Below are 47310 nucleotides of genomic sequence, written 5' to 3' on the forward strand. Positions count from 1 at the left end.
TTCCCCGGTAGACCGGGAACCGGCTCAGTCCGGTCGCGCGGGTCGCGTTGGCCACGTCCTCGCAGGTCGCCTGGGTGTCCAGGGCGATGACCTGGACGCGGGGGGTCATCACGTTCTCGGCCGTGAGGTCGGCCAGGTTCAGCGTCCGCACGAACAGCTCGGCGGTGTCCGGCTCCAGGGCGCCCTGCTTGGCGGAGTGCCGGGCGAGCGCGGCCAGCTCCTGCGGCCCGCGCGCGGAGGCCAGCTCCTCGGCGGGCTCGATGCCGAGCCGGCGGACGAAGCGGTTGGCAGTGTTGTTCAGGTGGGTGATGAAGGGCCGGAAGACCGCGCTGAACCAGCGCTGGGCGCTGCCCACCCGCTTGGCCATGGCCAGCGGCGAGGAGATCGCCCAGTTCTTGGGCACCAGCTCGCCGACGACCATCAGGAACACCGTCGACAGGGCCGTGCCCAGCACCAGCGCAACGGAACTCGCCGTGGTCCGGGACAGCCCCATGGCCGTGAACGGCCCGGCGAGCAGCTTGGCGATCGACGGCTCGGCGAGCATGCCGACCACCAGGTTGGTCACGGTGATGCCCAGCTGGGCGCCGGAGAGCTGGAAGGTCAGGTTCCGTACGGCCTTCAGGGCGCCCGCGGCGCCGCGCTCGCCGCGCGCGGCGGCCCGCTCCAGCTCGCCGCGTTCGACCGTGGTCAGCGAGAACTCGGCCGCCACGAAGGCGCCGCAGGCCAGTGACAGCAGGATCGCCACCAGGAGGAGGAGCACTTCGGTCATCGGGTCACCCCCTCCCATGATCGGACAGGGTGGGGCACGACGCGCGATGTCGCGGACCGGGAGGCTCGCCCATGGGCGGACGCTCACAACCTTTCATAGAGGGCCGAGTGCTCCCTCCAGGGTAAAGGATGGGCAAAGAAGTCCGGAGAGGGGTCCGGCCTCAGTCGGCCAGCGGCTTCACCCAGCGCCGCCACCGCTCCTCCGGTCCGTAGCCGGCCGCGCGCCAGGCGTGCTGCGCGCTCTCGTTGCGGACCAGCACCATCGCGTCCGCGCGCCGCCCGCCGAGCCGTACGAAGCGCTCCTCGGCGGCGGCCAGCAGCGCCGAGCCGATGCCCCGCCGCCGCAGCCCCGGACGCACCGCGAGCCGGTACAGATGGCACCGCCAGCCGTCGAAGCCGGCGATCACCGTGCCCACCAGTTCACCGTCCAGCTCGGCCAGCAGGAGCGCCTCCGGGTCGCGGTCGACCAGCCGCCGCACACCGGCCAGGTCGTCACTGATGCTCGTCCCCTCGGCGGCCGTCCGCCAGAAGGCGAGGACGGAGTCGGCGTCCGCGGACACGGCGGCGCGTATACGAAGATCTGTCATCCCGTCATCGTGATCGACGCCGTCCGGGCGACGCCCGGAGTTCCGTCATGCGGACTTCTCGCGTCCCTCGGCATGCCCGCGCAGGTCGATCCGGACGCGCCCTCGTCTCTCCCCGCCGACGGGCGGGTCGACCCCGTCCGATGTCGTCACGCGCGCGCCGGCGTGATCGCCGGGGCTGGTTCACTCGTGGGCGATGGCCGCCAGCACGTTCATCCGGGATGCCCGCAGCGCCGGCAGCAGGGCCGCCACCACGCCCACCACCACCGAGCCGAGCACCACCGCGACGATCGTGCCCCAGGGGATCGCGAGCGCCGTCAGCCCGCGCAGGGCCAGCACCCGCTGCATGCACACCCCCCACACGAGCCCCAGCCCCAGCCCCAGCACCGCCCCGAACACCGCGATCACCACCGACTCCAGCCGGATCATCCGGCGCACCTGCCGCCGCCCCAGCCCGATCGCCCGCAGCAGCCCGATCTCCCGGGTGCGCTCCACCACCGACAGGGCGAGGGTGTTCACCACGCCCAGGACGGCGATGACGATCGCCAGCCCGAGCAGCGCGTACACCAGGTACAGCAGCACGGCGATCTGGTCGTGGACCAGGTCCTTGTAATCGGCCTGGTCGCGCACCTGCACCTGCGGGAAGGAGCCCAGCGCCCGCTCCAGGCGGGGCCGCAGCCGCGCCGGGTCGGTGCCGGGGGCCGCGTTGACGTAGAGCGCCGCGTCCTGCCCGTCCGGCACGTACCTCTGCAGGGTCGGCAGACCGAGGAACAGGCCGCCCTCGGTGCCGAAGCCGTCGGCCGCGTCCTGGTCGGTCAGCGCACCGACGGTCAGCTCCGTCCGGCGCCCGCCCGGGAACTCGACCGGCAGCACACTGCCGATCCGCACCCCGTGCTCCTCGGCGTAGCCGGCGTCCAGGGCGAGGTGCCCGTCGGCCAGGGCGGCCGCCGAGCCGCCCCGCGCGTACGTGATGTGCGCGACGTCGTCGAGCCGCCGACCGTACCCGGCGGCGGTCGTCGTCACCCGCCTGCCGTCCGGCAGGCGCACCGCGATCGGCGTGCGCCGCTGCCGTACGACGAGTCCCACCCCGGGTGTCCCGGCGGCCCGGTCCGCGATCTGCCGTGTGAAGGGCAGGAAGTTGGCGTTCTGGACGACGAAGTCGGCGCCCAGCGTGCGGTCGATCTGCCGGTCGAACGACGCGGACATCGAGGCGCTCGCCACCGACATGCCGCCGACCAGGGCCAGGCCCACCATCAGCGCGGCGGCCGTGGCGCCGGTCCGGCGCGGATCGCGCAGCGCGTTGCGCCGGCTCATCCGGCCTACGGGGCCGAACAGCACGGGGAAGGCCGCGCCCAGCACCCGGATCACCGGCCGCACCAGCAGCGGACCGGCCACCACGGTCGCGATCAGCGTCAGCACCACACCGGCACCCAGGAGGGAGGCGGCCCGCGCGGTCCGCGTCGCCGTCGCGCAGCCGGCCAGCGCCGCCGCGCCGGCCGTCCCGACCACCGCACCGGCGATCGCCCGCGTCCTCAGCGGCCTGCCCGCACCGGCCGTCTCGCCGACGCCGTCACTGGCCAGTGCCGCCATCGGCGAGACGGCCGCCGCGCGCCGCGCGGGCAGGTAAGCGGCCACGAAGGTCACGCCGAGGCCGACGACGTAGGCCGCGACCGGTGTCCCCCAGCCGATCACCATCTCCGCGGCCCTCAGGTGCATCCCGAACGCGCTCATCAGCCGGATCAGCCCGAACGCCAGCCCTATGCCGGCGGCCAGCCCGAGCGTGGAGCCGACCAGCCCCAGCAGCAGCGCCTCGGTGAGCACCGAACGCCGTACCTGGCGGCGGTCCGCGCCCAGCGCCCGCAGCAGGCCCAGTTCCCGGGTGCGCTGGGCGATCAGCATGGAGAAGGTGTTGACGATCAGGAACACGCCGACCAGCAGGGCCACACCGGCGAACCCCAGCATCACGTACTTGACCACGTCGAGGAAGGTGCCCAGCGCGGCGGCGGCCGACCGGGCCTGTTCGCCGGCGGTCTTCACCTCGTAGGTCCGGGTACCGACCACCGCGCCGATCCGGCGCTTGAGTTCCGCGTCGGACACGCCCGGTGCCGCGTCCGCCGCGACGGCGGTCGCCCGCGCGGAGGAGCCGAGCAGTTCCCGGCCGGCCACCGCCGGGTCCAGGTAGAGCAGGGCCGCCCCCGGATTGGTCGTGGTGAAGGTGGCGATGCCGGCGACCCGGACCCGGAAGGCGCCCGGCTGTGCCTGCACGGTCAGCGTGTCCCCGATCCGGACGTGCCTGCGGCCGGCCGTGTCCGCGTCCAGCAGCGCCTCCCCGGCCCCGCGCGGCGCGTGACCCGACGTCAGCCGCACCGGGCTGCGGTCGGTGGCGTACCAGGCGGCGGCGACGGTAGGGGCGCCGGTGGTGGGGCCGACGGAGCGGTTGCGGCGGTCGACCACCACCACGTTGCGCACCGACACCTCCGCGCGGGCCGCCGCCACCCCGTCGACCCCGGCCACCCGGTCCCGCAGGGCGGCCGGCACGGTCTGCACCGCGCCGCTCGTCCGCGCCGACCGCAGGTCCTCCCGGGGCTGGACCGTCACATCGGCGGCGGTGGAGGCGAACAGCCGGTCGAAGGTACGGCTGACGGTGTCGGAGAAGATCAGGCTGCCCGCGACGAACGCCACGGACAGGATCACCGCCAGCGCGGACAGCGCCAGCCGTCCCTTGTGCGCGAGGAAGCTCCTCAAGGTTGCCTTGAGCACCGGATCAGTCCTCCTCGGCGGTGCGCCCGGCGCCGGGCCGGCGCCGGACCGGGACGCTCCCGGGCTCCCGCGGGCCGCCGGCCGGAAGGACGCGCATGCGCTCCAGCACGGCCTCGGCCGTCGGTTCGGGCATCTCGTCCACGATCCGTCCGTCGGCGAGGAAGAGCACCAGATCGGAGTGGGCGGCGGCCCCCGGGTCGTGCGTCACCATGACGACGGTCTGGCCGAGGTCGTCCACGGCACCGCGCAGGAAGGCCAGTACCTCCCGGCCGGTCCGCGAGTCCAGGTTGCCGGTCGGCTCGTCGGCGAGGACCAGCTCCGGGCGGGAGGCCAGGGCCCGCGCGCAGGCGACGCGCTGCTGCTGGCCGCCGGAGAGCTGGGCCGGGCGGTGCGCGAGGCGGGGACGCAGCCCGAGCGTGTCGACGACCTGGTCCAGCCACCGCGCGTCGGGCCGCCGGCCGGCGATGTCCATCGGCAGGGTGATGTTCTCGGCCGCGGTCAGTGTCGGGACGAGGTTGAACGACTGGAACACGAACCCGATCCGGTCCCGCCGCAGCCGGGTCAGCTCCCGCTCCCGCAGCCCCGTGATCTCTGTGCCGCCGAGCCACACCCGGCCGGCGGAGACGGTGTCGAGACCCGCGAGGCAGTGCATGAGGGTGGACTTCCCGGAGCCCGAGGGTCCCATCACGGCGGTGAACCGGCCCCGCGCGATGTCCACGTCCACCGCGTCCAGCGCGAGCACGGCCGTCTCGCCGGAGCCGTACGCCTTGGTCAGCCCGCGTGCCCGGGCCGCGGTCCCGCCGCCCGGCGTACGCCCGGGTGCGTGCTGCGCCGCAGGTGTGGACAAGACTGCCTCCCCGTCACCGGACCGGAACCGCCTCCGCGGGCGGACACACGGCCGCGTCCGCCCCGGACGGCCGCCCGGCTACCGCGCCGCCCGTGGCGTACCGCCCGTACCGGGCGAGCGTAGGGGACACGGGGGCCGGGCGCAGCGTATGTGCGCGCCGTTGCCGGCGGTGGCGGGGCGGAGCCGTGTTTCGTTCGCGGGCTCACGTCCGCGCGCGTGCCGAGCCCCGCATCGGGTGACGGCCGTCCCGCAGGAGCGGAGCGAGGAGGGCGGCCGGTCAGCGGGGGTCCGGCTCGTCCGGGCGCCAGGCGACGCCGAGCGAGCAGTACGACGTCGGCAGCGCCGGGCCCTTGTCCGGCAGCAGCACCCGCCGGTGCGGGCCGAGGCGGAACCCGGCGGCGCGCAACGCGGTGACCGGCTCCCGGGACAGGTGGCAGCCGCCGTTCAGGACCGGCCACAGGGTGCGGTCCAGGGTCTGCTGGGTCAGCCCCATCACCCGGCCGCCACCCCGCCCGTGCTCGAAGAACCGCACCTCGCCGCCGGGCCGCAGCACCCGTCGTACCTCGCCGAGCGCCCGCTCGACGTCCCGCACGCTGCACAGGACCAGCGACAGCACGGCCGCGTCGAACGCCTCGCTCTTGACGGGCAGGGCCTCCGCCGCCCCCGGCACCACGTCGACCGGCACCTCGGCGCGCAGCGCGGCCTCCAGCGCGAGGTGCCTCAGCCGCGGCTCCGGTTCGATCGCGACGACCTCCGCCACCGTGCCCGGATAGTGCCCGAAGTTGAGCCCGTTGCCCGCGCCGACCTCGATCACCCGGCCGGACAGCCCGGCGAGCAGCCGCTCCCGCACCCCGGCCATCCCGAACCGGGACTCGGCGCCCACGCTGATCCGGGCGTAGTAGCGGGCGAACAGCGGATGGTGGACGGGACCGCGCGCGACCCGGCCGGAACGGGTGGACAGCAGCCGCATGGCAACCTCCCTGGACAGCACGGCCCTAGGGCGGTCTTTCGTATCACCCCGGGGCCGCGGGGCTCGGCACGCACGTCCGCCGCGTTGTCGTCGGTCGCCGACGCTCCGCGTCGACTCCCTCCTCCGCCTTGCGGCCGCACGCACCGAGCCCCGCTCACCGGCACCGACAAGGCACCGCCGATCCGAGTCGGGCCGATCCGAAAGACACGCCCTAGGAAAAGTGTCCCCCGCGACACGCCCGCGCATCCCCGCCGAACCCTCCTTCGGCCGGCGGTGTCCCGGCCGCGGTCCCGGCAGGCTCACCCGGCACGGGCGCCCGTCGACCCACCGGAGTCCCGGCAGGCGGCGGACGCACGCCGTGCCGGCCGGCGGTCACGGCGTCTGCCGCACCCGGAACGCCTCCGCGTCCCACGTGCCGTCCAGCCGGGGAGCCAGCCAGCCCGGTGCCGCCGTGCGGAACTCCGCGGGCGGCAGCGCCCCGGCCCCGGAGGGCAGCGCCCCCAGCAGCGGGGCGCCGGCGACCTCCGGCAGCTCGGCCACGTTGCAACGGGTGGCCAGGTCGGGGGTGTCGGGCCAGCTGCCGATCACCAACCCGGCGAACCCCAGCCCCTGGCGCCGCAGTTCCCGGGCCGTCAGCTCCGTGACGTTGAGCGTGCCCAGCCCGGCCTGCACCACGACCAGCACCGGCGCGTCCAGCAGCCGGGCCACGTCGGCCAGCGTCCCGCCCGCCGCGTCGAACCGGACGAGCAGTCCGCCCGCCCCCTCGACCAGCACCAGATCGTGCTCGGCGGCCAGCTTGGCGGCCCGCTCGGCCACCTCCTGCGGGTGCACCGGCGCCATCCCGGCCCGCCGCGCCGCCGTACCCGGCGCCAAGGGCTCGGGGAAGCGCGCGATCTCGGCGGCCGTGACCGGACCGGCGAGCCGCGCGACCTCGTCGGCGTCCCCGCGTTCGTCCGGCCCCACGCCCGTCTGGGCGGCCTTCAGCACGGCCACCGAACGCCCGGCCGCCAGCGCCGCAGTGGCGACGGCGGCCGTGGTGACGGTCTTGCCGATCTCCGTGCCCGTCCCCGTGATCACCAGTACCGGCATGTCATCCCTCCAGCGCCGCGGCGCACACCGCGCGCGCGATCCGTGCCACGTCCTCGTCCGAGGTGACGTACGGCGGCATCGTGTAGACCAGGTCGCGGAAGGGGCGCAGCCACACACCCTCCCGTACGGCGGCTTCGGTCGCGGCCCGCATGTCCACCGGGTGGTCGAGCTGGACCACTCCGATGGCCCCCAGCACGCGCACGTCGCGCACCCCGGCGAGTTCGCGCGCCGGCGCCAGGCCCTCTTCCAGGCCCGTCTCGATCCGTTTAACCTCGGCGCGCCAGTCCTGCCCGAGCAACAGTTCGAGGGAGGCGCAGGCCACGGCCGCCGCCAGCGGGTTGCCCATGAACGTGGGGCCGTGCGCGAGCACCGGGACGTCGCCCCGCGAGATGCCGTCGGCGACCCGCGCGGTGCACAAGGTGGCCGCCATCGTCAGGTAGCCGCCGGTCAGCGCCTTGCCCACGCACATCACGTCCGGGCTGACGGCCGCGTGCTCCGCCGCGAACAGCGCGCCGGTGCGGCCGAAACCGGTGGCGATCTCGTCGAACACCAGCAGCACGTCGTGCGCGTCGCACGCCTCGCGCAGGACCCGCAGGTACGCGGGGGAGTGGAAGCGCATGCCGCCGGCCCCCTGCACCACCGGCTCCACGATCACCGCGGCCAGCTCGTCCGCGTGCCGCCCGACCATCTCGCGCAGGTGCTCCGCGTACGACTCCTCGTACGCGGCGGGCGGCGCGTCCGCGAACAGCTGGCGCGGCAGCACGCCGGACCACAGCTCGTGCATCCCGCCCTCGGGGTCGCACACCGACATCGGCTGCCAGGTGTCGCCGTGGTAGCCGCCCCGCCAGGTCAACAGCCGCCGCTTCTCCGGCCGGCCGAGTGAACGCCAGTACTGCAGGCACATCTTCACGGCGACCTCGACCGACACCGATCCCGAGTCGGCCAGGAACACGTGCTCCAGCCCGTCGGGCGACATGTCGACAAGGAGCTTCGCGAGCCGGACGGCGGGCTCGTGCGTGAGCCCGCCGAACATGACGTGGCTCATCCGGCCCAGCTGTGCGCGCACGGCCTCGTCGAGCACCGGGTGGCGGTAGCCGTGGATGGCCGACCACCACGACGACATGCCGTCGACGAGTTCGCCGGAGCCGTCCGCCAGCCGCAGCCGGACCCCGCTCGCCGACTCCACGACGAGCGGTTCCGCGCGCCCGGGCATCGGACCGTACGGATGCCACACGTGCCGTCGGTCCAGCTCCAGCAGCTCCGGCACGTCCAGGTCAGGCATTGGGCGCGAGGTCCGTTCCGGCGCCCCGGCGGCGGACCGCGACCAGATCGGCGCGCGGTTCGGCGGCCGTGGCGACGGCGGCCGTACCGCAGACGCCGCCCGCACCCTCGTGCGACCCGCAGCCGCCGCCCTCGTGCGCCCCGCAGCCCGCCCCGGCGTCGGACCCGCAGCCCGCCCCGGCGTGGGACCCGCAGCCGCCCCCGGCGGCCGCCGCCCGGTGCTCCGGCAGCGTCACCTCGCCGGCGCCCTCCACCTCGAAGCCGGCGTCCGCGATCATCTCCAGGTCGGCCTTGCCGGCCTGGCCCTCGCTGGTCAGGTAGTCGCCGAGGAAGATGGAGTTGGCCAGGTGCAGCGCCAGCGGCTGCATCGTGCGCAGGTGGACCTCGCGCCCGCCCGCGATGCGGACCTCCACGTCCGGGCAGACGAACCGGACCATCGCCAGGATTCGCAGGCAGCGCTGCGGGGTGAGGTTCCACTCCTTGGCCAGCGGGGTGCCCTCGAACGGGATCAGGAAGTTCACCGGAACCGAGTCCGGGTCCAGTTCCCGCAGCGAGAAGACCACGTCGACGAGGTCCTCGTCGGTCTCGCCCATGCCGGCGATCAGACCCGAGCAGGCGGACAGGCCGGCCGCGTGCGCCTTCTGCACCGTGTCCACCCGGTCGGCGTACGTGTGGGTGGTCGTGATGTCCCCGTACGTGCCCTCGGACGTGTTGAGGTTGTGGTTGTAGGCGTCCGCGCCGGCCTCGCGCAGCCGTTCGGCCTGGCCGTCGGAGAGCAGGCCGAGACAGGCGCACACCTCGACGCCGTCGTTCTGCTCCTTGATCGCCTTGATGGTCTGCGAGACCCGGTCCACGTCCCGGTCCGTCGGGCCGCGCCCGCTGGCCACCAGGCAGACCCGCTTGGCGCCCCCGGCGAGACCCGCGGCGGCGGCCTGGGAGGCCTCGTCCGGCTTGAGCCAGGTGTACTTCAGGATGTCGGCCTTGGAGCCGAGCCGCTGGGAGCAGTAGGAGCAGTCCTCCGGGCACAGGCCCGACTTGAGGTTGACCAGATAGTTGAGTTTCACCCGGCGCCCGAACCAGTGCCGGCGCACCTTGCCGGCCGCGGCCACCACGTCGAGCAGGTCGTCATCGGAGGTGGCCAGCACGGCGAGCGCTTCCTCGCGGGTCGGCAGCTCGCGCCGAAGCCCCTTGTCCACCAGCGTGTTCAGCAGGTCCATGAGGCCTGATCCTGTCCTACGCGACCGCCCCGGGCCAAGGAGACTTCGCACAACAGAGCCGGTTCACCGTGTGGGTATTGCCACACACTGGGTGGCTGGTCGTCCCGCTAAGGTCTGTCCGCTACCTACAAAAAGCACCGGAGGACCCATGGCGTTCGGCTGGATCGACGAGCAGGCCGAGGGGCGCCGCCGCGCCGGACTCGTGCGCACCCTGCGCCCGCGCCCCGCCGACTCGACGCTGCTGGACCTGGCGAGCAACGACTACCTGGGACTGGCGCGCCACCCCGAGGTCACCGAGGGCGCGGCCGCGGCCGCCCGGACCTGGGGCGCCGGGTCCACCGGCTCCCGGCTGGTCACCGGCACCACCGGCCTGCACACGGAGCTGGAGCGCGCGCTCGCGGACTTCTGCGGCTTCGAGGCGGCCCTGGTGTTCTCCTCCGGGTACGCCGCCAACCTGGCGGCGGTCACCGCACTGGGCCCGCACGGCTCGCTGGTCGTGTCCGACGCGGGCAACCACGCCTCCCTCATCGACGGCTGCCGGCTCGCCCGGGGCGAGCGGCAGGTCGTCGCGCACGCCGATCCCGAGGCCGTGGACAAGGCGCTGACCGGTCACGCGGGCCCGGCGATCGTCGTCTCGGACACGGTGTTCTCCGTCGACGGCGACAGGGCCCCGCTGGCCGAACTGGCCGCGGTCTGCCGGGCGCACGGCGCGGGACTCGTCGTGGACGACGCGCACGGACTGGGCGTACTGGGTGACGGGGGCCGGGGCGCGCCGCACGCGGCCGGGCTGGCGGGCGCCGGGGACGTGGTCGTCACGGCCACCCTGTCCAAGTCGCTGGGCAGTCAGGGCGGTGTGGTGCTGGGCCCGGCCCGGGTGATCGACCACCTGGTCAACGCGGCCCGGACGTTCATCTTCGACACGGGTCTGGCGCCGGCGGCGGCCGGTGCCGCCCTGGCGGCGCTGCGGCTGCTGGAGCGCGAACCCGGTCGGGCGGTGCGGGCCCGCGAGGTGGCCGCGGAGCTGCACGCGCGCCTGACCGCCACGGGTCTGGAGGCGGTGCGTCCGGACGCCGCGGTGGTCTCCGTGCGGGCTCCGTCCCCGGAACAGGCGGTGCGCTGGGCGGCCGACTGCCGTACGGCAGGCCTCGCCGTGGGCTGTTTCCGCCCTCCTTCCGTGCCCGACGGCATCTCCCGGCTGAGGCTGACCGCCCGCGCGGACCTGTCCGGGGCGGAGATCGAACGCGCTGTACGAGTCATCGGCGAAACGCGACCATGAGTCGGCGTGACACGGCCGAGTGCCGCCTGGAAGTGGTCAGAGACTGATCGACTGCGATCAGAGTGCGGTCAGGAAGCCCGTCCAGCTCGCGGGGGAGAAGAGCAGGGCGGGTCCGGCCGGCCGCTTGGAGTCGCGCACGGCGAGCAGTCCGGCCGCGGGGCCGGAGCGCGGCCGTGCCGTCTCCACGCAGTTGTTGGCTCCCGTGCTGTGGCTGCTGCGCAGCCAGCGCACGTCGTGCAGGTCGGTACTGGCAGGGACGTTCCGAGGCAGTGCTGACATGGTGCCTCCTTACGCGCCGTCACCTATTCCGGCGATGTAGTCCAACGATTCCTCGGGGGAAAGGGCGTGGAACTGAAGGGTCTTGAAGGCCTCGGAGTAGGCCTTGAGGTCTTCTTTCCGTTCCAGGTAGAGGCTACTCGTCAACTGGTCGAGAACAACCACATCCAGATCAGAAGTGCTCGGAAATGAGAAGATAACGAAAGGCCCGGTGAGGCCGACATGTGCTCCCGCGGCGAACGGCAGGACCTGCAGCCGTACCTGGGGCAGCCGCGCCGCCTCCGTCAGCCGCTCCAGCTGCCGGGCCATCACCCCCGGCCCGCCCACCTCGCGGCGCAGCACCGCCTCGTCCAGGACGGCGCTCAACACCAGCGGCGGATCCGAACGGAGCACGTCCTGCCTGGCCAGACGCACTTCCACCAGGGTGTCCAGGCGTTCCTCGTCCAGGTCCTTCACGGCGGCCCGGGTCACCGCGCGGGCGTACTCCGCGGTCTGCAGCAGCCCGGGCACCACCGTGGTCTCCAGCGTGCGCATGGCGCCGGCCTGTGACTCCAGGCTGATGAAATCGCGGTACGTGGGCGGCAGCACCCCGCGGTAGGCGTGCCACCAGCGGTGCCGTCCGCCCGTGTCCTGCGAGCCCGCCAGCATCAGCAGCAACTCGCGCAGATGTCTGTCCCGGACCCCGTAGGCGTCCAGGAGTAAGCGCAGATCGGCCGGTTTTACGCCGCTCGCGCCGGTCTCGATGCGGCTGACCTTCGACTGGTGCCAGCCCACCAGCCGGGCCGCGTCACCGCTCGTGAGCCCGGCGCCGGTACGCAGCGTGCGCAGTTCGGCGCCCAATTTGCGGCGCCGCACCGCCGGACCGTTCTGCATGGGCTTCTCCTTACTCCTTCCGGGCCGCCCGAATACGGTATTGCGTCGCAGAGTTCACCGCTTCGGGCGACAGATATATGCATATCTTGGTGGATCGCGCCGCGTGACCGGACCGTTGGTGGCAGTCTGGCGAACAAGCACCAGTCCGGGACCGTACTCGAACCCCCCGCCGTCTGTCGGACCGCGGTCCCGTGGGAAAGGGACGACCTCGCCATGGCAGACCACCTGGAAGCATCCGTCACTCTGCCGAGCGATCCCGCCTCGGTCTCCGCCGCCCGCTCCTACGTCGTGGGCACCCTGGCGGAGTGGGGCCTGCCGTCGGACACCGAGACGGCCGACACGGTCCGCCTCATCGTCTCCGAACTCGCCACGAACGCCGTACAGCACACCTTCGGCCAGTCACCCACCTTCACGGTCGACCTCGCGCTGCACCAGGACGAACGCCTGCGCATCGGCGTGACGGACAGCCACCCCCGCCTCCCGAAGAGGCTGCCCGCCGCCGTCCAGCAGGACAACGGGCGGGGCATGGTCATCATCCGCTGGCTCACCGCCGAGTGCGGCGGCAGACTCCGCATCCGCCCCACGCGCGAGGGCGGCAAGACCGTCTCGATCGAACTCCCGTGGACCCTTCCGGCCGCACCGGTCCCGGCGGCCCTGCAGGAGCCGTAGCCCCTCGCCGGTTCCCTCACCGGGGCGCTCGGCACCCTTCCTGGCCCTCCCCGTCCGAGATCCCCCGCCGCGGCCGGCCGCCCGCCAGGGCCCGCGCCGCGACCGGCGTGATCGCGGTCCGGGGGCCTGTCGCCGTACCGGCCGTACCGGCGCTGTGCCCTGCCGCCCGCGGTCCGTGCCCGCGGGCGGCACCGGGGTGGCGCCGACGGCGTTAGGGAGCGGCCCTGCCTCCGGGACCGCTCCCGCCCCGACGTCAGGTCAGTTGACCCGGCCGTACCAGACGCTCTTCGTCCAGATCTTCTGCAGCCTCACCACGTCCCCGGTCCTGGGGGCGTGCCAGATCTTCCCGTGGCCGGCGTAGATGCCGACGTGGTAGACGCTGGAACCCGAGTGGAAGAAGACCAGGTCGCCCGCCTTGCGGCTGCGGGCGGAGATGTGGTGCGTCTTGTTGTACTGCTGGGCCGCGGTGCGCGGCAGCTTCTTGCCGGCCTTCTTGAACGAGTAGAGCGTCAGCCCCGAGCAGTCGAACCTGCGGGGTCCGGTCGCTCCCCACGCGTAGGGGGCGCCCTTCTTGGAGGCCGCGACCTTGAGTGCTTTCGTCGCCAGCGTCGCGGCGGAGGCGTCGGTGGCGAGGCCGGGCACCGCGATCGAGCCGCCCACGGCGGCGAGGGTGAGGGCCGAGGCCGTGCCGGCCCGGGCCATCAGCGACGGGACACGATTGAGCGCAGTCATGCGCAACCCTTCGTCAGCCGCCTGTGAAGGATGACCTGTCGGATTCGGGCTGGCGAAGTTGCCCGGCCGCGTTGCCGCGGCTTCACCCCAAGGGTTGCTCGGAGCCTGACGCCCGTCCGTGTCGAACAGACGTGCATCCGGTCCGGCGACCCGTCTTGCTTGGGTCCTCCACTCCTGCCGATCCACTCCTGTCGACCGGTCATCCGGGCGGCGGCAGGACTCGGCGTCCGCCCGGATCGCCCCGCCGCGGTGGCGGGGGCTTGTCGTCAGACAGGGATCTTGGCTCACGACTGTCCTAAAATCCCAACGGAATCGGGGATTTGTGGGGTTACTCACCACTCACCCGTTCGGGTGGACACTGCTCTGTTCGAGCCCCCGTCAGGTCCCGTGCGTAGCCCGCGACCTGGGGCGGAACGCCTCCTGGCGGCTCATGGATCCGCGCGCCGCGCAACTCGGGAGGCCCGGGAAACGGTCCGGATGTACACCGGTCGGCGGTACGTCATTCGGGGCGTTTCAAGTCCCGTACGGACGGCGCGTGTCGACTCCCGGGTCCCATCGGACCGCCACCGGCGTCCGCCTCAGCCGACGCCGTCCGGCGGGAGCGCGACGCGAGCGGCCCGGCGCTCACCGTCCAGCACCCGCAAGGCCCGTGCCAGCGTGTCCCCGTGCAGCTCCGTCTCGCCCCGCTGGTGCATCAGCGCGAGCGCGTCCCGCAGCTCTGCCGCCTTGCGCACCAGGGCCTGGGCCGCGCGCAGTCCGCGGTACGTGTCGCCCGGCCGGGCCGGGTTGACGCGGCCCAGCAGGTCGACGGCCTCCAGGTAGCGGTCGATCAACTCGCCCTCGGCGCGCGTCAGCGCGGGCAGCGGCGGAAGGTCCGGCAGCATGGGCGGCTCACCTCGCGTCCGGTGCGCCGGGGGTGTCCCGGCGGCCGGGCACGATGCCGTCCACCAGGCCGTAGGCGACGGCCCCGGCGGCGTCCAGGACCAGGTCGCGTTCGAGGTCCTCGTGGACCTGCCCGGCCGTGCGCCCCGTGTGCCGGACGAGCATCCGCTCCAGCGTCGCCCGGGTCCGGTCCCATTCCGCGGCCTGGATGAGCAGGTCGCTGGGCTGGCCGCGCACCGGCTCGGGCAGCGCGGGCTGCTCGAGCACCATGCGGGCGCCGGGCAGGGTGAACCGCTTGCCGGGGGCGCCGGCCGCGAGCAGTACCGCGGCCGAGGCGCCGGCCTGGCCGAGGCAGTAGGTCACCACGTCGCAACTGACGTACTGCATCGTGTCGTAGACCGCCGTCATGGCCTCGAAGGAGCCGCCCGGCGAGTTCACGTACAGCGTGATGTCCCGGTCCGGGGCCGCGTGTTCCAGGTACATCAGCTGCGCGGTCACGTCGCTCGCCGCCGCGTTGTCGACCGGCGTGCCGAGGAAGACGATCCGGTCCTCGAAGAGCTTCGCGTACGGGTCGAGCGTGCGGACGGTGTTCCCGGTGCGCTCGCCGAACTCGGGCAGCACGTGGCGGGCGGCTGGTCGGTGCATGGACATACCCCTCCTCCTGGCGAAGCCCCACGGGCCCCGACTTCTGTACAGAATGTACAGGACGTACCTGACGTTATGATGGACGTATGGCCTACGAGATTCCGGTGACGCAAGCCAGGGCTGAGCTCGCCGACCTGATCAACCGCGTCGTGTACGGCGGTGAGCGCGTCGTCGTGACCCGGCACGGCAAGCCGCTGGTCGCGTTGGTCTCGGCCGCCGACCTCGAACGCCTCGACGCCCTGGACGAGCCGGCCGGGGGACAGGTCATCAGCTCGGTGTCCCGCGTCCGGGAGACCGGTTCCGTACCCCCCGAGCGGCAGCGCTTCGGCATCGCGGCGGAGCACCGGCGGCCGGGCGCGCCCTGAGCCGGCCGCCTCTGCGGCAGCCCATCGGCCGGTCATGGGCCGATCAAGGTCTGGTTAACGTCGTTGAAACTCCGGCGTTTTAGCCTGCCGATCCACGCCACCGGGGGTTTTTCTGCCCGGATTGACGACGGTCCGGGCATTTGTCCGTGTGTTAGACCTGTCCCCGTCGCGGTGGCTGCGGCACCCGGGCCCGGCACGGCCCGGAGCGAGGACGGTGAGGTGGGACGTGCAACTGACCCCGCACGAGCAGGAGAGGCTGCTCATCCACGTGGCGGCCGACGTGGCCGAGAAGCGCAGGGCCCGCGGGCTCAAGCTCAACCACCCCGAAGCGGTCGCGCTGATCACCTCGCACATCCTCGAGGGCGCGCGCGACGGCCGCACGGTCGCCGAGCTGATGTCCTCCGGCCGCAAGATCCTGACCCGGGACGACGTCATGGAAGGGGTCCCGGAGATGATCCACGACGTCCAGGTCGAGGCCACCTTCCCGGACGGCACCAAGCTGGTCACCGTCCACGAGCCGATCGTCTGAGGGGGACCGCGATGATTCCCGGAGAGATCCTTTTCGCGGACGGCCCCGTCGTCTTCAACGCGGGCCGCGAGGTCACCCGGCTGACCGTGCTCAACGCCGCCGACCGGCCCGTCCAGGTCGGCTCCCACTACCACTTCGCCGAGGCCAACCCCGGGCTGCGGTTCGACCGCGCCGCCGCCCGCGGCAAGCGGCTGGACGTCGCCGCGGGCACCGCCGTCCGCTTCGAACCCGGCATCCCCGTGGAGGTCGGGCTCGTCCCGCTGGCCGGCGCCCGGATCGTGCCCGGACTGCGCGGGGAGACCGGGGGCGCCCTCGATGCCTGAGATCTCCCGCGCCGCCTACGCCGACCTGTTCGGCCCCACCACCGGCGACCGGATCCGGCTCGCCGACACCGACCTGCTCATCGAGATCGAGGAGGACCGCTCCGGCGGCCCCGGCAGCTCCGGCGACGAAGCGGTGTTCGGCGGCGGCAAGGTCATCCGGGAGTCCATGGGCCAGTCCCGCGCCACCCGCGCCGAGGGCACCCCGGACACCGTGATCACCGGTGCCGTCGTCGTCGACCACTGGGGCGTCGTCAAGGCCGACGTCGGCATCCGTGACGGCCGGATCACCGCCCTCGGCAAGGCCGGCAACCCCGACACCATGGACGGCGTCCACCCGGACCTCGTCATCGGCCCCGAGACCGAGGTCATCGCGGGCAACGGGCGCATCCTCACCGCCGGCGCCATCGACGCGCACGTGCACTTCATCTGCCCGCAGGTCGCGGACGAGGCGCTGGCCTCCGGCATCACCACCCTGGTCGGCGGCGGCACCGGACCCGCCGAGGGCTCCAAGGCCACCACCGTCACCCCCGGCCCCTGGCACCTGGCCCGGATGCTGGAGGCGATGGAGGCCTACCCGGTCAACGTCGGCCTCCTCGGCAAGGGCAACACCGTCAGCCACGAGGCGATGCTGTCCCAGATCCGCGGCGGCGCCGTCGGCCTGAAGCTGCACGAGGACTGGGGCTCCACGCCGGCCGTCATCGACGCGGCGCTGACCGTCGCCGACCGCACCGGCATCCAGGTCGCCATCCACACCGACACCCTCAACGAGGCGGGCTTCGTCGGCGACACGCTCGCCGCGATCGCGGGCCGGGGCATCCACTCGTACCACACCGAGGGCGCCGGCGGCGGCCACGCGCCCGACATCATGACGGTCGTCTCGCGGCCCAACGTGCTGCCCAGCTCCACCAATCCGACCCGGCCCTTCACCGTCAACACGACCGAGGAACACCTCGACATGCTGATGGTGTGCCACCACCTCAACCCGGCCGTCCCCGAGGACCTCGCGTTCGCCGAGTCCCGCATCCGCCCGTCCACCATCGGCGCGGAGGACATCCTCCACGACCTCGGCGCGATCTCGATCATCTCCTCCGACTCCCAGGCCATGGGCCGCGTCGGCGAGGTCGTCCTGCGGACCTGGCAGACCGCGCACGTCATGAAGCGCCGGCGGGGCGCGCTGCCCGGCGACGGCCGCGCCGACAACCACCGGGTACGGCGGTATGTCGCCAAGTACACGATCAACCCGGCGCTCGCCCAGGGCCTCGCCGCCGAGATCGGCTCCGTCGAGACCGGCAAGCTCGCCGACCTGGTGCTGTGGGAGCCCGCGTTCTTCGGGGTCAAGCCGCTCCTCGTCATCAAGGGCGGGCAGATCGCGTACGCGCAGATGGGCGACGCCAACGCCTCCATCCCCACCCCGCAGCCGATCCTGCCCCGCCCGATGTACGGCGCGATCGGCCGGGCCCCCGCCGCCAACTCCGTCAACTTCGTGGCGCCCCTGGCGATCGAGGACGGGCTGCCGGAGCGGCTGGGCCTCGGCAAGCGGTTCGCGGCGATCGAGTCCACCCGCGCGGTCACCAAGGCCGATCTGCGGGAGAACGACGCCCTGCCGGACGTGCGGATCGACCCCGACAGCTTCGCCGTGCACATCGACGGCGAGCTGGTCGAGGCCACGCCCGCCGTCGAACTGCCCATGGCCCAGCGCTACTTCCTGTTCTGAGGGCGGTGCGATGTCACGGGCAGCACTCCTCGTCCTGGCCGACGGCCGCTTCCCCGCCGGCGGGCACGCGCACTCGGGCGGGGCGGAGGCCGCCGTCAAGGCCGGGCGGATCACCGGCGCCGCGAGCCTGGAGGACTTCTGCCGGGGCCGGCTGCACACCGCCGGGCTGGTCGCGGCGGCCCTCGCGGCGGCGGCCGCGCTCGGCGCCGACCCCGCCGGACTGGACGCGGCGGCCGACGCCCGCACCCCGTCCCCGGCCCTGCGGGCCGCTGCCCGGCGCCTGGGCCGGCAGCTGCTGCGGGCCGCCCGGGCGACCTGGCCGTCGCCCGGACTCGACGCCGTGGCCCGGCAGTTCCCCAAGGGCGCCCACCAGCCCGTCGTGCTCGGCCTCGCCGCCCGGGCGGCCGGACTCGGACCCGGGGACGCGGCGCACTGCGCGGCGTACGAGAGCGTCAGCGGACCGGCGACGGCCACCGTGCGGCTGCTGAGCCTCGACCCGTTCGACGCGACCGGGGTCCTCGCCCGGCTGGCCCCCGAGCTGGACCGCGTCGCGGACAGCGCGGTGGAGGCGGCACGCAGGGTGGCCGACGAGGGCACCGACGCACTGCCGGCGGCCTCGGCACCGCTGCTGGAGGTCATGGCCGAGGCCCACGCCGCCTGGCCCGTCCGGCTGTTCGCGTCCTGATCCCGCCCGCCCTTTCGACCAACTCCCCCCACGGACAGTGGCCTTCCGCCGGCTGCGGGCCACTCGCACAAGGAGCCGTACATGCACCTGGACCACACCCACCCGGGCCCCGCCGCCGTCAGCGCGGACGCCCGTCGTCCCGACGGCAGCCGCCGCGCCCTGCGCATCGGGCTCGGCGGCCCCGTGGGCTCCGGCAAGACCGCCACCGTCGCCGCGCTCTGCCGGGCGCTGCGTGACGAGCTGTCCCTCGCGGTCGTCACCAACGACATCTACACCCGCGAGGATGCCGAGTTCCTGCTCCGGGAGGCCGTGCTGCCGCCCGAGCGGATCACCGCCGTCGAGACGGGCGCCTGCCCGCACACCGCGATCCGCGACGACATCTCCGCCAACCTCGAAGCCGTCGAGGACCTGGAGGACGCGGTCGGCCCGCTGGACCTGATCCTCGTGGAGTCCGGCGGTGACAACCTCACCGCCACGTTCTCCAAGGGGCTCGTGGACGCCCAGGTCTTCGTCATCGACGTGGCCGGCGGCGACGACATCCCGCGCAAGGGCGGCCCCGGTGTCACCACCGCCGACCTGCTCGTCGTCAACAAGACCGACCTCGCCCCGTACGTCGGCTCCGACCTGGCCCGGATGGCCGCCGACGCCAAGGCCCAGCGGGCCGAACTGCCCGTCGTCCTGCAGTCGTTGCGCGATGAGCGGGGGGTCGCGGACGTGGCCGCGTGGGTGCGCGGGCGGCTCGCCGCGTGGACGGCGTGACCGTCACCGGGGTCCGCGGGCACGCCCGGATCGTCGCCCGCGCCGACGGCCGCGGCGGTACGGCGCTGCCCGTCCTGGACGGCGAGGGCCCGCTGGCGCCGCGGCGCACCCGGTCGACCGGCCCCGGGGCGAAGGTCATGGTCGTCGGCGCGATGAGCGGGCCGCTCGGCGGTGACCGCTTCACCCTGTCCGCCCGGCTGGAGGAGGGCGCCCGACTGCACGTCGGATCGGCCGCCGCCACCCTCGCCCTGCCGGGCCAGACCAAGGACGCGGCGCGCTACGACGTCCGCCTCGACGTCGCCGACGGGGCCGAACTGCACTGGCTGCCCGAGCAGCTGATCGCCGCCGAGGGCAGCGACCTGTACGTCACCACCCGGGCCGAACTCGCCGCCGGTGCCCGGCTCGTGCTGCGCGAGGAGCAGGTGCTGGGGCGGACCGGGGAGCAGCCAGGCCGGCTCACCAGCCGGCTGACCGTGCGGATCGCGGGCCGCACCGTGCTGGACCAGGAGCTGTCCTGCGGCCCCGGCGCGCCGGGCGGCTGGGACGGGCCGGCGGTACTGGCGGGGTACCGTGCGGTGGGCCAACTCGTCGTCGTACGTCCCCGGTTCGCGCGGTCCCCGGTTCCGGCGCAGGTACTGGGGGAGGGCGCGGCCCTGGTTCCGCTGGCCGGTCCGGCGGTTCTGGTCAGCGCCGTCGCGCCGGACGCGCTGCGGCTGCGGCGGCTGCTGGACGAGGCGTCGGCCCGGCTGGACTGAGCCGGGACCGGCGGTCCGCGGCACGAACATGATCGTCCGGTTATCGGATTGGTAAAGATGCCCGGCAAACCCTGTTCCCCGCGACCCCGCAGCCGAGAGGATCCCCGCCTGACCACTCACAGCGAGACGCGGAGGGCCCACTTGAGGGAGAACAGACCGAAGAGCCGCCTCCTGGCACTCGGTTCCGCCGGCGCACTCGTCACCGCCACCCTGATCGCCGGCGTCGTGTCGGCGCCCACGGCCGGTGCCGTCGGCCGGACCGCGCCGGACCGGGAGGCCAAGGGCGCGCAGACAGCCGCCGCCCGCGCCGCCAAGGCCGGCGTCAAGTGGCAGGACTGCCCGGCCGACTGGGGGCTGGAGAAGCCCATCCAGTGCGGCTGGGTCAGCGTGCCGCTCGACTACGCGCACCCCAACGGCAAGCAGATCAAGCTGGCCGTGGACCGCATCGGCAACACCGGTACCAAGAAGGAGCGCCAGGGCGCGCTCGTCTACAACCCGGGCGGTCCCGGTGGCTCCGGCCTGCGCTTCCCGCGCCGGGTCACCACCAAGAACCCCATCTGGGCGAACGTCTCCAAGGCGTACGACTTCGTCGGCTTCGACCCGCGCGGCGTCGGCCACTCGGCGCCCATCTCCTGCATCGACCCGCAGGAGTTCGTCAAGGCGCCCAAGATGGACCCGGTGCCCGACAGCCGTGCCGACAAGACCGCGCAGCGCAAGCTGGCCCGCGCCTACGCGGACGGCTGCGCCAAGCGCAGCGGCGCGATGCTGCCGCACATGACCACGCCGAACACCGCCCGCGACCTGGACGTCATCCGCGCCGCACTGGGCGAGAAGAAGCTCAACTACCTCGGCGTGTCCTACGGCACCTACCTGGGCGCCGTCTACGGCACCCTCTTCCCGGGCCACCTGCGCCGCATGATCGTGGACAGCGTGGTCAACCCGAAGCGGGAGAAGATCTGGTACCAGGCCAACCTGGACCAGGACGTCGCCTTCGAGGGCCGCTGGAAGGACTGGCAGGACTGGGTCGCCGCCAACGACGCGGCCTTCCACCTCGGCACCACCCGCGCCGCCGTCCAGGCCAAGTGGCTCGAACTGCGGGCCACCGCGAAGAAGCACCCGATCGGCGGGGTCGTCGGTCCGGCCGAACTGATCTCCTTCTTCCAGAGCGCGCCGTACTACGACTCCTCGTGGGTGCCGGTCGCCACCGCGTTCAGCAAGTACTTCGCCGGTGACTCCCAGGCGCTGGTCGACGCGGCCGCCCCGGACCTGTCGGACACGGCGGGCAACATCGCGGCCGAGAACAGCAACGCCGTCTACACGGCCGTCGAGTGCGCCGACGCCAAGTGGCCCACCAGCTGGTCGAAGTGGGACCGGGACAACACCCGGCTCAACAAGGACTACCCGTTCCTGACCTGGGCCAACGCCTGGATGAACCTGCCGTGCGCCACGTGGTCGGCCAAGCAGCGCACCCCGATCGACGTCACCACCCACAAGGGCCTGCCGAAGGTCCTGATCGTGCAGTCCACCCGTGACGCCGCCACCCCGTACGACGGCGCCGTCGCCCTGCACAAGCGCTTCAAGGGCTCCCGCCTGATCACCGAGAAGGACGCGGGCTCCCACGGCGTGACCGGCCTGGTCAACCCCTGCATCAACCAGCGCGTCGACGCCTACCTGCTCGACGGCACGCTGGACGGCAAGGACGTGACCTGCGCCCCGCACGCCACGCCCAAGCCGTAACGCCGCCGGAACGGTGACGAGGGGCGGCCGGAGTCTTCCGGCCGCCCCTCCGCCGTGCGGAGGTCAGGCCAGCGGCGCGCGCGGGAGCCCGCGCCCCGGCTTCCGCTGCGCGGTCTGCCGCTCCTTGACGACGGCCGCGTACTCGTCGACGTACTCCTGCCCGGACAGCGCCAGGATGGCGTAGATGATCTCGTCGGTGACCGCCCGCAGGACGGCCTTCTCGTTCTCCAGGCCGGCGTAGCGGGAGAAGTCGAGGGGCTCGCCGAAGCGGATGGTCACCGGACGGATCCGGGGCACGAGCCGGCCGGGCGGCTGCGCCTCGAACGTGCCGATCATCGCGCAGGGCACCACCGGCACGCCCGCCCTGAGGGCCATCACGGCGACCCCGACCTTGCCCTTGTACAGCCTGCCGTCGTGCGAACGGGTGCCCTCCGGGTAGATGCCGAGCAGCTCACCCTTGCGCAGCACCCCCAATCCCTCGCGGATCGCGGCCTGCCCCGCCTCCTTGCCCGAGCGGTCCACCGGAATCTGCCCGGCGCTGCGGAAGAAGGAAGCGGTGAGCCGGCCCTTCACCCCGGACCCGGTGAAGTATTCCGCCTTCGCGAGGAAGGTGATGCGGCGCTTCAGTATCGCCGGCATCAGGAAGTGGTCGGAGAAGGACAGGTGGTTCCCGGCGACGATCGCCGGCCCCGACGCGGGCACGTGCTCCAGGCCTTCGATCCGCGGACGGAAGACCAGTCTGAGCACCGGTCCCAGGAACACGTACTTGAGCAGGTAGTAGAACACGGCTCGCTCCTCTTCTCACCGGCTCCTTCCGGAGAACCGTAGCCATGTTCGGCCGGTCCCATGCCGATCCGTCCCCGATGCGACGAGCGGGAGACCACCGGATCGACGGGATCATCCCGGTGAGTCCGCCGCGGCACGGTAGCGGGGAGCCAGGGTGACACCGGAACCATCGCGCAGGGCCGACTCCGCGTCCGCCAGTCGCGCCGCGGCCGCGGACTCGGCCAGCCCGGGCACGCAGAACACCTCCCCGGCGGCCAGGGCGGCGAGGGAGGCCGTGACCACGTCGGCAGCGGGCATCCCGCCGTCGTCGTGGACCCGTGCCTCCCCGGGCACCGGAACCCGGCCGGTGCCGAGGTGGAACTCGGTGGCGGTGAGTCCCGGGCAGACGACCTGGACGCGCACGGAAGTCCCCGCCAGCTCCGCCGCGAGGGTCCTGGTGAACGTCACGACGTAGCCCTTGGTGCCCCCGTAGACGGCCCGGTACGGAAGGGGATCGGGCGGCAGGTCACCGGCGAACGCCAGCAGCGAGGCGACGTTGACGACCGCTCCCCGGCCGCGCGCCAGCATCCCCGGGACCGCCATCCGGGTCAGCACCGTCGGCGCGACCACGTTCACGTCGATCACCCGGGTGAGCAGGGCCGGGTCCGCCTCGTGGAAGGGCCCGTACCCGTTGACTCCGGCGTTGTTCACCAGCAGGCCCACGTCGTCGGCGGCGACCCTGTCCGCGACCCGGGCGAGGTCCGGGGGCCGCGCGAGGTCGGCCACGATCGTCTCCACCCCCACGCCCGCCTCCTCGCGCAGCCGCCGGGCCAGGGCGTCCAGCCGCTCGGCGCGCCGGGCGACCAGCACCAGGTCCCTGCCGCGCCCGGCGAGCCGCAGGGCGTACTCGGTGCCGATGCCCGACGACGCCCCGGTCACCACGGCCGTACCGGCTGCCTCGTCGCGTCCCATGCGCGGTCCCTTCCTTTCCTGCTCCCGTCCTTTCCTGCTCCCGCCGCATCACGGCGGCCCGCCTCCGGCGAGTGCACGCGAGGCTCAGGGGTGATCGGGCTGCTGTGCCGGAGGCACTCCGCCGCCCTTGGCGCCCTTGTCCGTGCCGTGCGGGTGACCGCCGGCACCGCCGTCCCCCTCGGCCGCCTTCGTCCGGCGGCTGTCCTCGGGGGTGGCCGCACCCTTGTCGTTGCGCCGCAGTTCGGGCTGCTGGGGATTGGGCATACGCCGGACCTCCTCGTGCTGCGTGGTGGTGCTTGCTCCGGGCGGCGTCCCGGTTCCCAGGCGGCCCGGGCTCACGCATGGCGCCCGCCCGCAGCCGGTCCCGCGCTCCCACGGACGGTCAGCGGTTGAACAGCAGCCGCGGTACCGCGTTGCGGGCGAGCGCGTGGGCCTGCTCGGGCCACCAGGTGCCGGCGGGCGGGTCGACGACGCCGTACTCGGGATCGATCGTGCCACCGGTGTTGCGCGTGCAGCTGCCGTCGGACTCCCCGGGGACCTTGATCCAGAGATAGGCGTCGACGAGCGGGACGCCGGTGTCGGCCGTGGGACGCGGACCGAGACCACGGCCGGGCGCGTTGCACCAGGCCTCCGGGTCCCCGCTGTACTTGCCCGGCTCCGGGGTCCAGGCGCCGCGGCCGTTGCGACTGGTGTCGATCACGAAGTGACGCAGGTCGCCGGCCGGCGGGGTGCCCGTGTTCTGGTCGTACCAGGCGTCGGTCCACCGCCAGGTCGAGGGGTCCGCGGAGGAGACGCTGTCGCCGGGGGAGCCGTCGTTGGGGGCGGCGGACGAGTAGTACTGACTGGCGCACCAGTCGGTGTGCCCGCGTGCCTGCTCGGGGCCGTCGGTGGCGAACCACATGCACTTCGCTATCCACGTGCCGTAGCGGGCGTTGTGCTCGGTCGGATGGTTGTTGGACACGTTCAGGGCGAAGCCGTCGCCGGCGCGGACCCCGGCGTCCAGCAGCCGCTGCGCGATGTCGCCGACGGACCGCCACTGCACGTTGCCCGCGTCCAGGTACACGGCGGTGTGCGGCCGGGCCTTGAGCGTCCGGACGGCGTAGGCGAGGTCCGCGAGGCGGGCGGCCGTGAGCGTGCCGGTCGGGTCGGTGGCCGGCCCGCAGTCCTTGGGGAGGAGGGCCAGGCCGTCGGGTTCCACGACGACCGCCGCCCTGCTGTCGCCGATGCCGGCGGCCACGGCGTCGATCCACTTCCGGTAGGCGGCGGAGGATTCGGCTCCGCCGCTGGAGTACTGCGTGCAGTCCCGGCCCGGGATGTCGTAGGCGACCAGGACGGGCGTGCGGTGGACGGCCCGGGCCCGGCGGACGAGACGATTCGCCTTGGCCCGCGTCTGGTCGGGCGTGCCGTCGGTGAACCACTCGGCCTGCGGCCAGCTCGCGAGCCTGGCCATGTTCGCGGCGTCGTCCAGGTCGCCGTTCCGCAGGTCCGCCAGAGCCTGCTGCGCGGCCTTGCCGTGCGGGTCCACGTAGAACTTCGTGGCCGGGGTGATCGCGTCCCGCGGTGCCGGCGCGGCCTGCGCCTGCGTCGCGGCGAGGGTGGCACAGGCGGTGAGCGCCGCGATGACGGCAGCCGTCCGGTGCCACGGTCCGCGTGCTTTCATTGCTGCTCCTCGTGGAGGGGGAGAGGGGAAGGGGAGCGGTCGCCGCCCGGCGTACCGGGTCACGGCCACCGGAGCCGGTGGCTCAGTAGCCGTAGATCATCTTGTAGGCCACCTCGGGGAGGAACTGTCCGGCCGAGGAGCCGGCCCCGGCGCCGCAGTTGCCGTCCGACTCGCCCGGGGTCTTGATCCACAGGAGCATCTCGGCGCCTCCGCCCAGCCGGGTGGGGGTACCGATGCGGCGACCGGAGGGGTTGCACCACTGCCCGTTCGAGCCGTTGCCGTTGCGGCTGGTGTCCACGACGAACGGCTTGGTGTAGCCGTAGCGGGCCTTCAGTTCGCTGTTGACGGCATTGCCGTAGGCGGTGTTCTCGGCGGTGGTGAAGTAGTTCGAGACGTTGAGCGAGAAGCCGTGGGCCTGGCGGAGGCCGGCGTCGTGGAGGCGCTGGGCCATGGTCGCGGCACCGGCCCAGCCCGGGTTGCCGGCGTCCAGGTAGACCCAGGTGTTGGGCGCCTGACGGCTGAACTGGGTGAGGGCCCCGGTGAGCATGCCCTGGCGTTCGGTGATCTGGGCCTGTGTCATGCAGCCGTAGTCCCCGAGGGAGTCCGGTTCGAGGACGACGACGGCGGGGCGGCCCGCGATCCCGCCGGCGAACTGGGCGATCCAGGTGGCGTAGGCGGACGCCGAGGCGGCGCCGCCGGCGGAGTGTCCGCCGCAGTAGTCCCGGTTGTAGATGTTGTAGGCGACGAGGACGGGCAGTTTGTCCCTGGCGTCGGCGGCTCCCGCGTACGCCCCCGTGGCGCTGCCGATGCTGCCGCTCCAGGAGCCGCCAGCGGGCCATGGGGGTACGGGCGATGGAGGCGGCGATCGAGGGCGCGCGGCCGTCGCCGGGGTTGGCGGCCACCCACCGCTGTGCGCTGGAGTCGGGGTCCACGTAGAAGCCGTTGGTCAGGGTGGTCGGGTCGGCGGCGTGCGCGGACGGCGCGGCGGCGAGTGCCAGCGGCAGGGCGGACAACGCCGCCGCGAGGACGCGGAGTCTGCGGCCCATGTCGGTACCTCGGTTTCCTGGCGGGGATGCGTCGCGCGCCCTCGTCCAGGGCGTGCGACGCGCTGAGGAAGTGCGGTGGTACGACACCCGGAAGCGTTCGCCGATGATCTTGGGAGCGCTCCCACTGGAAGCGTTCCCAGCCACACGGAGCCTTCTGGGCGTGGTCGGTATCGTGTGGTGGAGCGGCCACACTGTCAAGAGGGGACGGAGCGCTGGCCCGGACCCGGGCGACTGGTCTACGCTCAGCGACTGGAACCGCTCCCAGACGGAGCACCAGGGCGCGCACGGCAGGTCCGGCCGGGCGGGCGGGCGGGAGGGAGGGCTCGGGACGATGGCAAGGAACGCGCTGCGTCGGCAGCCGACGCTCGACGAGGTGGCCGTACGCGCGGGCGTCTCCCGTTCCGTGGCCTCCCGCGCCCTCAACAACGCCCCGCACGTCAGCCCCGCCAAGCGGGAGGCGGTCGAACGCGCCGTCCGGCAGCTCGGCTACGTGCCCAATCCGACTGCCCGCGCCCTGGCCACCCGGCAGACCGGAGCGGCCGCCCTGGTCGTCTCGGGGGAGGATCCCTCGATCTTCGCGGATCCGTTCTTCGCCCAGGTGATCGTGGGCGCGTCGGCCGCCCTGGAGGAGGCCGACCTGCATCTCATGCTGTGCCTGGCCGCCTCGGACCGGGGGCGCAAGCGGGTGGCCGAACTCATGCGGTCCAAGGGTGCGGACGGCGTCATGCTGATGGCGCTGCGCGAGGACGACCCGCTGGCCCGGGTGGCCGAGGAAGCGGAGATGCCCGTCGTCTTCGGCGGACGCCCGGTGGGGCCGGCTCCGCGGTGGTACGTGGACGTCGACAACCTCGGCGGAGCACGCGAGGCGACCGAACACCTCGTCTCGCGCGGCCGGACCCGCGTGGCCACCCTCTGCGGGCGCCTGGACACCGGGGCCGGGCGTGCCCGGTACCGCGGTTACCGGGACGCCATGTTGGCCGCCGGCCTCGATCCGCTCCCGCCGCGGGAGGGGGACTTCACCGAGCCCAGCGGAGCCGCGGCCATGGCCGCGCTGCTGGCGGACCACCCCGAGGTGGACGGCGTCTTCGCGGCGAACGACAACATGGCGGCGGGAGCGCTGCGCGCCCTGCGGGAGGCCGGCCGGCAGGTCCCCGCCGACGTCGCCGTGGTCGGCTTCGACGACCTGGCCGTCGCCGGGATCACCGATCCGCCGCTCACCACCGTCCACCAGCCCATAGCGGCACTCGGCCGGGAGATGGCGCGCATGCTCGTCGCGCTCGTCGACGGCCAGGACCCCACCCCGCTGATCCTGCCCACCCGCCTGGTCACCCGTGCGAGCGCCTGAGAGCCGGGTGTGGTGATGCGGCCGTACGCGAGGGCGACGGCGACCGGGGGATCCCGGACGGCACGGCCCGCGTGCCCCCGCACACCGGCCGCGACCCGCTTCCGTACGATGTCCCCGATGACCGGCACCCGAGCACCCGCCCCGCGACCGCCCCGGCGGCCGTGCCGCGCGCTGCTCGTGCTCGCCGTGCTGGCCGGGCTCCTCGGCATGCACGCACTGGCGCCCGGCGGGGGCATGGCGCACGCCGGACACGCGCACACACCGGTCGCCGTCACCGTTGCCGTCACCGCGCCGGACGACTGTCCGGACGGTGCCGGTCACTGCGGCGGCCACCAGCTGCACCACGCCGACTCCGGCTGTGTCTCGGGCGCGCCGGACGGCGGCCCGCAGCTGCCCGTGCCGGTTCCCGGCCCCGTGGCCGTCCTGGCCCCGGCAGGCTGCCCGCGCCCCGGCCCGGCCAGGGCTCCGGAGGGCGCCCGGGCCCCGCCGGACCTGGCCGAACTCCACATCCTGCGGATCTAGAGGCCGCCCCGGCCGCCCGCCCTGCCGTAGCGCGGGTGCGGCGGTCGCGCTCACGCGTGCCCGACATCCCTCGGATCAGCAGGAGTTCCCGCATGACCCTCCGTACCCCGACCCTCCGTACCCCGGCCCGCCGTACGGTGCTCGCCACGGTCGCCGTGACCGGCGCCCTCCTCCTCGCGGCCTGCGGAAGCGACCGTGACACCGGCCCCGGCAACGACAACGGCGTCCACGGCGCCTCCGCCTCGCCGAGCCCGTCGGCCACCGCCCACGACGCGCAGGACGTCTCCTTCGCGCAGGGCATGATCCCGCACCACCGGCAGGCGCTGGAGATGGCGCGGCTGGCCGCCGGCCGGGCCGCCTCGGCCCGGGTGAAGGACCTCGCCGCACGCATCGAGAAGGCCCAGGACCCGGAGATCCGCACCATGTCCGGCTGGCTGACGTCCTGGGGCGAGGACGTCCCCATGGCCGGCATGGACCACTCCGGCCACTCCGGCATGCCGGGCATGGGTGGTATGTCCGGCATGATGAGCGAGGCCGACATGACGGCCCTGGAGAAGGCCACCGGCAAGGACTTCGACACCAAGTTCCTGGCGATGATGATCGACCACCACCGGGGCGCCGTCGAGATGGCCACCACCGAGAAGGAACAGGGGCGGTACGGCCCCGCCAAGGCCCTGGCGGACGACATCGTCACCGCGCAGAACGCCGAGATCAAGGAGATGAAGCAGCTCCTCGGCAGCAGGTGACGCAACGGCGGGCGGGGGCCGGTGCCGCCACCGGCCCCCGCCCGCCCGTCCCTCAGGCCAGCACCTTCTCCAGCGCGGCCAGCGCGGACCGCAGCTCCTGCGCCGTGATCGTCAGCGGCGGCGCCAACCGGATCGTGGAGCCGTGGGTGTCCTTGACCAGGATCCCCTCGCGCATCAGGCGCTCGCTGATCTCGCGCCCGGTGCCGAGCGCCGGGTCGACGTCCACGCCGGCCCACAGCCCGCGCGAGCGGAACGCGGTCACGCCCTTGCCGACCAGCTCGGTCAGCCCGTCCCGCAGGACCACGCCCAGCTCGGCCGCCCGGCGCTGGAACTCGCCGGTCTCCAGCAGCTCGACCACGGCCGTGCCGACCGCCGCCGCGAGCGGGTTGCCGCCGAACGTCGAGCCGTGCTCACCCGGGTGCAGCACACCCAGCACCTCGCGCCGGGCCACCACGGCCGAGACCGGCACGATGCCGCCGCCCAGCGCCTTGCCGAGCAGCAGCACGTCCGGGACGACGTCCTCGTGCTCGACGGCGAGGGTACGGCCCGTGCGGCCGAGGCCGGACTGGATCTCGTCGGCGATGAACAGGCAGCCCTTGCGGCGGGTCAGCTCGCGCACCCCGGCGAGGTAGCCGTCGTCCGGGATGATGACACCGGCCTCGCCCTGGACGGGCTCGATCAGCACCGCCGCCGTGGTCTCGTCGACCGCCTCCTCCAGCGCCGCCAGGTCGTTGTACGGCACGATCCGGAAGCCGGGCGTGAACGGGCCGAAGCCGGCCCGGGCCGTCTCGTCCGTGGAGAAACTGACGATGGTCGTCGTCCGGCCGTGGAAGTTCTCCGCCGCGACCACGATCGTCGCCTGCCCGGCCGGCACGCCCTTGACGTCGTACGCCCACTTGCGGGCCACCTTGATGCCGCTCTCCACCGCCTCCGCGCCGGTGTTCATCGGCAGCACCATGTCCAGGCCGGTCAGCGCCGTCAGCCGCTCGGCGAACTCCGCGAGCCGGTCGTTGTGGAAGGCGCGGGAGGTCAGCGTCAGCTGGTCGAGCTGGCGGTGGGCCGCCTCGACGAGCGCCGGGTGCCGGTGGCCGAAGTTGAGGGCCGAGTAACCGGCCAGCATGTCGAGGTAGCGGTTGCCCTCGACGTCCTCCACCCAGGTGCCCTCGGCGCGGGCCACCACCACGGGCAGCGGGTGGTAGTTGTGCGCGAGAACCGGCCCCTCCGCGCGGATCAGGTCGTCGGGCGTACGCGTGCGCGCGGGTGCGGTCATCAGCGGATCTCCTGGGTGCAGCACTTGATGCCGCCGCCGGCCTTGTGGAACTCGGACAGGTCGACGGGGACGGGGACGTAACCGTGGTCGGCGAGGCGTTCGGCGAGCGCCTCGGCGCGGGGCGCTATGAAGACGTTACGGCCGTCGGAGACGGAGTTCAGGCCGAACGCCACCGCGTCCTCGCGGGTGGCGAGCACCGCGTCCGGGTACAGCCGCTTGAGGACCTCCCGGCTGCCCGGCGAGAACGCCTCCGGGTAGTAGCAGACGTTGTCGTCGTCGAGGACGAACAGCGCCGTGTCCAGGTGGTAGAAGTACGGGTCCACCAGGGTCAGGCCGATCACCGGGTGGCCGAGGAACTCCTGTGCCTCCCGGTGCGCCTCCCGGGTGGTGCGGAACCCGGTGCCGGCGAGCACGTACCGGCCCGTCCACACCAGGTCGCCCTCGCCCTCGGTCACCGACTCGGGGCGGTACACGTCGTAGCCGGCCGTCTTGAACCAGGTGTCGTAGTGGACCGACTCGGGGCGCCGCTCCGGCGCGTGGAACAGGGAGCCGAAGACCCGGCCGCCGACGACGAACGCCGCGTTCGCGGCGAAGACCATGTCCGGCAGGCCGGGGACCGGCTCGACGGAGTCGACGGTGTGGCCGTGGGTCCGGTAGGCGCGGATCAGCGACTGCCACTGCTCCTGGGCCAGGTCCACGTCGACGGGCCGGTCGGGATGCATCCACGGGTTGATCGCGTACTGGACGGCGAAGTGTCTGGGTTCACAGACGAGGAAGCGCCGGGAACGCGGCACACGGCTGTCGGGCACAGAGGGTTTCCTCCGTCTTCCTGTGTGTCACTGAGGGGTGACACCACGGTAGGAAGGGAGGGGGACGGGCGACAAGCGCGAAGGGCTGCGCAGCCGCGCAGCATCACTGCGTTCTCGGAGCGTCACACGCACGATACCTGCGCCCTGCCCGGTCACTCGAAGGCCGTCACTCGGGGGCCGCGTAGGTGGCGCCGGCCTCCGGGCTCTCCGGGAGCAGATGGGACAGCACCATCACACTGATCGTCTTCCGGATGAACGGCTCGGCCCGGATCCGCTCCAGCACCTCCTCGAAGTGCTCCACGTCCCGGGCGCGCACGTGCAGCAGCGCGTCGGCACCGCCGGTCACCGTCATCGCCGCCGCGATCTCCGGATGGTTGCGGACGACCTCCGCGAGCCGCCGGGGTGGCGCCGCGCCCTCGCAGTACACCTCGACGTACGCCTCGGTGCGCCAGCCCAGGGCGGAGGGCTTGACCGTCGCCGTGAACCCGGTGATCACCCCGGTCTCGCGCAGCCGGTCCACCCGCCGTTTGACCGCCGTGGCGGACAGCCCGATCGCCGCCCCCATCTCGGCGAAGCTGGTCCGCGCGTTCGCCATGAGCGCGGTGATGATCCGGCGGTCCAGCTCGTCGAACGAGGGCGTCCTGCTGTTCATGCGGGCACTGTAGCCAGCCCCGCCCCGGCCGCGCTGGTCAGGACTGGGTGACGACCAGGGCGAGGGTCAGCAGCCCCAGCACCACCCATCCGAACCAGAGCCAGCCGCTGCTGCCGAGCGCGACCGTGTAGGCGGTCACGAGGACCAGCCCGCCGACCGTCAGAGCCCCCATCGCCCTGGTGGAACCGTTCGTGGTACCGGCCATCGCGACACCCTCCTCGTGGTCCGTCCCTGACCATGGTGCCCCGGTTTCCGGGACACGGCGCCTGCCCGGAGGATACGGCCGCTCAGCCCTCGCGCGCGTTCAGCGAGGCCAGATAGGCGTTGTACGCCTCCAGCTCCTTGTCACCGTCCCGGTCGGCGGCCCGGTCCTTGCGCTTGGCCTGCCGCTGCTCGGAGCCGTACCACTGGAACAGCAGCGCGATCAGCACCAGCACCGACGGGATCTCGCTGAACGCCCAGGCGATGCCTCCCGCCGCGCTCTGGTCGGACAGCGCGTCGATGCCGAGCGAGGCGGGCGGGGTGCGGAAGGTCTCCACCATCGGCGTCGACGCCATCATCAGCGCGATGCCGAAGAACGCGTGGAACGGCATGCCCGCGAACAGCTCCAGCATCCGCATCAGGTGACCGGGCCGGTGCGGGCCCGGGTCCACACCGATGATCGGCCAGAAGAACACCACACCGACCGCGAGGAAGTGCACCATCATCGCCGCGTGCCCGGTCTTCGAGCCCATAAGGAAGTCGAAGATCGGCGTGAAGTACAGGCCGTACAGGCTCGCGATGAACAGCGGGATCGTGAACGCCGGGTGGGTGATGATCCGCATGTACCGGCTGTGCAGCAGCATCAGCAGCAGCTCGCGCGGGCCCTTGTGGCCCTTGCCGGCCGCCGGCAGCGCGCGCAGCGCCAGCGTCACCGGGGCGCCGAGCAGGATCAGGATCGGCGACAGCATGCTGATCACCATGTGCTGCACCATGTGCACGCTGAACATGACCATGCCGTAGTCGTTGAGCCTGGTGCACATGACCAGCGCGATCGTGAGCACGCCGACGACGTACGACACCGTGCGCGACACCGGCCACGCGTCCCCGCGCCGCCGCAGCCGGAGGACACCCCAGCCGTACAGCGCCAGACCGGCGAGGCAGGCCACGAGGAAGAACGGGTCCGCCGACCACTGAAGACCCCGCCCCAGCGTGAACGGCGGCAGATCCATCATCATGCCGTGTCCGCTGTGATCCATCCGGCGGCTCCTGGTTCGTGGGGGTTGTGCGGTGTCTGTCCACAGGTGTCTGTGTCCGCACCAAGAGTAGAACCGGCCCCGGTCACCTCGGTGACCGGGGCCGGTTCGTCCTCACCCGGACCACTCGGTCACAGGACGCACTCCGCCTCGTCGTACCGCTCGGTGGGTACCGTCTTCAGCGTCTCCACGGCCTCCGCCAGCGACACCATCACGATGTCCGTCCCGCGCAGCGCCGTCATCATGCCGAACTCGCCGCGGTGCGCGGCCTCCACGGCGTGCCAGCCGAACCGGGTCGCCAGCACCCGGTCGTACGCGGTCGGCGTGCCGCCCCGCTGCACATGCCCGAGGATCACCGGACGCGCCTCCTTGCCGAGCCGCTGCTCCAGCTCGACCGACAGCTGCCGGGCGATACCGGCGAACCGCTCGTGGCCGTAGACGTCCTTGCCGCCCTCGTCGAACTCCATGGAACCCGGACGCGGCTTGGCCCCCTCCGCGGCGACCACGATGGCGAACCGCTTGCCCGCCGCGAACCGCTCGCCGACCTTGCGCGCCAGCTCCTCGATGTCGAAGGGGCGCTCGGGTACGACGACGGCGTGCGCGCCGGCCGCCATGCCGGAGTGCAGCGCGATCCAGCCGGTGTGCCGGCCCATGACCTCCACGATCAGCACCCGCTGGTGCGACTCGGCGGTGGTCTTCAGCCGGTCCAGCGCCTCCGTCGCCACGGTCACCGCGGTGTCGAAGCCGAAGGTGACATCGGTGACGGCGATGTCGTTGTCGATGGTCTTGGGCACGCCCACGATGGGCAGCCCGTTGTCCGACAGCAGCCGGGCCGCCTTCAGGGTGCCCTCACCGCCGATCGGGATGATCGCGTCCAGACCCAGTTCCGCGACGTGGCCCCTGGCCCGCTCCACTCCGTCCCGCAGGTGCTCGGGGCGGACCCGGGAGGAGCCGAGGATGGTGCCGCCGCGGGCCAGGATGCCGTTCACGGCGTCGAGGTCGAGCTTCAGGTAGTCGCACTCCAGGAGGCCTTTCCAGCCGTCCCGGAAACCGATGACCTCGTCGCCGTGGTCGGCGACGGCACGGTGCACGACGGACCGGATGACGGCGTTCAGGCCGGGGCAGTCGCCGCCGGACGTGAGGACACCAATGCGCATAGCCCGAATTACCTTCTCAACGTGGGCCGGGTAACCGGACCACGTTGTCCGGCGGATTCCCGGCCACCCTACCGGCGCGAGGGGGTGGCCCCGTAGCGGGCGTCCGCCTGCTGGACGCGCCCGCACATGTGAGCGGACGGCCCGTCAGGCGGGCCCGCCGAAACCGGTGAAACGGGCAACTCGGGCTGCTGCGCAACTGTGTCTACGCAGGCTGCTGCGCAACTGTGCCTACGCAGGCTGCTGCGCAACTGTGCCTACGCAGGCTGCTGCGCAACTGTGCCTACGCAGGCTGCTGCGCAGCCGCGATGCGCTCGTTGCGGAGCGCCTCGTACCAGCGGTCGTCGATCGGCGGCAGCGCGTTCACGTCCAGCGCCAGCTTCAGCAGCAGGTCGGCGATCAGCGGGTTGCGGGCCAGGACCGGCCCGTGCATGTACGTGCCGAAGACCGTCCCGTTGTACGCGCCCTCCGTGCCGTCCCCGGTGCCGTTGCCCTTGCCGATCTGCACGCGGGCCAGGGGGCGGGCGGTGGGGCCGAGGTGGGTGACGCCCTGGTGGTTCTCGAAACCGGTCAGCGGGGGCAGGCCGAGCTGCGGGTCGATGTCGGCCAGCACGTCACCGACGCACCGCTCGCCCTCGCCGCGCACGGACACCACGTCGAGCAGGCCGAGACCCGGCTCGCGCTGGCCCAGGTCGTTGATGAACTCGTGGCCGAGGATCTGGTAGCCGGCGCAGACGGAGAAGACGATCGCGCCGTTCTCCACCGCCCGGTGCAGGTGCCCGTCACGGCGCAGCCGCTCGGCCGCGAGCCGCTGCGGACGGTCCTCGCCGCCGCCGATCAGGTAGATGTCGCCGGAGGTCGGGATCGGCTGGTCGCTGCGCACGTCGAGCCGGGCCACGTCCAGTCCGCGCTGCCGCGCCCGGCGCTCCACCACGAGGGCGTTGCCCTGGTCGCCGTAGGTGCTGAGCAGGTCCGGGTAGATCCACACCAGCCGCAGTTGGTTGTCGCTCATGAGTGATCGCCCTTCGAGGATCAGAAGATCAGTTGCCGACGCGGCGGCGCAGGTCCTGGAACGCGGTGTAGTTCGCGATGACCTCGATCCGGCCCGGCGGGCACATCTGCACCGCCTGGTCGAGGTCGTCGCAGACCTGGAAGTGCTGGTTCGCGACCTCCAGGCGGACGGCGAGGTCCAGCTTCCGGTCACCGACGACGAAGATCGGGTGGCCGGTCAGCCGGGTGTAGTCGACGTCCCACAGCCAGGAGGTGTCGGTGCCGTCGGCGCCCCGGGCGTTCACGGACAGGATCACCGGCGCGGGCGGCGGGTCGATCAGCGAGAACGTCTCCAGCCAGCCGGCCGGGTTCTTGGCCAGCAGCAGCCTGAGGTCGCGGTTCTGGAACTGGACGACGTCGTACCGTCCGGCGACGGCCTGCACCTGGTACATCCGCTCCAGGGCGACCTGCGGCGGCACCCCGAAGACGGCGGCGACGGCCGCGGAGGACGCGGCGTTCGCCTTGTTGGCGCGGCCCGGCAGCTGCAGGTGGATCGGCCAGGCGGACCCGTGCGGGTCCAGCACGTGGTCCCCGGACAGCGCCCAGGTCGGCGTGGGCCGGCGGAAGCCGCACTCACCGCAGAACCAGTCGTCGCCGGGGCGCTGCATCACGCCGCCGCACGACGGGCAGGACCAGGCGTCGTCCTTCCACATCTGCCCGGCGGCGACCCAGATCACATTCGCGGAGGAGGACGCGGCCCACACCACCAGCGGGTCGTCGCAGTTGGCGACGACGACGGCCTTGGAGCCGGCCAGACCCTCCCGCCAGTTCTCGGCGAGCATGCGGGTCTCGGCCGCCCGGTCCAGCTGGTCGCGGGAGAGGTTCAGCAGGGCGATGCACTTGGGGGAGGTGTCCCGGGCCACTCCGGCCAGGTACTTCTCGTCCACCTCGATGACGCCGAACTTCGCCTCCGAACCGCCCGCCAGCGCCGAGGTGATACCGGCCGGCATGTTGGCGCCGAGCGCGTTCGACACGACCGGGCCCGCGGCGCGCAGCGCCTCCGCGATGAGCCGGGTGGTCGTGGTCTTGCCGTTGGTGGCGGACACCAGGACGACGTCCAGGTTCTGGGCGAGCCGCCCGAGCAGATCGGGGTCGAGTTTCAGCGCGACCCGGCCACCGATCACCGACCCGCTGCCGCGTCCCGCGGCCCGCGATGCCGCAGCGACCGCCTTGCCCGCGGTCACGGCCAGCTTGGCCCGCGGCGAGAGCGGGTCCGAGTTGCCTGCCATCAGTTCTCGATCCTCCTTGCGTACGCGCCGCGCCTCAGGCCATCCGGCAACGTGGTGTGAACCTCAGCCTATCGAGATCCGTTCCCGCACCCGAATCCCGGTCCAGGGGTTGGGCGGCGGGCATGAGCTGAACGAACCGTACCCTTGCCGCCATGCGACACGGTTCCATTCCGGGCGCCCGCGGGCGCGTCCGGCCCCTCACCCTGCTCGGCGACGCGGTGCTGCGCGAGCCCTGCCGGGACGTCACCGACTTCGGCCCCGGCCTCGCGGACCTCGTGGAGGACCTGTTCGCCACGATGTACGCGGCGCGCGGGGTGGGTCTGGCCGCCAACCAGATCGGTGTCGGTTTGCGGGTGTTCGTCTACGACTGCCCTGACGACGAGGACGTCCGCCACCTCGGCCACGTGGTGAACCCGCGGCTGGTCGAGGCCGACGGTGTGGTGGTCCGGGGCCCGGAGGGGTGCCTGTCCCTGCCCGGCCTGGAGGCGGGGACCGAGCGCTATGACCACGCGGTGGTCGAGGGCCTCACGATGACGGGGGACCCGGTCACCGTCCACGGCACCGGCTTCTTTGCCAGATGCTTGCAACACGAGTGCGACCACCTGGAGGGCCGGGTGTACGCGGACCACCTCACGGGGTGGCGGAGGCGGAGGCTGCTGAGGCAGGTGTCCAGGGCCTCCTGGGGCCGGGCGGGCACGCCGGCCTGAGCGGGCGCGCACCGGCCTGAACCCGGGCGGGCGCGCACCGGCCCGGGGGTGCGGGGCCGTCAGAACCCCGGGCCACCCACCCGGTCGCCCGCCGCCGCGAGGCGGCCCCATAGCAGGTCGGCGAGGGACCGCACCAAGTCGGCCCGGGAGCAGGGGCGTTCGCCCAGCCACCAGTCACCCGCGGCGTGCATCATGCCGACGATCCCGTGCCCCCAGACCCGGGCCAGCCGCTGGCTCTCCGGGCCGAGGTCGACCCGCTCCTCGATGACCTGGGCGAGCTCCTCGCCCATCCGCCGCAGCAGGGGGGCGCTGTGCTTGCCCACGTCGAAGCCCTGGTCGCCCCCGGTGCTGCCCTCCGCCGGGTGCATCAGGAACCGGTACACCTGGGGCCGGGCCTCGATCGCGGCGAGGTAGGTGTCCAGCGTGGACTCCACCCGCTCGCGCCGGTCGACGGGCGCGTCGAGGGCCGCCCGCAGGGAGGCGAGCAGCGCGTCGGTGTGCCGTTTGGCGAGCGCCGCGTACAGTCCGCCCTTGTCGCCGAAGTGCCGGTAGAGGATCGGCTTCGTGATGCCCGCTTCCGCCGCGATCGCGTTCATCGACGCCTGCGGGCCGTCGCGCAGCACCACCCGGTCGGCGGCCTCCAGCAGCTCGCGCCGTCGGCGGTCGGCGGACCGCTGCTGCTCGGTCCGCTGCGTGGTGTCCATGTGCTCTCCCCACCCGTGCTGATTCGGTGACGCCTGCGCAAACTAACACTGCCCGTGCCGCCGGCTTCGAACGGGCCGCGGGGGTGTCATCACCGGTTGACTTTTCCTACCGATCAGTAACAGACTCGGGTTACCGCTAGTAACATCGCACCGCCGCCGCTGGAGGGGACATGGCCGAGTTCACCATGGAGCTGAACGAGGAGCAGAGGGAAGTACGCGACTGGCTCCACGGCTTCGCCGCGGACGTGATCCGCCCGGCGGCGGCCGAGTGGGACGAGCGCGAGGAGACGCCCTGGCCGGTCATCCAGGAGGCCGCGAAGGTCGGCATCTACTCCCTCGACTTCTACGCCCAGCAGTACTTCGACCCCACCGGCCTCGGCATCCCCATGGCCATGGAGGAGCTGTTCTGGGGCGACGCCGGCATCGCCCTGTCCATCGTGGGCACCGGCCTCGCCGCCGTGGGCGTCCTCGCCAACGGCACCGAGGAGCAGATCGGCACCTGGATCCCGCAGATGTACGGCGACCAGAACGACGTCAAGGTCGCCGCGTTCTGCTCCTCCGAGCCCGACGCCGGCTCCGACGTCGCCTCCCTGCGCACGCGTGCGGTGTACGACGAGGCCACGGACGAATGGGTGCTCAACGGCACGAAGACCTGGGCGACCAACGGCGGCATTGCCAACGTCCACGTCGTCGTCGCCAGTGTCGACCCGGAGCTGGGCTCCAAGGGCCACGCCTCCTTCATCGTCCCGCCGGGCACGGCCGGCCTGTCCCAGGGCCAGAAGTTCAAGAAGCACGGCATCCGCGCCTCGCACACCGCCGAGGTCGTCCTCGACCAGGTGCGCGTGCCTGGCTCCTGCCTGCTCGGGGGCAAGGAGAAGCTGGACGAACGCCTGGCCCGGGCCCGGGAGAGGGCGAAGGCGGGCGGCGAGCGAAGCGAGATGGGGGTCCCCCCGGCCGGAGGCTGGGGGAGGGTGAAGAACGCGGCGATGGCCACGTTCGAGGCGTCCCGCCCGGCCGTCGGCGCCATGGCGGTCGGCACCGCCCGCGCCGCGTACGAGGTCGCCCTCGACTACGCCAGGACCCGGGAGCAGTTCGGCCGGCCGATCATCGACAACCAGGGGGTCGCCTTCCAGCTGGCGGACATGCGGACGCAGATCGACGCCGCGCGGCTGCTGGTGTGGCGGGCGTCCTGGATGGCGGTCAACGGCAGGCCGTTCACGGCGGCCGAGGGCTCCATGTCCAAGCTGTTCGCCAGCGAGACCGCGAAGAAGGTGACCGCGCAGGCGATACAGATCCTGGGCGGCAACGGATACACCCGTGAGTACCCGGTCGAGCGGATGCACCGGGACGCGGCGATCTACACCATCTTCGAGGGCACGAGCGAGATCCAGCGGCTCGTCATCGCCCGGACGCTGTCGGGGATGCCGATCCGGTAGCTCACCGGTGCCGGAGCGGCGTGAGCTGCTCGATGTCGTACTTCGCCCGCAGCGCCTCGATCGCCTCCTGGTCCGGCGGGCCCCCGTCGGCCAGGATCTCCAGCAGTTCCTCGAAGTAGCGCTCGTGGTCCGGCGGGGGGGAGGCCTGGAAGAACATCCTGGCCGGTGCCTCCGTCGGATTGGCGAACGCGTGGGGGCAGCCCGGTGGTACGACGATGACCGTGCCCGGCGTCGCGCGCACCACCCGGTTGCCCGAACACGACTCCCACCTGCGCCAGTTGTCGGGGGTGCGCACGCGCGGCTCGAAGGCGAGGACGTCCAGCTCGCCTTCGAGGACGTAGAACAACTCCTCGCTGCGCGTGTGCACATGGGCGCCCACGTCGAAGCCGGGCGGGACCTCCACCTCGAAGGTGGAGGCCATCCGCGAATGGGTGCCGGTGACCTTGAAGGTCACCCGCTGGGCCGGGGTCGCGACGACCCGGCCGTGGCCCGGCGGCACGTACAGTCCCTCGGTCCCGGTCATGGGAGCCTCACCAGGTCACCGGGAGGGATTCGGGCCCGCGGATCAAGGCTCCCTTGTGGAAGGCGACCTGGTCCGGCGGCACCGCCAGCCTCAGGCCCGGTATCCGGTCCAGCAGGGCGTCCATCAGCAGTTCCTCCTCGAGTCGGGCCAGCATGCCGCCGGGGCAGTAGTGCGGGCCGAAGCCGAACGCCAGGTGCGCGTTGGGGTCGCGGGAGAAGTCGACGGTGTCGGGGTCGGGGAAGACGGCCGGGTCGCGGTTGGCGGCCAGGTACGAGACGTAGACCGGGTCGCCGGCGCGGATGCGGACACCGCCGATGTCCACGTCCCGCAGGGCGATGCGGGACAGGCCGACCGCGTTGCGGTGCGGGATCCAGCGCAGCAGTTCGTCGATCGCCCGGGGCCGCAGCTCCGGCTCGGCGCGCAGCCGCTCCCGCAGGCCGGGGCGGGTCAGCAGCAGGTAGAACATCTGCCCGCTGTTGTTGGTGACCGCCTCGCCGCCGATCTGAAGCAGGACGGCGAGACCGACCGCCTCCGCCGACGTCACCTCACCCCGGGCCACGGCGGCGCCGAGGAGCGAGGTGACGTCCTCGCCGGCGCTGTTCCCGCGTCCGGCGATCAGGTCGGCGAAACACGCGCTCATCTCCCGCTTGGCCCGCTCGCTGACCTCCTTGCCGTGCGCGGCGGAAAGGATCAGCTGGGTCCAGGTGTGCATGCGGTGCCGGTCGCCCGGCGGGACGCCCATCAGCTCGCAGATCACCGCGATCGGGAACGGGGCGAGGACCGCCGCCGTCAGGTCCGCGGGCGGGCCGCCCCGGAGCAGGTCGTCGACCAGCTCCGCCAGCAGGGCGCGGGCCCGGGCGCGGACCCGCTCGACCCCCTTCGCCGTGAAGGCGGCGGCGACCGTGCGGCGCAGCCGGGTGTGGTCGGGCGGGTCGAGGAAGCCGACCCCGTCCCGGTCGGGGATGAAGTGCGGGGCGAGCCGGGTGACCTGCCGGTCCATGACCGCGGCCCGGCTGAAGCAGGGGTCGTTGGTCACCCTGCGTACGTCGTCGTACCGGGTGACCAGCCAGGCCCAGCCCTCGCCGTGGGGCAGCTGGACCCGGGTGACCGGGCCCTCGGTCATCAGCTCCGCCAGCACCGGGTCGAACTCCGTGCCGGTGAGGTCGAGCGCCGGCCAGTGCCGGACCGGGGGCCGGGTCTCGGCGAGCGTGGTCTGCTCGGTCATCGGGTGGCCCCGTCGGCGCCGGCCCAGCGGCCCACCGTCATCTCGGCGGTGATGCCGGGGCCGAAGCCGGCGAGCAGTCCACGGGCGCGGTCGGCGGCACCGCCCTCGTCGAACAGCCGGCGCAGCGCGTCCAGGACGACGGCGCTGGCTATGTTGCCGTACTCGGTGAGCGTGGCCCGGCTGAACCGGAAGGCGTGCGGGTCGACCTGCAGGAACGTGCTGAGGTCGTCGAGGATGCGGGGGCCGCCCGCGTGGATGATGTAGAAGTCCAGGTCGGACGCGTCCCAGCCGTGGCTGCCCGCGAGGTCCTTCAGCGCCGGGGCGAGCGGCTCCATCGTCGTCGGCACCCGCTTGTCGAGCAGGAAGTGGAAGCCGGTGGCCCGGACGTCGTAGGCGATCCAGTCCTCCGTCTTCGGGATCAGGTACGAGCCGTTGCGCTCCAGCCGGACACCCGTACCGCCCTTCCCGCGCACCACCGCCGCGGCGATGCCGTCGCCGAACAGGCCGTTGGAGAGCAGCGAGCCGATGCCGAGGTCGGTGGGCTGGTAGCACAGCGAGCAGAACTCGCAGGCCACGATCAGCGCGTTCGCGTGCGGGTAGGCCGAGCAGAAGTCGTGCGCCCGGTTGATCGCCGCACCGCCGGCCGCGCAGCCCAGCTGGGCGATCGGGAGCTGGCGGGTGGTGCTGTCGAAGTCCATCTCGTTGATCAGCCACGCCGTGAGCGAGGGCATCATGAAGCCCGTGCACGACACGTAGATGATCACGTCTATGTCGCTGGTCAGCAGCTCCGCGTCGTCCAGCGCGCGCTGGATCACCGCCGGGACGCGGGCCTTGGCCTCGGCCTCGTAGAGCTTGTTGCGCTCCTCGAAACCCGGATGCTTCAGCGTCTCCTCGATGGGCTGCACGATGTGCCGCGTCCTGACGCCGGTGTTCTCGATCAGCCTCAGGGCGAGTGGCAGTTGAGGGTGGTCCGCGTGACGGGAACGCGCCAGCTCCAGCGTCTCCTCCATCGTGATCACGTGCTCCGGGACCGACACCGAGGGTCTGCACAAAGTCGCCATGAACCGTCCCTGCTTTCCGCTGTCGGAAGGTGGTCCACACCTCTTGGGTTGCTCCACCCACCGTCACCCGGGAGGACGACGATCTCGCGCTGGATTACTCCGAATCGGGGACCCCGGCGTCCGGCTCGCGGGGCGTTTCATGCCGCCGGACGTGGGAAAACAGGGGAACGATCGTTACGGCGCCCCACTGCTGTGCGCGATGCAGGCGACGTCGATGCGGTCGGCCAGTTTCGCCAGCTCGATGGTCAGCGCGGCGACCGTGTCCTCGTCCAGCACCTGCTCCCCGGCCTCGACCAGGTGCAGCCATCGCGCACCCACGGTCCGCAACAACTTACTCACGTCGGCCGCGGCCACCTGCAAGGTACCGCGGTCGTCGACGATCAGAGGCAGGGTCACTTCGCGGTTCACAAAACGGGATGGTAGCCGCGTGGCGCTCACGCACCCTGCCAAACCGTGGTGATGTTGCAGAACTCCCGGATTCCGTGCCCGGACAGCTCACGCCCGTACCCGGACCGCTTCACCCCGCCGAACGGGAACGCCGGATGCGAGGCGGTCATCCCGTTGACATACACGGAGCCGGCCTCCAGGTCCCGCGCGAACCGCTCCACCTCGTTCCCGTCGCGCGTCCACACGTTCGAACTCAGCCCGAACGGCGTGTCGTTGGCGATCAGGACGGCCTCGTCCAGGTCGTCCGCCCGGTACAGCGTGGCGACCGGCCCGAACGCCTCCTCGCGGTGGATGCGCATCTCCCGGGTGATGCCGGACAGGACGGTCGGCGGGTAGTACCAGCCGGGACCGTCCGGCCGCTGTCCGCCGCACAGCACCTCGGCCCCGCTGCGCCGGGCGTCGTCCACCAGCTCCTCCAGGTCGGTCCTGCCCCGCTCGCTGGCGAGCGGCCCGATCTCGGTGTCCTCCGCCAGCGGGTCGCCGATCCGGAGCGCCCGCATGCCCGCGACGAACTTCTCGGCGAAGGCGTCGTAGACGTCGGTGTGCACGATGAACCGTTTGGCGGCGATGCAGGACTGCCCGTTGTTCTGCACCCGCGCGGTCACGGCGACCTCGGCCGCGCGGTCGACGTCGGCGGAGGGCATGACGACGTAGGGGTCGCTGCCGCCCAGCTCCAGCACCGTCTTCTTGATCATCTGCCCGGCGGTGGAGGCGACCGCCCGGCCCGCGGGCTCGCTGCCGGTCAGGGTGGCCGCCTTCACGCGCTCGTCGCGCAGGATGTCGTCCACCGCGCCCGAGCCGATCAGCAGCGTCTGGAAACAGCCCTCCGGGAAGCCGGCCCGGTGGAACAGGTCCTCCAGGTACAGGGCGGTCTGCGGGACGTTGGAGGCGTGCTTGAGCAGGCCCACGTTGCCCGCCATGAGCGCGGGCGCGGCGAACCGGATCACCTGCCACAGCGGGAAGTTCCAGGGCATCACGGCGAGGACCGGGCCCAGCGGCCGGTAGCGGACCCGGACCCGCGCGGCCCCGGAGTCGCGCACGTCGGCCTCGGGCGGCTCCTCGTCCGCCAGCAGCCCCTCGGCGCGCTCGGCGTACCAGCGCATCGCCTTCGCACACTTCGCGGCCTCCGCGCGGGCCTGCGTGACCGGCTTGCCCATTTCCGTGGTCATGACCCGGCCGATCTCCTCCCGGTCCTCGTCCAGCAGGTCGGCGGCCCTCTTCAGCAGCCGGGCGCGGTCGGCGAACGAGGTCGCCCGGTACGTGCGGAAGGTGGCCTCGGCGAGTTCGAGCCGGCGTTCCAGCTCGTCCTCGTCCATGGGCTCGTACGTCTTGAGCGTCTCGCCGTTCGCCGGATTCACCGTCGCGATGGGCATGGCTGGCCTCCCTGGGAGCGGGCTTGTCTCGACCTTCGCGCGCGGCCCCGCAAGTCGCAACGCGACGGGCTCCCGGGGCGGTTTCCCCCGGTGGTCCCGGAGCGCCCGGGCCCGGGCCCGTCGTCAGCCCGAGTGCTCCGCCAGCCGGTCGAGAAACGCCGCCTGCGCCGTGATGATCACCTCACGCGCCCGGTCCAGACCGAACCACGCCACCCGGTCCAGCTCCGGGAACTCCTGCCTGCGGCCGGACCGCGGCGGCCACTCCATCGTGAAGGTCCCCGGGGTGATCGCCCGCGGGTCGAGGTCCGCCGCGACCGCCCAGGCCGTGACGATCTTGCCGTTGCGCTGCACGACCTCGCCCAGCGGTACGGCCTCCCCGTCGGGCGGCGCCACCCCCAGCTCCTCCCGGAACTCCCGCCGGGCCGCCTCCCAGGCCGGCTCCTCCGGCTCGTACTCGCCCTTAGGTACCGTCCAGGCCCCCGCGTCCTTCTTCGCCCAGAGCGGGCCGCCCATGTGCCCGAGCAGTACCTCCAGCCCGTCAGCTGTGTGCCGGAACAGCAGCAGTCCCGCGCTGCGCTTCGTCGTCCGCACCGTCACGGCGTGACCTCCGGGTGAGCCGCCAGCAGGGCCTCCACGGTATCGGCCTCCTCGGGCCGCTTGTCCTCGCGGTAGCGGACCACGCGGGCGAAGCGGAGGGTGACCCCGGCCGGGTAGCGGGAGGAGCGCTGGAGGCCGTCGTAGGCGATCTCCACGACGAGTTCGGGACGGACCCGGACCACCCAGCCGTCGTCCCCGACCGCCAGTTCCCGGAGCCGCTCGGTCTGCCAGGCGAGCATCGCGTCGGTCATGCCCTTGAAGGTCTTGCCGAGCATCGCGTAGCCGCCGTCGCGGGTGCGGGCGCCGAGGTGCAGGTTGGACAGCCTGCCGGTGCGCCGGCCGTGGCCCCACTCGGCGGCCAGCACCACCAGGTCGAGGGTGTGCACGGGCTTGACCTTGAGCCAGGCGGCGCCGCGCCGGCCCGCGCTGTACGGCGCGTCGAGCGCCTTGACCACCACACCCTCGTGGCCGCGGGCCAGCGTCTCGGCGAGGAACCGTTCCGCCTCCGGGATGTCCCCGGGGCCCGGGACCACCGTGCGCCGCACCCGCATCGGCTCCGGCACCAGCCGGGCCAGTTCCGCGTGCCGCTCGGCGAACGGCAGGTCGAGCAGGTCGCGGCCGTCGACCGCGAGGGCGTCGAAGAAGACGGGGGAGACCGGGACCTCCTCGGCCGCCTTCGCCACGTCGGTGCGCGAGCCGACCCGGCCCGCCGTCTCCTGGAAGGACCGGGGCCGGCCCGCCGGGTCGAAGGAGATCACCTCCCCGTCCAGGATGAACCGCTCGCCCCGCAACTCCAGCGCCGCGGCCGTCACTTCCGGCAGCCGGTCGGTGATGTCGTCCAGGGTGCGGGTGTGCACCCGCACCGTGTCGCCGTCCCGGTGCACCTGCACCCGGATGCCGTCCAGCTTCTCCTCCACCGCGCAGGCACCCAGCTTCTCCACCGCCTCGGCGACCGAGGAGGCGCTGTGGGCCAGCATCGGCAGCACCGGCCGGCCGACCGTCAGCCGGAACCGTTCCAGCGCCGCGGTCCCCTCGCCGAGCAGGGCCTGAGCCACCGTCTGCAGCGAGCCCGCGAGCATCACCGCCCGCCGTACGTCCGCCGGATCCGCGCCGGTCGCCCGGGCGAGGCCCTCCACCGCGACCGCGTCCAGGGCGCCCTGCCGGACCTCGCCGGTGAGCAGGCCGAACAGGAAGCGTTGCTCCTCCTCGGTGGCCGCGCCCATCAGCTCGCCGACGAGCCGGGTCCGCTCCGCCTGGGAACCGGGCCCGGACACCTTGCCCAGCTCGCTCAGCCGGGCGTCGACCTCGCGCACGGTCAGGGACGGTTCGGCGGCCGGCGGGACCGCGCGGCCCAGCACCTTCCAGCCGACGCCGAGACGCCCCTGCGGCAGGCGTCCGGCCAGATAGGGGATGACGATCGGCACGTCGTCCGCCTCCGCGTCCCGGAACAGCTCCGCGAGCAGCGCCGTCTTGCGGGACCGCGCCGCGGTCGCGGCGACCTCCCGGGACACCTGGGCCAGCCGGGTCAGCAGCATGCCGCCATGGTGCCTCACCGCCGGGCCGGGTGCGTGGTTCTCCGTCCGGGCGCGTGGCGGCCGGCGTCCGCCGGGGCCGGCCGGGTCCGACGACCGCGGCCGCCCCCGGAGCGCCGGTCACCGCGTGGATGCGGGATTGACAAACACGCTTGCCGTTCCTGCAATGGGGGCCATGAGCACAGACGACGTACTGGCGGACGTGGGCCCGCGGCTGCGCCGCATCCGCAAGGAGCGCGGGGTGACCCTGGCAGCGCTGTCCGAGGCCACCGGCATCTCGGTGAGCACGCTCTCCCGGCTGGAGTCGGGCCTGCGCAGGCCCAGCCTCGAACTGCTGCTGCCCATCGCCCAGGTGCACCGGGTGCCGCTGGACGAGCTGGTCGGGGCGCCGCCGGTCGGGGACCCGCGGGTGCGGGTCAAGCCGGTCGAGCGCGGCGGGCGCACCTTCTGGCCGCTGACCCGCCGGCCCGGCGGCCCGCAGGCCTTCAAGGTCGTCGAACCGCAGCGCAGGCAGGAGCCCGAGCCGCGGACCCACGAGGGCTACGAGTGGCTCTACGTCCTCTCCGGACGGCTCCGTCTGGTCCTCGGCGAGCACGACGTCGTGCTGTCCGCCGGCGAGGCGGCCGAGTTCGACACGCGGGTGCCGCACTGGTTCGGTTCGACGGGGGAGGGACCGGTGGAGTTCCTGAGCCTGTTCGGTCCGCAGGGCGAGCGGATGCACGTCAGGGCGCGGCCCGCCCGCACGTGACCGACGCTACTGTTCCCTCATCGGCAAGCGACCGCTTAGTATGCCGTCGAGCCCGGTCAGACGAAGCAGTCCCGTGGAGGCCCCGCATGCAGGCATGGCAAGTGCACGAGAACGGCGAGCCGAGCGAGGTGATGCGCCTGGCGGAGGTGGAGCGACCCACCCCCGCCGACGGCCAGGTGCTGCTGCGGGTGCGCGCCGCCAATGTCAACTTCCCGGACGCCCTGCTGTGCCGGGGCGAGTACCAGGTGCGCCCGCCGCTGCCCTTCACGCCGGGCGTGGAGATCTGCGGCGAGACCGAGGACGGCCGCCGCGTGATCGCCAACCCGGCGCTGCCGTACGGCGGCTTCGCCGAGTACGCCCTCGCCGACGCGCGCGCCCTGCTGCCCGCGCCCGGGTCGCTGGACGACGCCGAGGCCGCCGCCCTGCACATCGGCTACCAGACCGGCTGGTTCGGACTGCACCGCCGGGCCCGCTTGGAGGCCGGCGAGACCCTGCTGGTGCACGCCGCCGCCGGCGGTGTGGGCAGCGCCGCCGTACAGCTCGGCAAGGCCGCCGGCGCCACGGTGATCGGGGTCGTGGGCGGCGCGGACAAGGCCGCCGTCGCCCGGCGGCTCGGCTGTGACGTGGTGGTCGACCGGCGCGCCGAGGACGTCGTCGCCGCCGTGAAGGAGGCCACCGGAGGCCGGGGCGCCGACGTGGTCTACGACCCGGTCGGAGGCACGGCCTACGCCCAGTCCGCGAAGCTGGTCGCCTTCGAGGGCCGCAT

General features: G+C 73.0%; 50 protein-coding genes and 1 pseudogene. 17 read left to right on the top strand and 34 right to left on the bottom strand.

The window, feature by feature from the left end:
* From IE312_RS38360 to bioB, 8 genes are all read right to left on the bottom strand, one after another.
* A partial coding sequence (locus IE312_RS38360) for a hemolysin family protein (protein WP_229898814.1) occupies nucleotides 1-769 on the bottom strand: 769 nt, incomplete at its 3' end.
* A gap of 160 nt (nucleotides 770-929) precedes the next feature.
* The gene (locus IE312_RS00630) at nucleotides 930-1355 is read right to left on the bottom strand and encodes a GNAT family N-acetyltransferase (protein ID WP_189977208.1); all 426 of its coding nucleotides are present in this window, start codon (nucleotides 1353-1355) and stop codon (nucleotides 930-932) included.
* Nucleotides 1356-1535: 180 nt separating this feature from the next.
* Nucleotides 1536-4112, bottom strand: a complete 2577-nt coding sequence (locus IE312_RS00635; RefSeq protein ID WP_189977210.1) for an ABC transporter permease — start codon at nucleotides 4110-4112, stop codon at nucleotides 1536-1538.
* 4 nt (nucleotides 4113-4116) lie between these two features.
* Nucleotides 4117-4959 (bottom strand): ABC transporter ATP-binding protein, encoded by an 843-nt coding sequence (locus IE312_RS00640; RefSeq protein ID WP_189977212.1) that lies wholly within the window; start codon nucleotides 4957-4959, stop codon nucleotides 4117-4119.
* A gap of 277 nt (nucleotides 4960-5236) precedes the next feature.
* Nucleotides 5237-5929: a class I SAM-dependent methyltransferase gene (locus IE312_RS00645; RefSeq protein WP_189977214.1), complete on the bottom strand. Its 693-nt coding sequence runs from the start codon at nucleotides 5927-5929 to the stop codon at nucleotides 5237-5239.
* A 372-nt stretch (nucleotides 5930-6301) separates the two neighbouring features.
* A complete protein-coding gene (gene bioD / locus IE312_RS00650; protein WP_189977216.1) occupies nucleotides 6302-7018 on the bottom strand; it encodes a dethiobiotin synthase in 717 nt (238 codons plus the stop codon).
* A gap of 1 nt (nucleotide 7019) precedes the next feature.
* Nucleotides 7020-8300, bottom strand: a complete 1281-nt coding sequence (locus IE312_RS00655; RefSeq protein ID WP_189977219.1) for an adenosylmethionine--8-amino-7-oxononanoate transaminase — start codon at nucleotides 8298-8300, stop codon at nucleotides 7020-7022.
* A complete protein-coding gene (bioB, locus tag IE312_RS00660) occupies nucleotides 8293-9516 on the bottom strand; it encodes a biotin synthase BioB (RefSeq protein ID WP_189977221.1) in 1224 nt (407 codons plus the stop codon). Before bioB ends, IE312_RS00655 begins: the two co-directional genes overlap by 8 nt.
* Nucleotides 9517-9664: 148 nt before the next feature.
* Between bioB and IE312_RS00665 the strand changes: the two genes are divergently transcribed.
* Nucleotides 9665-10792: an 8-amino-7-oxononanoate synthase gene (locus IE312_RS00665; protein ID WP_189977223.1), complete on the top strand. Its 1128-nt coding sequence runs from the start codon at nucleotides 9665-9667 to the stop codon at nucleotides 10790-10792.
* Nucleotides 10793-10849: 57 nt separating this feature from the next.
* Here the strand turns inward: IE312_RS00665 and IE312_RS00670 are convergent, their stop codons facing one another.
* On the bottom strand, nucleotides 10850-11071 hold the full coding sequence (locus IE312_RS00670; protein ID WP_189977225.1) for a DUF397 domain-containing protein: 222 nt from the start codon (nucleotides 11069-11071) through the stop codon (nucleotides 10850-10852).
* 9 nt (nucleotides 11072-11080) lie between these two features.
* Nucleotides 11081-11941: a helix-turn-helix domain-containing protein gene (locus tag IE312_RS00675; RefSeq protein WP_189977227.1), complete on the bottom strand. Its 861-nt coding sequence runs from the start codon at nucleotides 11939-11941 to the stop codon at nucleotides 11081-11083.
* 213 nt (nucleotides 11942-12154) lie between these two features.
* On the opposite strand from IE312_RS00675, the gene IE312_RS00680 reads away from it, so the two are divergent.
* The gene (locus IE312_RS00680; RefSeq protein WP_189977229.1) at nucleotides 12155-12610 is read left to right on the top strand and encodes an ATP-binding protein; all 456 of its coding nucleotides are present in this window, start codon (nucleotides 12155-12157) and stop codon (nucleotides 12608-12610) included.
* Between the two features lie 258 nt (nucleotides 12611-12868).
* Here IE312_RS00680 and IE312_RS00685 read toward each other — a convergent pair whose 3' ends face one another.
* From IE312_RS00685 to IE312_RS00695, 3 genes are all read right to left on the bottom strand, one after another.
* Complete coding sequence (locus IE312_RS00685; protein WP_189977231.1) at nucleotides 12869-13342, bottom strand: C40 family peptidase; 474 nt, start codon at nucleotides 13340-13342, stop codon at nucleotides 12869-12871.
* Nucleotides 13343-13920: 578 nt separating this feature from the next.
* Complete coding sequence (locus IE312_RS00690; protein WP_189977233.1) at nucleotides 13921-14226, bottom strand: hypothetical protein; 306 nt, start codon at nucleotides 14224-14226, stop codon at nucleotides 13921-13923.
* Between the two features lie 7 nt (nucleotides 14227-14233).
* Nucleotides 14234-14869, bottom strand: a complete 636-nt coding sequence (locus tag IE312_RS00695; RefSeq protein WP_189977235.1) for an ATP-dependent Clp protease proteolytic subunit — start codon at nucleotides 14867-14869, stop codon at nucleotides 14234-14236.
* Between the two features lie 86 nt (nucleotides 14870-14955).
* Here IE312_RS00695 and IE312_RS00700 point away from each other — a divergent pair, with 86 nt between their 5' ends.
* The 8 genes from IE312_RS00700 to IE312_RS00735 all read left to right on the top strand — a co-directional run bounded on the left by IE312_RS00700 (nucleotide 14956) and on the right by IE312_RS00735 (nucleotide 21736).
* Nucleotides 14956-15234, top strand: coding sequence for a type II toxin-antitoxin system Phd/YefM family antitoxin (locus tag IE312_RS00700; RefSeq protein ID WP_189977237.1), 279 nt, complete (start codon nucleotides 14956-14958; stop codon nucleotides 15232-15234).
* A gap of 226 nt (nucleotides 15235-15460) precedes the next feature.
* Nucleotides 15461-15763, top strand: a complete 303-nt coding sequence (locus IE312_RS00705; RefSeq protein ID WP_189977239.1) for an urease subunit gamma — start codon at nucleotides 15461-15463, stop codon at nucleotides 15761-15763.
* A gap of 11 nt (nucleotides 15764-15774) precedes the next feature.
* Complete coding sequence (locus tag IE312_RS00710; protein ID WP_189977248.1) at nucleotides 15775-16086, top strand: urease subunit beta; 312 nt, start codon at nucleotides 15775-15777, stop codon at nucleotides 16084-16086.
* Complete coding sequence (locus IE312_RS00715) at nucleotides 16079-17800, top strand: urease subunit alpha (protein WP_189977250.1); 1722 nt, start codon at nucleotides 16079-16081, stop codon at nucleotides 17798-17800. The genes IE312_RS00710 and IE312_RS00715 overlap by 8 nt, the downstream gene beginning before the upstream one ends.
* A 10-nt stretch (nucleotides 17801-17810) precedes the next feature.
* Nucleotides 17811-18485: an urease accessory protein UreF gene (locus IE312_RS00720; RefSeq protein WP_189977253.1), complete on the top strand. Its 675-nt coding sequence runs from the start codon at nucleotides 17811-17813 to the stop codon at nucleotides 18483-18485.
* 81 nt (nucleotides 18486-18566) lie between these two features.
* Nucleotides 18567-19244, top strand: coding sequence for an urease accessory protein UreG (gene ureG / locus IE312_RS00725; protein ID WP_189977255.1), 678 nt, complete (start codon nucleotides 18567-18569; stop codon nucleotides 19242-19244).
* Nucleotides 19232-19999, top strand: coding sequence for an urease accessory protein UreD (locus tag IE312_RS00730; protein WP_370467494.1), 768 nt, complete (start codon nucleotides 19232-19234; stop codon nucleotides 19997-19999). Before ureG ends, IE312_RS00730 begins: the two co-directional genes overlap by 13 nt.
* Nucleotides 20000-20140: 141 nt before the next feature.
* Nucleotides 20141-21736, top strand: coding sequence for an alpha/beta hydrolase (locus IE312_RS00735; RefSeq protein WP_189977256.1), 1596 nt, complete (start codon nucleotides 20141-20143; stop codon nucleotides 21734-21736).
* Between the two features lie 63 nt (nucleotides 21737-21799).
* On the opposite strand, the gene IE312_RS00740 is transcribed toward IE312_RS00735, so the two are convergent.
* The 5 genes and pseudogenes from IE312_RS00740 to IE312_RS00760 form a co-directional block, all read right to left on the bottom strand.
* On the bottom strand, nucleotides 21800-22522 hold the full coding sequence (locus IE312_RS00740; RefSeq protein ID WP_189977258.1) for a lysophospholipid acyltransferase family protein: 723 nt from the start codon (nucleotides 22520-22522) through the stop codon (nucleotides 21800-21802).
* 111 nt (nucleotides 22523-22633) lie between these two features.
* Nucleotides 22634-23473, bottom strand: a complete 840-nt coding sequence (locus tag IE312_RS00745; RefSeq protein ID WP_189977260.1) for an SDR family NAD(P)-dependent oxidoreductase — start codon at nucleotides 23471-23473, stop codon at nucleotides 22634-22636.
* Nucleotides 23474-23557: 84 nt separating this feature from the next.
* On the bottom strand, nucleotides 23558-23737 hold the full coding sequence (locus IE312_RS00750) for a hypothetical protein (RefSeq protein ID WP_189977262.1): 180 nt from the start codon (nucleotides 23735-23737) through the stop codon (nucleotides 23558-23560).
* Between the two features lie 118 nt (nucleotides 23738-23855).
* The gene (locus tag IE312_RS00755) at nucleotides 23856-25133 is read right to left on the bottom strand and encodes a glycoside hydrolase family 6 protein (RefSeq protein ID WP_189977264.1); all 1278 of its coding nucleotides are present in this window, start codon (nucleotides 25131-25133) and stop codon (nucleotides 23856-23858) included.
* A gap of 82 nt (nucleotides 25134-25215) precedes the next feature.
* Nucleotides 25216-26179, bottom strand: a pseudogene (locus IE312_RS00760) (glycoside hydrolase family 6 protein).
* A gap of 331 nt (nucleotides 26180-26510) precedes the next feature.
* Between IE312_RS00760 and IE312_RS00765 the strand changes: the two are divergent.
* The 3 genes from IE312_RS00765 (at nucleotide 26511) to IE312_RS00775 (ending at nucleotide 28792) form a co-directional block, all read left to right on the top strand.
* Entirely contained in the window at nucleotides 26511-27524 is a 1014-nt protein-coding gene (locus IE312_RS00765; RefSeq protein WP_189977266.1) for a LacI family DNA-binding transcriptional regulator, read from the top strand.
* 117 nt (nucleotides 27525-27641) lie between these two features.
* Entirely contained in the window at nucleotides 27642-28046 is a 405-nt protein-coding gene (locus tag IE312_RS00770; RefSeq protein ID WP_189977267.1) for a DUF6153 family protein, read from the top strand.
* A 92-nt stretch (nucleotides 28047-28138) separates the two neighbouring features.
* Complete coding sequence (locus IE312_RS00775; RefSeq protein WP_189977269.1) at nucleotides 28139-28792, top strand: DUF305 domain-containing protein; 654 nt, start codon at nucleotides 28139-28141, stop codon at nucleotides 28790-28792.
* Between the two features lie 52 nt (nucleotides 28793-28844).
* On the opposite strand, the gene rocD is transcribed toward IE312_RS00775, so the two are convergent.
* From rocD to IE312_RS00815, 8 genes are all read right to left on the bottom strand, one after another.
* The gene (rocD, locus tag IE312_RS00780) at nucleotides 28845-30062 is read right to left on the bottom strand and encodes an ornithine--oxo-acid transaminase (protein ID WP_189977271.1); all 1218 of its coding nucleotides are present in this window, start codon (nucleotides 30060-30062) and stop codon (nucleotides 28845-28847) included.
* Nucleotides 30062-30871, bottom strand: coding sequence for a dimethylargininase (gene ddaH, locus IE312_RS00785; protein WP_189977273.1), 810 nt, complete (start codon nucleotides 30869-30871; stop codon nucleotides 30062-30064). Before ddaH ends, rocD begins: the two co-directional genes overlap by 1 nt.
* 166 nt (nucleotides 30872-31037) lie before the next feature.
* Nucleotides 31038-31523, bottom strand: a complete 486-nt coding sequence (locus IE312_RS00790) for an Lrp/AsnC family transcriptional regulator (protein WP_189977275.1) — start codon at nucleotides 31521-31523, stop codon at nucleotides 31038-31040.
* Between the two features lie 37 nt (nucleotides 31524-31560).
* The gene (locus IE312_RS00795) at nucleotides 31561-31728 is read right to left on the bottom strand and encodes a hypothetical protein (RefSeq protein ID WP_189977277.1); all 168 of its coding nucleotides are present in this window, start codon (nucleotides 31726-31728) and stop codon (nucleotides 31561-31563) included.
* A gap of 82 nt (nucleotides 31729-31810) precedes the next feature.
* Nucleotides 31811-32761, bottom strand: a complete 951-nt coding sequence (locus IE312_RS00800) for a cytochrome c oxidase assembly protein (protein ID WP_189977279.1) — start codon at nucleotides 32759-32761, stop codon at nucleotides 31811-31813.
* A gap of 128 nt (nucleotides 32762-32889) precedes the next feature.
* Nucleotides 32890-33915: a 6-phosphofructokinase gene (locus IE312_RS00805; RefSeq protein WP_189977281.1), complete on the bottom strand. Its 1026-nt coding sequence runs from the start codon at nucleotides 33913-33915 to the stop codon at nucleotides 32890-32892.
* Between the two features lie 280 nt (nucleotides 33916-34195).
* Nucleotides 34196-34924: a type 1 glutamine amidotransferase gene (locus tag IE312_RS00810; RefSeq protein ID WP_189977283.1), complete on the bottom strand. Its 729-nt coding sequence runs from the start codon at nucleotides 34922-34924 to the stop codon at nucleotides 34196-34198.
* Between the two features lie 28 nt (nucleotides 34925-34952).
* Nucleotides 34953-36191, bottom strand: a complete 1239-nt coding sequence (locus IE312_RS00815) for a MurT ligase domain-containing protein (protein WP_189977285.1) — start codon at nucleotides 36189-36191, stop codon at nucleotides 34953-34955.
* Nucleotides 36192-36343: 152 nt separating this feature from the next.
* Here IE312_RS00815 and def point away from each other — a divergent pair, with 152 nt between their 5' ends.
* Nucleotides 36344-36898, top strand: a complete 555-nt coding sequence (def, locus tag IE312_RS00820; RefSeq protein WP_189977287.1) for a peptide deformylase — start codon at nucleotides 36344-36346, stop codon at nucleotides 36896-36898.
* A gap of 59 nt (nucleotides 36899-36957) precedes the next feature.
* Here the strand turns inward: def and IE312_RS00825 are convergent, their stop codons facing one another.
* On the bottom strand, nucleotides 36958-37602 hold the full coding sequence (locus IE312_RS00825; RefSeq protein WP_189977289.1) for a TetR/AcrR family transcriptional regulator: 645 nt from the start codon (nucleotides 37600-37602) through the stop codon (nucleotides 36958-36960).
* Nucleotides 37603-37772: 170 nt separating this feature from the next.
* Between IE312_RS00825 and IE312_RS00830 the strand changes: the two genes are divergently transcribed.
* Complete coding sequence (locus IE312_RS00830) at nucleotides 37773-39038, top strand: acyl-CoA dehydrogenase family protein (RefSeq protein ID WP_189977291.1); 1266 nt, start codon at nucleotides 37773-37775, stop codon at nucleotides 39036-39038.
* Nucleotide 39039: 1 nt separating this feature from the next.
* Here IE312_RS00830 and IE312_RS00835 read toward each other — a convergent pair whose 3' ends face one another.
* The 7 genes from IE312_RS00835 to IE312_RS00865 all read right to left on the bottom strand — a co-directional run bounded on the left by IE312_RS00835 (nucleotide 39040) and on the right by IE312_RS00865 (nucleotide 45799).
* A complete protein-coding gene (locus IE312_RS00835; protein WP_189977293.1) occupies nucleotides 39040-39561 on the bottom strand; it encodes a cupin domain-containing protein in 522 nt (173 codons plus the stop codon).
* Nucleotides 39562-39568: 7 nt separating this feature from the next.
* Entirely contained in the window at nucleotides 39569-40786 is a 1218-nt protein-coding gene (locus IE312_RS00840; RefSeq protein ID WP_189977295.1) for a cytochrome P450, read from the bottom strand.
* Complete coding sequence (locus IE312_RS00845; protein WP_189977297.1) at nucleotides 40783-41847, bottom strand: type III polyketide synthase; 1065 nt, start codon at nucleotides 41845-41847, stop codon at nucleotides 40783-40785. Before IE312_RS00845 ends, IE312_RS00840 begins: the two co-directional genes overlap by 4 nt.
* 174 nt (nucleotides 41848-42021) lie before the next feature.
* Complete coding sequence (locus IE312_RS00850; protein ID WP_030340034.1) at nucleotides 42022-42255, bottom strand: DUF6213 family protein; 234 nt, start codon at nucleotides 42253-42255, stop codon at nucleotides 42022-42024.
* A 26-nt stretch (nucleotides 42256-42281) separates the two neighbouring features.
* Nucleotides 42282-43667, bottom strand: coding sequence for an NADP-dependent succinic semialdehyde dehydrogenase (locus IE312_RS00855; RefSeq protein ID WP_189977299.1), 1386 nt, complete (start codon nucleotides 43665-43667; stop codon nucleotides 42282-42284).
* 123 nt (nucleotides 43668-43790) lie between these two features.
* Nucleotides 43791-44264, bottom strand: coding sequence for an NUDIX hydrolase (locus IE312_RS00860; RefSeq protein WP_189977302.1), 474 nt, complete (start codon nucleotides 44262-44264; stop codon nucleotides 43791-43793).
* On the bottom strand, nucleotides 44261-45799 hold the full coding sequence (locus tag IE312_RS00865) for an ATP-dependent DNA ligase (protein ID WP_189977304.1): 1539 nt from the start codon (nucleotides 45797-45799) through the stop codon (nucleotides 44261-44263). The genes IE312_RS00860 and IE312_RS00865 overlap by 4 nt, the downstream gene beginning before the upstream one ends.
* A 172-nt stretch (nucleotides 45800-45971) precedes the next feature.
* Here IE312_RS00865 and IE312_RS00870 point away from each other — a divergent pair, with 172 nt between their 5' ends.
* Nucleotides 45972-46544, top strand: coding sequence for a helix-turn-helix domain-containing protein (locus IE312_RS00870; RefSeq protein WP_189977306.1), 573 nt, complete (start codon nucleotides 45972-45974; stop codon nucleotides 46542-46544).
* A gap of 86 nt (nucleotides 46545-46630) precedes the next feature.
* A partial coding sequence (locus IE312_RS00875; protein ID WP_229898815.1) for a zinc-binding dehydrogenase occupies nucleotides 46631-47310 on the top strand: 680 nt, incomplete at its 3' end.

Source organism: Streptomyces capoamus (assembly GCF_014654935.1).
Classification (GTDB): Bacteria; Actinomycetota; Actinomycetes; order Streptomycetales; family Streptomycetaceae; genus Streptomyces; species Streptomyces capoamus.

Excerpts from the sequence above, each read along its gene's own strand:
- IE312_RS00630 (WP_189977208.1), bottom strand. The coding sequence starts at position 1,355 with ATGACAGATCTTCGTATACGCGCCGCCGTGTCCGCGGACGCCGACTCC.
- IE312_RS00645 (WP_189977214.1), bottom strand. The coding sequence starts at position 5,929 with ATGCGGCTGCTGTCCACCCGTTCCGGCCGGGTCGCGCGCGGTCCCGTC.
- bioD (WP_189977216.1), bottom strand. The coding sequence starts at position 7,018 with ATGCCGGTACTGGTGATCACGGGGACGGGCACGGAGATCGGCAAGACC.
- IE312_RS00655 (WP_189977219.1), bottom strand. The coding sequence starts at position 8,300 with ATGCCTGACCTGGACGTGCCGGAGCTGCTGGAGCTGGACCGACGGCAC.
- bioB (WP_189977221.1), bottom strand. The coding sequence starts at position 9,516 with ATGGACCTGCTGAACACGCTGGTGGACAAGGGGCTTCGGCGCGAGCTG.
- IE312_RS00665 (WP_189977223.1), top strand. The coding sequence starts at position 9,665 with ATGGCGTTCGGCTGGATCGACGAGCAGGCCGAGGGGCGCCGCCGCGCC.
- IE312_RS00670 (WP_189977225.1), bottom strand. The coding sequence starts at position 11,071 with ATGTCAGCACTGCCTCGGAACGTCCCTGCCAGTACCGACCTGCACGAC.
- IE312_RS00675 (WP_189977227.1), bottom strand. The coding sequence starts at position 11,941 with ATGCAGAACGGTCCGGCGGTGCGGCGCCGCAAATTGGGCGCCGAACTG.
- IE312_RS00680 (WP_189977229.1), top strand. The coding sequence starts at position 12,155 with ATGGCAGACCACCTGGAAGCATCCGTCACTCTGCCGAGCGATCCCGCC.
- IE312_RS00685 (WP_189977231.1), bottom strand. The coding sequence starts at position 13,342 with ATGACTGCGCTCAATCGTGTCCCGTCGCTGATGGCCCGGGCCGGCACG.
- IE312_RS00690 (WP_189977233.1), bottom strand. The coding sequence starts at position 14,226 with ATGCTGCCGGACCTTCCGCCGCTGCCCGCGCTGACGCGCGCCGAGGGC.
- IE312_RS00695 (WP_189977235.1), bottom strand. The coding sequence starts at position 14,869 with ATGCACCGACCAGCCGCCCGCCACGTGCTGCCCGAGTTCGGCGAGCGC.
- IE312_RS00700 (WP_189977237.1), top strand. The coding sequence starts at position 14,956 with ATGGCCTACGAGATTCCGGTGACGCAAGCCAGGGCTGAGCTCGCCGAC.
- IE312_RS00710 (WP_189977248.1), top strand. The coding sequence starts at position 15,775 with ATGATTCCCGGAGAGATCCTTTTCGCGGACGGCCCCGTCGTCTTCAAC.
- IE312_RS00715 (WP_189977250.1), top strand. The coding sequence starts at position 16,079 with ATGCCTGAGATCTCCCGCGCCGCCTACGCCGACCTGTTCGGCCCCACC.
- IE312_RS00720 (WP_189977253.1), top strand. The coding sequence starts at position 17,811 with ATGTCACGGGCAGCACTCCTCGTCCTGGCCGACGGCCGCTTCCCCGCC.
- ureG (WP_189977255.1), top strand. The coding sequence starts at position 18,567 with ATGCACCTGGACCACACCCACCCGGGCCCCGCCGCCGTCAGCGCGGAC.
- IE312_RS00745 (WP_189977260.1), bottom strand. The coding sequence starts at position 23,473 with ATGGGACGCGACGAGGCAGCCGGTACGGCCGTGGTGACCGGGGCGTCG.
- IE312_RS00750 (WP_189977262.1), bottom strand. The coding sequence starts at position 23,737 with ATGCCCAATCCCCAGCAGCCCGAACTGCGGCGCAACGACAAGGGTGCG.
- IE312_RS00755 (WP_189977264.1), bottom strand. The coding sequence starts at position 25,133 with ATGAAAGCACGCGGACCGTGGCACCGGACGGCTGCCGTCATCGCGGCG.
- IE312_RS00765 (WP_189977266.1), top strand. The coding sequence starts at position 26,511 with ATGGCAAGGAACGCGCTGCGTCGGCAGCCGACGCTCGACGAGGTGGCC.
- IE312_RS00770 (WP_189977267.1), top strand. The coding sequence starts at position 27,642 with ATGACCGGCACCCGAGCACCCGCCCCGCGACCGCCCCGGCGGCCGTGC.
- IE312_RS00775 (WP_189977269.1), top strand. The coding sequence starts at position 28,139 with ATGACCCTCCGTACCCCGACCCTCCGTACCCCGGCCCGCCGTACGGTG.
- rocD (WP_189977271.1), bottom strand. The coding sequence starts at position 30,062 with ATGACCGCACCCGCGCGCACGCGTACGCCCGACGACCTGATCCGCGCG.
- IE312_RS00790 (WP_189977275.1), bottom strand. The coding sequence starts at position 31,523 with ATGAACAGCAGGACGCCCTCGTTCGACGAGCTGGACCGCCGGATCATC.
- IE312_RS00795 (WP_189977277.1), bottom strand. The coding sequence starts at position 31,728 with ATGGCCGGTACCACGAACGGTTCCACCAGGGCGATGGGGGCTCTGACG.
- IE312_RS00800 (WP_189977279.1), bottom strand. The coding sequence starts at position 32,761 with ATGGATCACAGCGGACACGGCATGATGATGGATCTGCCGCCGTTCACG.
- IE312_RS00805 (WP_189977281.1), bottom strand. The coding sequence starts at position 33,915 with ATGCGCATTGGTGTCCTCACGTCCGGCGGCGACTGCCCCGGCCTGAAC.
- IE312_RS00810 (WP_189977283.1), bottom strand. The coding sequence starts at position 34,924 with ATGAGCGACAACCAACTGCGGCTGGTGTGGATCTACCCGGACCTGCTC.
- IE312_RS00815 (WP_189977285.1), bottom strand. The coding sequence starts at position 36,191 with ATGGCAGGCAACTCGGACCCGCTCTCGCCGCGGGCCAAGCTGGCCGTG.
- def (WP_189977287.1), top strand. The coding sequence starts at position 36,344 with ATGCGACACGGTTCCATTCCGGGCGCCCGCGGGCGCGTCCGGCCCCTC.
- IE312_RS00825 (WP_189977289.1), bottom strand. The coding sequence starts at position 37,602 with ATGGACACCACGCAGCGGACCGAGCAGCAGCGGTCCGCCGACCGCCGA.
- IE312_RS00830 (WP_189977291.1), top strand. The coding sequence starts at position 37,773 with ATGGCCGAGTTCACCATGGAGCTGAACGAGGAGCAGAGGGAAGTACGC.
- IE312_RS00835 (WP_189977293.1), bottom strand. The coding sequence starts at position 39,561 with ATGACCGGGACCGAGGGACTGTACGTGCCGCCGGGCCACGGCCGGGTC.
- IE312_RS00840 (WP_189977295.1), bottom strand. The coding sequence starts at position 40,786 with ATGACCGAGCAGACCACGCTCGCCGAGACCCGGCCCCCGGTCCGGCAC.
- IE312_RS00845 (WP_189977297.1), bottom strand. The coding sequence starts at position 41,847 with ATGGCGACTTTGTGCAGACCCTCGGTGTCGGTCCCGGAGCACGTGATC.
- IE312_RS00855 (WP_189977299.1), bottom strand. The coding sequence starts at position 43,667 with ATGCCCATCGCGACGGTGAATCCGGCGAACGGCGAGACGCTCAAGACG.
- IE312_RS00865 (WP_189977304.1), bottom strand. The coding sequence starts at position 45,799 with ATGCTGCTGACCCGGCTGGCCCAGGTGTCCCGGGAGGTCGCCGCGACC.
- IE312_RS00870 (WP_189977306.1), top strand. The coding sequence starts at position 45,972 with ATGAGCACAGACGACGTACTGGCGGACGTGGGCCCGCGGCTGCGCCGC.